This window comes from Burkholderia sp. MSMB1826 (assembly GCF_001526325.1).
Lineage (GTDB): Bacteria > Pseudomonadota > Gammaproteobacteria > Burkholderiales > Burkholderiaceae > Burkholderia.
The window spans coordinates 170,703-228,373 of record NZ_LOYN01000015.1 but is presented as its reverse complement, the minus strand read 5'-3'; the positions used below and the strand labels follow the sequence as shown (position 1 = coordinate 228,373).

The following is a 57,671-nucleotide window of genomic DNA, read 5'->3' as shown; positions in this document are numbered from 1 at the left end:
GGCCGACCGTACGGGGCCTGCTTCGCGAATCCGCGCAAGCAGCCGTTCGATCTCCGGACGATTCTGCTCATGCCATTCGGCCGCATATTTCCAGCCCATCCCCGACGGATCGAGCATCTTGTAACGCATCAGCCCGAACTGCTCGATCGGCAGGAAACACGCTTCGTGCGACCAGTATTCGAACAGGCGCGCCTCGGCAAGATGTTCGTCGAGCCACTGCGGCGAGAAATCGCCGAGACGGCTGAACAGCACGAGATACGGGCTGCGCGCGACGACGTGGATGGTGTCGATCTGCAACTGCGCCATCCGGCGGATCGTGTCGAGCACGTCGGACTTGGTCGCCTTGCGGCGCGGCGGCGTGAGCAGGCCCTGGGCGGCGAGATGCAGTGCGCGGGCGGCGGCGGGCGAGAGCGTGAGCATCGGGAGGACGGTCGAGGGTGGCGATCGGGAACCACTTTAGCGCGAAAGCGGCGCGCGCGTGCGATGCGCGGCCGCAACGCGTCTGACAATGGTTGACAGATACGTTTTGCAAGTTTCCCTATAGTGCAGTTCATGGCGCGGCGACAAGTGCGCGCAACGATTCCGCTTCCGACGCACATATGTCCATGGCACGCAGGAAGCGAATCCGGGATTCCCAACCCCCATCGGGAGACCCGGAGCCCTGAGCGGACATCCATGCGGCTGTGCACCGGCCCCGTGTGGATGTCCGCTGATTTTTTTGTTTTTCCGGTTCGTCGTCCGTTGCCGCGCGACAGGCCATTGGCCACATCGGCCGCCGCTTAATGCCGCCTATTGCCACCTATTGTCGCTTGCCGCGCGCGACTTCGTCGCCGGCGCCGGGCGGCAGCCGCCGCGTGATCGGAATCGACGCGAACGAGCACAGCCCGACCACCAGGAACGCGGGCCAGAAATCCGACCACACCATCGCCTGATGGCCCTGGAGCCAGTGCGACACGTGCAGCACGAGGCCGGCCACCGTCACGCCGAGGCCGAGCGACATCTGCTGCACGACGCTGCCGAGGCTCGTCGCGCGGCCTGCGTCGCGCGGCGAGATGTCCGCGTAGATCATCGAATTCAGGCTCGTGAACTGCAGCGCGGGGAAGATGCCGCCGACGAGCACGATCAGCCAGATCGCCCAGGTCGCCATGCCGGGATGGAACACGCCGTACGCGGCGATCGCCAGGCCCGCGAATGCCGCGTTGTAGATCAGCACCGTGCGAAAACCGAAGCGGCGCAGCGTATGCGTGGCCGTCGAGCGGCTGACCGCGCCGCCGAGCGCGGACGCGCACGTGATCAGCCCCGAGTGGAACGCACTCATGCCGAGCCCTTCCTGCAGCGCGAGCGGCAGCAGGAACGGCACCGCGCCGAGCCCGATGCGGAACAGCGAGCCGCCCACGACGCTCGCGTGATACGTCGGGATCTTCAGGAAACTGAGGTCGAGCACCGGGCGCTCCTTGCGGCGCGCGTACGGCACGTACAACGCGAGCATCGCGGCGCCGGCCGCGCACATGACGAGGGCGTTCGAGCGCGACGTGAGCGAACCGTCGATCAGCGTGAGGCCCATCAGCAGCAGCGCGGCGCCGCTCGCGGACAGCAGGAAGCCGAACCAGTCGAGCGGGCCCGGGTCGGGCTCGTGCGTGTTCGCGATGTGCTTGCTCGCGAGGTAGATCCCGTAGAGACCGATCGGCACGTTGATGAAGAAGATCATCCGCCAGTGCAGGTAGGTCGTGATGAAGCCGCCGACGAGCGGCCCGACCGTGGGCCCGAACAGCGCGGGAATCGCGAGGTAGTTCATCGCGCGCACGAGATCGGAGCGCGGCACCGCGCGGAAGATGATGATGCGGCCGACCGGCACCATCATCGCGCCGCCGACGCCTTGTATGAAGCGTGCGAACGTGAGCACGCCGAGGGAGTTGGACGCCGCGCACATCAGCGAGCCGACGACGAAGATGCCGATCGCGGTGCGGAACACGGCGCGCGCGCTGAAGCGGTCGGCGAGCCAGCCGCAGATCGGAATGAACACGCCGAGACCGACCACGTAGGCCGTGATCGCAATGTTCAGGGTGACGGGGTTGTGCCCGAAGTCCCTCGCCATCGCAGGCAGTGCGGTGACGATGATGTTCGCGTCGACGCTTTCCATGAACAACGCACAGGCAACGATGAGCGGTGCTAGAAAGACGGGCGACATGGGCTGGGCGCGCGGTAAAGGTGTCATTATGCCCACAATGTGACCGCTGCGTCACGTGCGACAACAGTTGTTCCGCATGTTGCAACAGTCGTCTTTTCCGGAGGATGGCGGACAAAGGACGACTGCGCATGGGCGAGCGATGCGTTGCCGGCGCATGCCGCATGCGCGGCGCGGCGTGGACAACGCAGCGTCGCCGCAGCGGGGCGTGGATGTGTTTTCGATGCCGGGCTGGAGATCGATGCAGCGATCTCCGAACGGTGTTTCGCACGGCGCGTCGAACGCGCATTCGAGCTCGAATGCGACGAGCGCATCGACGTTGGCCGGCTGGCGCGATTCCTTTTGACGGCGTGGCAGTGCGTTCCTAAAATGTGAGCGCTTGCTCATATTTACTCGCCTTCCGCCATGTCCGAATCGTCGTCGCGTATTCCGCTTTCGCCGCGCAAGGCGCCGCGCCAGCGCCGCTCGGTGGCCACCGTCGATGCGATCGTCGAGGCCGCCGCTCGCATTCTCGAGCGCGACGGCTTCGACGGTTACACGACGAATGCGGTCGCCGCGCTGGCCGGCGTGAGCATCGGCTCGCTCTACCAGTATTTCCCGAACCGCGACGCGCTGACCGCTGCGCTCGTCGAGCGCGAGAGCGCGCATCTGCTCGACGACGTCGACCGGGCGGCCGCGCTGTCGTCCTGCGACGACGTGCTGCGCACACTGGTGCGCGGGGCCGTCGCGCACCAGATGCGCCGGCCGGCGCTCGCGCGGCTGATCGATTTCGAGGAGGCGCGGTTGCCGCTCGGCGCGCGCACCGCGCGCATCGCGGACCGCATCCACGCGACGTTGCTGCATGCGCTCGGGTTGCGGGATGCGCCGCGCGTCGCCGCACCCGACGTCGTTGCGCACGACCTGCTCGCGATCGTGAAAGGCATCGTCGACGCGGCGGGCGCGCGCGGCGAGACCGATGCGGATGCGCTCGAAGCGCGCGCGTGGCGGGCGGTGCGCGGCTATCTCCGGGAGTCGCGCGAATCGAAACTTGCTTGATATGCATGTTTCGTGCGACAGTCGCACCCATTCGCTCCACAACATGACGCGTATCGATCGAAGGCCATCGAGACGAACGCGCGCGCGAACGAGACCTCGTGCCGATCCACTCAACATCGAAAGGAGGGGACACGCCATGACGTCACGTCGTGCCGCACCGCTTGCATCTCGCTTCCCGTCGCGCCAGTCACCGCCCGCGCCGCGTCTGCGCTGGGCCGCCGCACTGGCCATCGCCTATCTCGCCGTCGCCGGTTGCGCCGCGCAGGCCGACAGTGCGAACCAGGCCGCCGCGCAAGCGGCCAGCCAGTCCGCGACGCCTGCCGCCACCGCAGCCGCAGCCGCTCCCGCGTCGGGCACGCTGCTGCCGCCGCCGAGCCAACTCTACGGCGAGCTGTTCGTCGCGGTGCAGACCGCGCAGCTCTATCCCGACCAGAAGACCTTCGTCGACGCCACGCCCGATACCGATCCCGCGACGATCGTGCAGTTGTATCAGCAACAGAAATCGCAGCCGGGCTTCTCGCTGAAGGCGTTCGTCGACCAGCATTTCACGCCGCCCCCGGAAGGCGGCGTGACGCCGCCGCCGAATCAGACGCTGCGCCAGCATATCGACTGGCTGTGGCCGCAGCTCACGCGCACGAGCGTCACGGCGCCCCCGTACAGTTCGCTGATTCCCATGCCGAAGCCGTACGTCGTGCCGGGTGGCCGCTTCCGCGAAGGCTACTACTGGGATACCTATTTCACGATGCTCGGGCTGCAGGTGTCGGGGCGCGAGGATCTCGTCGACGACATGCTCGACAACTTCGCATACCTGATCGATACGATCGGGCACATCCCGAACGGCAACCGCACGTACTACGCGAGCCGCTCGCAGCCGCCGTTCTTCGCGTACATGGTCACGCTCGCCGCGCAGGCCGAAGGCGACAAGGTCTACCAGAAATACCTGCCGGCGCTGCGCAAGGAATATGCGTACTGGATGCAGGGCGAAACCACGACGCCGCGCGGGCAGGCGGCGCGCAACGTGGTCGCGATGCCCGACGGCGCCGTGCTGAACCGCTACTGGGATGCGAGCGACACGCCGCGCGACGAGTCGTATCTCGAGGACGTGACCACCGCGAAATCGGTGCCGTCCCGCCCGGCGAACGAGGTGTACCGCGACCTGCGCGCGGGCGCCGAAAGCGGCTGGGACTACAGCTCTCGCTGGTTCGGCGACGGCAAGACGCTCGCGACGATCCGCACGACCTCGATCGTGCCGGTCGACCTGAACAGCCTGATGTTCCATCTCGAGACGACGATCGTGAAGGGCTGCGCGATCACGCGCGACATCGCCTGCGTGGCCGATTTTTCGGGGCGCGCGGCGCGGCGTGCGGCCGCGATCAATCACTACCTGTGGAACCGTCGCGGCTATTACGGCGACTATGACTGGCAATTGCGCAAGCCGCGCGACGGTGTGACGGCCGCCGCGCTGTATCCGCTGTTCGCGGGCGTCGCGTGGCCGGAGCGCGCGAAGGCGACCGCGCGCGAAGTGCGCAAGACGCTGCTGCAGCCGGGCGGCCTCGCGACGACGACCGAGAACACGGGCCAGCAGTGGGATGCGCCGAACGGCTGGGCGCCGCTGCAGTGGATCGCGATCGACGGGCTGCGCCGTTACGGCGATCCGGCGCTCGCGAAGGACATCGGCACGCGTTTCCTGTCCGACGTGAAGCACGTATATGCGACCGAAGGCAAGCTCGTCGAGAAATACGTGGTCGAGGGCACCGGCACGGGCGGCGGCGGGGGCGGCGAATATCCGTTGCAGGACGGCTTCGGCTGGACCAACGGCGTCACGCTGAAGCTGCTGGGGCTGTACGGCGAATAATGCACCGCGAGTAAGCCGCGGGGCGGGCCGTGTGCCCGCCCGCACGGCAAGCACCCGCACGGGCCGGACCGTCGCGCAAGCGGCCGTCCGGCCCGTGTGTTCATGCGGCGGGCGTCAGAACGTGATCGTCGTGCGCACGCCGACCACCGTTTCGTCGCCGATGCGCGCGCCGGCCGCGTTCGGGTTCGGGATGCCGCCGCCCGGGCGGAAGAAGTGCTGCAGGTCGGCCTGCACCTGCCACCATGGCGCGACCTGGTACTGATAGGTCGCTTCGACGACCGTCTCCGCGCGGCGCACCGGATAGCCGGGCGTCGTGTACGCGCCGGTGTCGCCGTCGAGGCCGCGCGCATGCGAGCCGATCTTCGCGTAGCCGATCGCGATGCCGGCGACGTCGTTGTCGCGTCCGGCGAACGGCGCCTTCAGCGTCACGCCGGCGTTGGCGGCGAAATCGACGACATTGCGATCGCTCGGCGAGCCCATCACGCGTGCGAACACGCCGACCGAGCGCGGGCTGTCGGCGGACGGCCGCCACACCATCTGATCCGCGACCGCATAAAAGCCGTAGTTGCCGCGATGCGTGGCGGGGGTGCCGTTGCTTGCCGGATCGGCGAGCGACAACCCGTCGGTGCCGTAGCGCGGATCGTTCGCGTGCTGCGAGTGATACCAGAAGCCGAGTTTGTACGTGCCGGGCAGGCCGGCAGGCTGCGGGGCCTTCGGATCGGCGGGCGGCGCGTTCAGCGCGTACTGCACTTCGCCGATCACGAACGCGCCGCTGCGCAGGTTGAAGTTGGTGCCATGCGCGTTCAGCACCTGCGCGTCGCCGTCGGCGCGGCCGGCCGGGTTGCCGTCGAACACGCCGACCATCGCGGTCCACGCGTCGGCCGGTTTCACGCGTAGCCGCACGCCGAGCGACGACAGCGGATACGCGGGGCCGCCGGACGGCAGGTCGGTGGACGGCAGCACGGGCCAGCCGAACGTCGCGTTCATGAACGTCGCCGCGTTCTGGCTCCCCATGAATTCCTGGTCGACGCTCTGCTGGCCGACTTTCACGTCGACCTTGCCGTCGAGCAGCGACTGCTGGTACCAGAGTTCCCACAGGCGGGTGGTCGAATTGGCCTCGATGCCGGTCGCGGTCTGCAACGTCTGCAGGTAGCGCTGCGTGAGGTTGGTTCCGTGGATCTGCAGCCCCGACACGTTGAACGTGCCGCCCGGCAGGCCGATCGCCTTGCCGGTATCGACGTTGAAACCGAATTGCGTGAGCCCTTGGTACGCGCCGCCGCGACCCGTGCCGCCCGACGTGTTGTACAGGTACTCGCTGGTTTCCTGCAGGCTCAGCGTGACGCCGTGCTCGTCGAGCACGTCGCGCAGACCGCCCATGTTGCCGAGCAGGTTCGAGCGTTCCCAGAGGCCCGTGGGCGCGGGCGCGGCGGTATCAGCAGCCTGTTGCGCGGGGGCGGCGGCATCGCTCGCGCCGGCCGCCGGTTCGGCGGCGGACGATGCTTGTGCGAATGCGGAGGTGGCGGCGAGCGACAGCAGCAGCGTGGCGAGCGCATCGGCGCGACGCTTGCGCGGGACGGACGAGAGCAGGTTCTTCATTTGGGTTCCGTTGGCAGTTCGATTCGTTAAGCTGAGGAAACGGGAACGGGACGCGGGGCGCATGACGACACAGCCCGCGCGGAGAAGGGGCTTACGGCAGCCAGCCGCCGACGCGCCACACCTGCGCGAAGCCGACGCGGGGCGCGACCGAGCACAGCAGCGCGGCGAGCGCGACGGCGGCCGCCGTCGCGGCGATCAGCAGGCAGTCGAGCGGGCGCGGCGCCGCCGGCGCAGGGGCGAGCGCCAGGCCGCGCCAGCGGCCGAATGCCCGGGCGAGCGGCGAGCGGCCGGAAAACGAGCGGTTGCACGTGACGTGCACGATGCGCTTGAGTCTGAGCGCGAACGATTGAAAGAACATGACGCTGCCTCCGTTCCGTCCGGCCAACGCCGGACGACGTGATCGAGCGCGGGTGCGTGACGCGGCCTGCGATCGGAGGATGGAACATGGCGGAGCGTGCGACTGACGAACCGGCGATGGCCGGCACGGGTAGAGGCGCGCTAACCCGGCGAGTGCGAGCTAGCGGCAAAAGACATGCGTCTGGCTGCTATCTCGCGATGGCTTGGCCGGTCTGGACCGGCATCGAACTACAACTAGAGCATGTGTCCACGGTGGGACTCCCGTGATGAATTGGGGCGGATTGTAGTCGCGACTTTTGCTGCGGCGCAAGTAAAAAACGCATCAAAGATGCGCTGTGTGGTGTGCGCGTCGCAGCGCAGCGGGGGCGCGACGCGGCCGCCCGCCGATGGCGAAAAGGATGCGCGGCGGGGCGCCGGGCCGTTGCTCGCACGCATCGCCGCGTGGCCGCCTCATGACGGCGCTGAAAGGTTTCGGAACGTTATTTCGAGGCGAAATCTTTCAGTCGCGGCGGGCGGGAAATTTATTTCGAGAAATGGGGTTTCGAGGGGTTGACTTCACTTTCGGGCGGTCCATAGAATCCGCCATCTTCACTCTTGGGGCCGCCGCCTTGGACGCCTGCAGTAGTCGATCTTCGAACGAAATTTCCGCCTGAGCGACCGACGTCCGCGCCTCATCGAAGCCGCCGTTTGTCTCCCGGGCAAACGGTGCGCGCAGCAGTATTCCGCAGTTACTCCCTACGTGCACCCTGATTCGCGCCGGTTAGCGTGATGCGTTTTCGCATGCGTTGCCCGGTTTCACCGCCGCCCGGCAGGCGGCCGCGTTCGCGCATCCGTTCTCCGGGCGCGCGAATGCCGGCCCGCAAGCCGGTCGGCGGTCAACCGTGTTCTCCGGAACATCGCACAGGAGCCGCCATGAACGACAGTGACAGTTGTCCCTTATGCCCGTTGCATACGCAGACCCTTTTGAACCCGGGTCGCGGGGGCAATCCGGCCGACTAGCCTGACACGTCGTTCAGGCCCCGGACTGGCCCCGCGCCCACGACGCGGCCGGCACGCCTGCCGTCGCCGCACGGAGCCAGACCATGAACTTCGGCCTTCTGCTGTCGAACTTTCCGCATGTCACGGAATCGCGCCACCACTACGACGCGATGCTGACGCTCGATGCCCGTCCGCGGGTGTTCGCCCGCCTGCTGAACCGGCTGAAATCGTTGATCCACTGAGAAGAAACGCCGAGCGCGCCTCGGCATGCGCACGTGCGGCCGCCCGCGGACCGGCGCCGCGTGTGCATGCCAAGGTCACACGCTCATCGAACAACCCTTAGCCGTACGGAATAGATCATGTCCACGCCCTCCAACGTCTCTCCACCGATCGCGGTCGATCGCAGCGCCGTGCTCGACGAAGCCCATCTGGGCGACATCCGCGGTGCGCTCGGCACGATCGCGCACCACGACACCGGCGCGCGCGGCACGTGGTGGGCGCGCCTGCGCACGCTGCTCGCGATCATCGGCCCGGGCTTGATCGTGATGGTCGGCGACAACGACGCCGGTGCATTCGGCACCTATACGCAGGCCGGCCAGAACTACGGCACGACGCTGCTGTGGACCCTGCTGCTGCTCGTGCCCGTGCTGTACGTGAACCAGGAAATGGTGCTGCGCCTCGGCGCGGTCACGGGCGTCGGCCATGCGCGCCTGATCTTCGAGCGCTTCGGCAAGTTCTGGGGTGCGTTCAGCGTGATCGACCTGTTCCTGCTCAATGCGCTGACCATCGTCACCGAGTTCATCGGCATCACGTTCGTGCTGGATTTCTTCGGATTGCCGAAGGTGGCCGGCGTGTGTGTCGCCGCCGCGCTGACGATGGCCGCGGTCAGTACCGGCGATTTCCGGCGCTTCGAGCGGTTCGCGATCGGGCTGTGCGTGCTGAGCCTGCTGCTCGTGCCGGTGCTCGTCTCGATCCATCCGCCCGTCGCGCAGATGACGCGCGATTTCTTCGTGCCGAACTGGCCCGCGCACGCGAAGCTGTCCGACGTGATGCTGCTCGTGATCGGCATCGTCGGCACGACGGTCGCGCCATGGCAATTGTTCTTCCAGCAGAGCTACGTGATCGACAAGCGCATCACGCCGCGCTTCATGAAATACGAAAAGGCCGACTTGTGGATCGGCATCGCGTTCGTGCTGGTGGGCGCGGTCGCGATGATCGGCTTCAGCTCGGCGTTGTTCGGCGGCCATCCGGAAGCCGGCAACTTCACCGACGCGGGCGGCGTCATCGCGGGCCTCGAGAAGTATGCGGGCCGCACGAGCGCGACGCTGTTCGCGGTCGCCTTGCTCGACGCGTGCATCATCGGCGCGGCGGCCGTGTCGCTGTCGACCGCGTACGCGATCGGCGACGTGTTCAAGATCCGCCACTCGCTGCACCGCGGTGTGACCGACGCGAAGGGCTTCTATCTCGTCTATTTCGGCATCGTCGCGGCCGCGGCCACGCTCGTGCTGATCCCGGGCAGCCCGCTCGGGCTGCTGACCGAAGCCGTGCAGACGCTGGCCGGCGTGTTGCTGCCGAGCGCGACGGTGTTCCTGCTGGTGTTGTGCAACGACCGCCAGGTGCTGGGGCCCTGGGTCAACTCGACGAAGCTCAACGTGTTCACGGGCGCGGTGATCTGGGTGCTGGTGCTGCTGTCGATCATCCTGACCGCGTCGGTGATGTATCCGGACATCAGCGGGGAAGCGATCGTCGACGTGCTGGTGGGCGGCACCGTGCTCGCCATCGCCGGTTATCTCGCGACGGTGCTGATTCGCCGCCACAAGCGCGTCGTCGAGCCGGCCGTCGATCGTTCGCTGCGCGACACGTGGCGCATGCCGCCGCTCGACACGCTCGAGCCGCAGAACATGACGCTCGCGACGCGGATCTGGATGGCCGTGCTGCGCGGCTATCTGGTGATCGCGGTCGGTCTCGTGATCGTGAAGGTCGTTCAGATGACGTTGCTGAAGTAATGCAGCCCGTCCGACAGGACGCGGCGCCGAGCCCGGCGCCGCGTCGCAACCCATGCATGCCGGCCTGCGAGGCCGGCATGCGCGTTTGCGCGCCCGGTTTCGGCAAGCGGCGCCCGCGCCGCGCCCGTGCTCAGATCAGCTCGAGCTTCGACGTCAGATACGTGAGCTGGATCCGGTTCGCGACGCCGAAGCGCTTGCGCAGCTTGCGCAGGTGATAGTCGACGTTGTGCGCGCTGGTGTCGAGGCGCCGGCCGATTTCCTTGTCGGACGCGCCTTCGGCGATGCCGAGCAGCAACTCCTGCTCGAACGGTGTGAGCCCGTTGACCGCGCGCTCGCGCGACGTCGAGATCAGTTGCGGCGACGCGAACTTGTGTACCGACAGCCCGATCGACAGCGCCTGCTCGATCGTCGCCGGCGTGATCCATTCGCGCGTGCGGCGCGGCGCGGTGAAGCTCATGAACGCGTGCAGCCGCGTGCCCGGCACGGCCATCGAATACATGATGCCGCTGCACATCCCGTCGTCCTGCATCGTCTGCAGGAAGCCGTCGAGCGCGGCCGGGCTCACGCACGGCGCGTCGTCGCGCTCGCGGTGTTCGCGGCGCAATTGCTGCAGGTCCCACACGATCGGCATGTTGCACACGCGCGCGCCGAGTGTGCGCGGATCGACGTCGTGATGGTTGTGCCGGACGTAGTCGCCGCGATAGGTGGCCGGCGTGAACGCTTCGTGCAGGTAAAGACTTTCGACGCGCTCGCGCGCGAATTCGAGCGCGAAGTACGCGAACGTCGAGAAGCCCGTCAGATGCAGCAGGCTCGCGACGATGCGGTTGCGCTCGGCCGTGCTCTGCGCGTGCGCGAGCGTGTCGGCGACGCCGAGCTTCGGCGCGTGCGGCTGCGCGACGTCGCCGCGTTTCACGTCGTCGCACCAGACGACCTGCACGGTGCGCTCGCGCAGCGCGTCCGCGCCTGCGTTCGATCCGCGCGACGAGCGGGACAAGGTGGTTGGGGCGACCGCTTCTTCATGCAATGCAATATCGGACATGAGCCATCCCTCGGAATCGACGCGCATCGCCTGGCGGCGGCCGTATCGTGTACGGCATTCGCGGCGGTGCGACCGAGCATCGTTATGATATGCGCCGATCGTCATCCCTGACGAAACGCGGGGGCATTGTACAAAAATGCCGGTGTGCGCGTAATATGCCGTAATACGAATGGCGGCGAAAGGTTCATATTCGCACGCATATGACGACGACCAGAAAATCATAAAGAAAAGACCAGATCGTGACGGGGCGCAGTTTCACATATTGGGAAAGGGCGGGCTCCTCATGACATATGCTGACGGCGCACCACGCGTCGAGTGGTTCTCACAAGCCGATATAGCGGCCGCTGCCGCTTATTCGAACGAATATCATGCAATCGAGCGCGACGTTTTTACCGGCATTCAAATAGCGTCCGGTAAAAGCGACCTTCCGTCATTCGATTTCGCGCAATGCCATGCGCGATTGCGGCAAATCGGATTCAGTACGCTCGGTTACGGCGCGTACGAAATGATCGGGCGGCGCATTCTGCGCGCGCATCTGCTGCGCGACCTCGCGCCGGCGACGTTCATGCAGCCGTTCATCGAAGGGATGCTGTACGAAAGCGATCCGCGCTTCGCACAGGTGCGGCAGAGCGGCTTCCCGGTCGCGTGGCGGCTCGACGAGATCGAGGCGGCCGCACAGGGCAGCGGCGACCGCAAGGTGCTCGCGCTCGCCGGCCATCTGCGTGCGCATGCGATGAACAGCGGCGTGATCTTCGGCCTGTCGGCGCCGCGCCTCGACCTGCGCGTCGCGGTGAACGTGACGTCGGAAACGCACGGCACCGACTGGATCGACGATCGCGTGATCGGCGGCGCGCTGTCGGTCAGTCTCGCCGTGCATCGCGTCGCGCTGCCGTTCCTCGAGGCGCGTGTCGCGCGCATGCGCGGCTTCGCGCTCGGCGACGAGCAGCAGCAGGTGCTCGACCGGCTCGTGCACGGGCTGTCCGACCAGGAGATCGCGAGCGCGCTGCGTACGTCGCTGCACAAGGTCGGGCACCACATTCGCTCGCTGGAAAAGCTCTTCAACGTGCAGAACCGCGCGCAGCTCGCGTACCTCGCCGCACGGCGGCTGCCGTCCTGATCCGACGTCCGTCGCAGGCGCGCGCCGGCCTCCGGCACGCGATGGAAGCGGTTCCGGCGGCACGTGCCCGAACGGGCCGCCGGGTTTCGTAGTCCGATTCGATCGTCTGAGGAAAACGCGCTTTCGCGCTACGAGGCGCGCTTCTTTTTCCGCCGTTTCCCGTCGCTACACTCGTCCCATTCAACGGTCCGCGCAGCACGGGGAAGGGTTGCCCGTGCCAGCCGGCGACAACGACAGGACAACGGCACGATGGCTGAACCGAAGGCGCTCTCCCGCGACTGGCAGCGGTGGTTTTCCGCCGGCCGCGGCGTGTCCGGACGGCGCCTCGGGGGCGCGTCGCCGCGCGCCGACCTGTTTCTCGCGACCTTCATCGTCGCGGTCGTCGCGCTGTTCATCCTGCCGCTGCCGCAGGCCGCGCTCGACGGGATGATCTCGCTGAATCTCGCCGCGAGCGTCGTGTTGCTGACGGTGTCGACCTACGTGCCGTCCGCGGTCAGCTTCTCGTCGTTTCCCGCGCTGCTGCTGTTTACGACGCTGTTCCGGCTCGCGCTGAACATCGCGTCGTGCAAGCTGATCCTGCTGCATGCGAACGCCGGCCACGTGATCGACGCATTCGGGCGGCTGGTGGTCGGCAACAACGTGGTGGTGGGCGGCGTGGTGTTCCTCGTGATCGCGGTCGTGCAGTTCATCGTGATCGCGAAAGGGTCGGAGCGGGTGGCCGAAGTCGGCGCGCGTTTCTCGCTCGACGCGATGCCGGGCAAGCAGATGAGCATCGACGCCGACCTGCGCGCGGGCATCATCAGCGCCGACGAAGCGCGCGAGCGCCGCGAGAAGCTCGAGCAGGAATCGCAGATGCACGGCGCGATGGACGGCGCGATGAAGTTCGTGAAGGGCGACGCGATCGCGGGCCTCGTGATCGCGTTCATCAACATCGTCGCGGGGATCGCGGTCGGCACGCTGATGCACGGGATGGACATCGGCGAGGCGCTGCAGCGTTACGCAATCCTGACGGTCGGCGACGGGATGGCGTCGCAGATTCCGTCGCTGCTCGTGTCGATCGCGGCCGGCATCGTGACGACGCGCGTCGCGACGCGCGATGCGCGGCAGCGCCAGCTCGGCGAACAGCTCGGCGAGCAATTGGGCGCGCACCCGCGTGCGCTGCTGATCGCCGCGTTCGTGCTGACCGGTTTTCTCGTCGTGCCCGGCTTTCCGAAATGGTCGTTCGCGCTGATCGCGCTCGGCCTCGGCGCCTTCGCGTTCTCGCAGCTCAAGCGCAAGACGTCCGCGCCGAGCTTCAACCTGATTCATGTCGCGGGGCGCGTCGGCGCGGCCGACGACGGCCAGCCCGCGAAGGTGTCGCATGCGGCGGGCGTCACGTCGCTGATCGCGGTGTCGCTGTCCGACGACCTGCGCACGGGCCTGAATCTCGCGCAACTGCAGGCGGCGCTGTCGAGCGCGAAGGCGCGCGTCGACGCGGACATCGGCACGGTGTTTCCGCGCATCACGCTGAACGACGACGAGGGCGCGCCGGCCGGCACGTACCGGATCTACCTGCAGGACGTGCTTGTCGCGCACGGCGCGCTGAAGCCGGGCTGGCTGCTGTGGGACGGCGTCGCGCCGCTGCCCGAGCGCGCGGAGCGCCAGCCGGCCGAGGCGTTCGGCCCGTTCGCGACCGCGCTGTGGATCAAGCCGGACGGTGCGATGCCTGAAGGCAAATGGCTGTCGAGCGAGGGCGCGCTGGCCGCGCACGTCGAGCAGATCGTGCGCCAGCATGCGGACGAATTGCTCGGCATCCAGGAGACGCAGGCGCTCGTGCATCTGGTGCGCCGCGATCATCCGGAACTCGTGGGCGAACTGACGCGGCTCGTGCCGCTGCAGCGCGTGACCGAAGTGCTGCGCCGGCTGCTCGCCGAGCAGGTGCCGATCCGCAATTTGCGCGTGATTTTCGAGAGCCTGATCACGTGGGCGCCGAACGAGCCCGACGACGTGATCGCGCTGGTCGAACTCGTGCGCGTCGACCTGCGCCGGATGATCACCGATCGTCACGCGGGCACGGCGCGCCAGTTGCGGGTCGTGCTGTTCGAGCAGAACCTGCAGGAACGGATCGAGAGCGCGGTGATGCGCACCAAGCAGGGCAATTTCCTCGCGCTGTCGAGCGCGGTCAAGCAGGACATCGGCGAGCAGGTGCGCGCGATCGTGCAGGCCGCGCAGGCGGCCGGCTCCGGCGGCCACGGCAACGCGCCGGGCGCCGCGCGGCTCGCGGTGATGGTCGCGCTGGGTGCGCGCCGCTACGTGAAGACGATCCTGCAGCCGGTGCTGCCCGAACTCGCGGTGCTGTCGTACCAGGAAGTCGAGGAGGACGTGCAGTTGCACACGGTCGGCTGGGTGAAGAACCCGCCGGACGACGGCACGGTCGGCGCGGGCGCCGACGTGCGCGCGCCGGGAGCCGTGCAATGACGAGCTCGACGATCCTCGACCTGACGCGCCAGGCGCTGATGCTGGTGCTGCTGCTGTCGCTGCCGATCGTGCTGATCGCGACCGTCACGGGCCTCGTCGTCGCGATCCTGCAGGCCGTCACGCAGGTGCAGGACGCCAATATCGGCATCGCGGTGCGGCTGATCGCCGTGATGGTCGCGCTCGTGCTGCTGTCGGGCTGGCTCGGCGGCGAAGTGCTGCGCTTCGCGCAGCAGGCGCTGGAACGCATGTTCGTTTCTTCCACAGGAGTCCTTTGATGCGTCGACGCGTCGCCTCGATCCGGTTTCAACCGCGCAGCCTGCAACGGGCTGCGCTCGCCGTGTGCGCGACCGCGCTGCTCACGGCGTCGCTGTGCATGGCGCCCGCGCAGCATGCGCGCGCCGCGGACCTGCGCTGGCGCAACAAGCCGTTCACGATCGTCGCGAACGGCAAGAAGATCGGCGACTTCATCCGCGAGCTCGCGTCGTCGCAGGGGGTGACGGCGGTGGTCGACCCGAAGGTCGACGGTGTGATCAGCGGCCGCTTCTCCGGCACGCCGCAGCAGACGCTCGACACGATCTGCTCGACCTACGGGCTCACGTGGTACTACGACGGCTCGTTCCTGTACGTCGATCCGGCCGACCAGTCGCAGACGCAGATGATCCCGATTCCGCCGAACGCATCCGGCGAAATCGGCCGCGCGCTGCAGGCGATGCAGATTCCGGACAAGCGCTACACGCTGGTGATCAACGACCGCGCGAACAGCGTGTACGTGGCCGGCCCGCGCCGCTATGTCGAGCTGGTGCGACAGGCGGTCGGCTCGGTCGGCGATCCGTCGGCGAACGGCGCGCATGCGGACATCCGCGCGTTCCGGCTGAAATACGGCTGGGCGTCGGACTTCACGATCAACCGCTCGGGCAAGGAAGTGACGGTGCCGGGTGTCGCGACGATCCTGCGCAAGCTGTTCGGCAAGGGCGGCGGCACGACCGCGGCGCCGTCGAGCACGCCGCTCGGGCAGGCCGCGCGGCAGGTGAAGCTCGGCTCGGGGCTGACGATCGCGGTGCCGCGGCTCGATTTCCCCGATATTTCCGGCGGCCCACGGCAGGGCGGTTACGGCGGTGCGGACGGCAGCCTGGGCGGCGGATTCTCGCCGTTCTCGAACAACGGCGGCGACACGCTGCCGCAGATCGTCGCCGATCCGGCGATCAACGCGGTGATCGTGCGCGACCTGCCGGAGAACATGTACCGCTACCAGTCGCTGATCGGCCAGCTCGACGAACGGCCGCGCATCGTCGAGATCAACGTGACGATCATCGACATCAACGAGGATTCGCTCGACAGCCTCGGGATCGACTGGCGCCTGCACACGACGCACGGCGACGTGCAGATCGGCAACGGCGCGAACCCGCTGAACGGCAACACGCAGTACAACGGCGCCGGCAATCCGCCGCTCACGTTCGGCGTCGGCGCATCCGAAACCGGGTCGACCGGCACCTTCATGCCGACCGGCATCGCGCTGACCGCATCGATTGGCGGGTCGCTGCGCAATTACCTGCTCACGCGCGTGAACGCGCTCGCGCAGAAGGGCCAGGCGCAGCTGCGTTCGAAGCCGAAGGTGCTCGCGCTCGACAACACCGAGGCGATCCTCGAGAACCTCACGCAGTTCTACGTGCAGGTGCCGGGCTACCAGGATTCGTCGCTGTACAGCGTGACGACCGGCACGAGCATCAAGGTGACGCCGATGATCGTCGACGAGGCGATCCGCAATGCGGCGGCCGTCTCGGGCAATCCGCAGAGCGTGATGATGTCGATCGACATCCAGGACGGCAATATCGTGCCGGGACAGGCGGTGTCGAACGTGCCGGTGATCCAGCAGCGCAACATCGTCACCAAGACGATGATCGACGAAGGCAAGAGCCTCCTGATCGCCGGTTTCAACGACGACGAGGTGCGGCTGAACAAGAGCGGCGTGCCCTGGCTGTCCGACATCCCGCTGATCGGCAACCTGTTCAAGTACACCGACAAGTCGGGCAACCACATGGAGCGGTTCTATCTGCTGACGCCGCGCGTGGTGACGACCGCGTCGATGTATGCACCCGACGGCGCGCCCGTGAACCCCGGCGTCGACGGTCCGGCGAACCAGGAAGGGATGTCGATGTATCGCCCGCCGGACAACGACATCGCCGTCCCGCTGACGCCGAAGCCGCTGCCCGGCACGAAGTTCGGTCCGCCCGCGTTGCCGCCGCCGCCGGATGCGGCGGCGCAGCCGGCGACGACCGCAGGAGTGGTCACGCATGTCGACGAGCATCATTGATCCGCACGGCGAAGGCGCATTGCCCGGCGGCGCGGGAGGCGCAGGGGCCGGTTCGGCCGCGCTCGCGTCGCCGTGGAACCTGTGCTTCCTGAGCGGGCCGATGTACGGCCGCACGATGTCGCTCGCGCGCGGCGCGAACTGGGTCGGCACGGCGGCCGATTGCGAAGTGATCCTGCCCGATCGCGAGATCGGCGCGAAACAGGTGTGCCTGCAGGTCGGCGCGCTCGCGGTGACGGTGCAGAACCATGGCGGCGACACCGGCGCGCCGGTGCTGTTCAACGACGAGCCGCTCGGCAGCGGGCGCCGCTCGTTGACGCCGAACGACGTCGTGACGGTCGGCTCGATCCGGCTCGGCATCGCGCGGCATGCGCAGGCGAGCGTCGCGGTGCCCGACGAAACCGATGCGCCGGACGCCGCGCGCGAGGCCGCGTGGCTCGGCTGGCTCACGGGCGGGCTGCGCCGCCTCGGCAGCCGGCGGCTCGTGATCGCGCTGGTCGCGCTGTGGCTGGGCGTGCTGCTCGGCGCGCTCGGCTACGGCTTCGTCGCGTGGTCGGGGCGGCTGCCGTGGCAGCACGAATCGGTGCTCGCGCGCACGCACCGGCTGCAGCAGTTGCTGCACGCGTATCCGGAGCTGGCCGTCGCGCCGCGCGACGACGGCGTGATCGTGTCGGGCTACGTGAGCGACCCGGCCGCGCGCGAGCGCGTCGCGCAGATCGTCGCGGGCGTCGACAACGCGGCGCTGGGCAACATCTACGTGGTCAGCGATCTCGTGGCGACCGCGCAGACCTATTTCAGCGACACGGCGCTGACGGTCACGTATCTCGGGCGCGGGCGGATCGAGTTGACGGGCACGGCTGCGCGTGCGCAGATCGAGCCGCGCATCCGCAACTACATGAAGGACGCCCGCCCGGCGCTCGAGGTGGTCGATCACGTGCGCGATGCCGATGCGGCCGCGCCGCGTACGGCGACGACGCTCGGCGGCACGGCCGGCATTCCGGAGATCACGACCGTGTTCGCCGGCGACGGCGACCAGCGCTACATCGAGACGGTCGACGGCAGCCGCTATTTCGAAGGCGCGCGGTTGAAGGAGGGCGCGACCGTCGTGTCGATCGGGCCGGACGCCGTGGTGTTCGAACGCAACGGCCAGCGCATCACGATGCCGCTCGGCGGTGCGTCGGCGAGCGCGCCCGAGCAGGCGCCGGCGCCGCCCGTCGCACCGCTCGCGAGCGGCGCGGCGGCGGGCGTCGCGCAACCGGTGCCGGGGCCGACGCTGTTGCCGGGTGCGCCCGCGGCCGGTGCATCGACTGCATCGACGAAGGAGGCGGCGCATTAGCGCCGCGACGGATCAGGCGCAACGCGTTTCGCGGTGCGCGCATTACGCGACACGTCGCCGGCAGGCGGCGCGTCACGTCATCGGCGGGGCATGGGGCTGCCGCCGGCAACGCAAGTGAACTTGACGTAAAGGAGCGAAACATGACTGCCGCCGCAGGTAGCGCCACCGACACGAAGCAGGTCCAGCAACAGGCCGACGACCTGACCAAGACGCAGCTCGAACTGACCAAGATCAACTTCCAGGTTCAGCAATCGACTGCGACGTTCGAAACCAGCAACGCAGTGACCGCGCAGGAGGGGACGGCGAATGCCCAGGTTGCGCAACACCTGAGTTCCGCCGGCCGCGCGTGACGCCGGTCGCCGGCCGTGCCGCGCGACGCCGGATGCCGGGGCCGCCCGTGACGGGCGCCCGGTGCGGCGTGGGTGCGTGCCGGCCGGCCCGTTCCCGGCTCTGCCGGTCAAGGAGGACACGATCATGTCGGTAACAGGCGTAGGCGCGGCGCCGCCGGGCGCAGCCGCGCTCGCGAGCGCCGCGCAGCAAACGGGCGCGACGTCCGATCCGGCGCAGGTGCGCCAGTTCGATGCGCTGATGCAGCCGGGCGCGTCGTCGGCCGCTCCGCCGTCTTCGTCGGGCGTCGCGATGTCGCGCGCGCCGGCGGATGCGGCGCCGGCCGTGCAGATGACGCCCGCGCAGGCGAACCAGTCGTCGCTCGTCGAGCGGTTGCGCACGTACGGCAACGATCTCGACGCGCGGTACGCGAACATCGACAAGCACCGCAGCGAGATGCTGACGTCGATGGCGGACAGCCGCAGCGACCCGCTGATGACGATGGTGAAGGCGATGGATTTCCAGTGGACGGCAACCACCACGATTTCGGAATACCAGTTGAGCCTGTCGGTTGCGCAGGCGGCGAACGGCTTCACGCATACGGTGCTGAAGACGCAGGAGTGATGGCGCTCGTGCGGGCCGCAAGCGGCCTCACGCGCCCTGAAGCGGACAAACGATGACGACGATCGATTCGACGCCGCGCACGCATGCGTGGCGCAGCCGGGCGGCGCGCGCGCTGCTCGCGGGGCTGCTCGTGCTGTTGGCCGGGTGCCAGAAGGAGCTGTACTCGGGCCTGTCGGAGCGCGACGCCAACCAGATGGTCGCGGTGCTCGGCGACGCGGGCATCAGCGCGTCGAAGGACAACGATGCGCGCGACACGTCGGACCGCAACGCGTGGCTCGTGAGCGTCGCGGACGGCGACATGCAGGCGGCGCTCACGGTGCTGCAGGCGAACGGGTTGCCGAAGCCGAGCTATGCGAGCCTCGGCGAGCTGTTCCAGAAGCAGGGCCTCGTATCGACGCCGGCCGAGGAGCGCGTGCGCTACCTGTACGGCGTGTCGCAGGATCTGTCGCGCACGCTGCAGGACATCGAGGGCGTGGTGGTCGCGCGCGTGCAGGTCGTGATTCCGGAGAACGATCCGCTCGCGGACAAGATCAAGCCGTCGTCGGCCGCGGTGTACATCCGATACCGGCAGGGCGTCGACCTGCGCGCGATGGCGCCGATGGTCAAGGATCTCGTCGCGCACAGCATCGAGGGGCTGCAGTACGACAACGTGTCGCTGTTCCTGCAGCCGGCCGCCGCGCGCGCGACGCGCGTGGACGGAATCGGCAGCGCGGTGTCGGACATCCTGCGATTGCGTTCGCCGCTCGGCTGGCTCGTGTTCGCGCTGATCCTGCTGACCTGCGCGGTGATCGCGCTGTCGGCCGCCCGGCGCGGGATGTTCGGCGCGCGGCTCGCGGGCCTGCTCGGCGCGCCGCGCGGCGCGAACGGGGGCGGCGGCGCGGCCGCGCAGCAGGCAGGCGGCGGGCTGCGTACGCCGGACGGCGCGCGCGACGGCGCATGAGCGATCCGCACGCGCTGGCGGCGGGCGATGCGGCCGAGGCGGCGCTGCTGCCGTGGCTGCAGCCGCTTGCGCCGCCGCCCGCCGCGCGCGCTGCCGCGTTTCATGCGCTGGTCTGCGACTTCAACCTGCGGCCCGACCGCTATCTGCACGTGACGCGCGTGCCGGCCGAGTGGCCCGCGCGCTACCGTTCGCCGGACGCGTTCGGCGCGGCGGGCCGCAAGCTGCTCGCGCGGCATCTGCTCGACGTCCACGGCGTGGCCGACCGGCACGACTTCGCCGTGGCGAATCCGTGCGCGCGGCTCGCGCTGCTGCCGGGCGCGGCGCTCGAGCAACTGGCCGCGTATGCGGGGTTGCTGCTGCACCGCGCATGGCTGCGCGACGCGCTGGCCGGGCGGCGCATCCGCGCGGAAGTCGCGGCGCGGCTCGGCGGCGATGCGCTCGAACTCGCGCTCGAACGCGCGCCGGAATTCGGCGCGCTCGCCGAAACGCTCGAACCGTGGCGCGCCGATCCCGCCGCGCTGCCGGCCGTGATCCGCGCGCGCGGCGGCCGGCTGCTCGCGGATTTCATCGGCGTGGCCGGCGACGCGGTGGCGCGGCGCGTGCGCCTGAAATTCAACCGCGCGATCGACGACGAAGCGCCGTACTGGCTGAACCGCGCGCAGCGCGACCAGTTCGGCGAACTGATGTTCCTGTTTCTGATTCCCGAGAGGCTCGCGTCATGGGACTGGCTTTTCTGATCACGAGCGACAACCTGCAGCTGCTGTCGGAGCGCAAGGTGCTCAAGGAGCGCGAATACGCGGCGTTGCTCGACGCGTCGGCGGTGATCGCGACCGCGCATGAAGAGGCGGCGCGCATCGTCGCCGACGCGCAGCGCGAATTCGACAAGCGCCAGGCGGCCGGCTACGACGAAGGCATGCGCCGCGCGCAGCGCGAGCAGGCCGCGCAGGCGTACACGCAGGCGCTCGCCGCCACGCGCACGATGGAGACGATGAAGGACGCGATGGCCGATATCGTCGTGAAAGCCGTGCGCGCGATCGTCGGCGAGATGAGCACGCAGAAGCTGTACGAGGCCGCGCTCGCGCGGATCGCGCCGCTCGTGCGCGACGAGGCGTTCCTGATCGTGCGCGTCGCGCCCGGCCGCACGGAGGAGATGCGCGACGCGCTCGACGGCGCGTTCGCGGGGCAGTCGAACCGGCAGAAGATCCGCATCGTCGAGGACGCGCAGCTCGAACGCCACGCATGCACGGTCGAGACGCCGTCCGGGCGCATCGACGCGAGCCTCGACCTGCAGATCGACGCGTTGCGCCAGGCGATCCGCCGCGACGCGCTGAAGGGCGCCGCGCGATGAACGCGCCGCTCGACGATACTCAGCCGTTCGGCGGCGGCGACGACGACGGCGTGCCGTTCGATCGCGGCCGCCTCGTCGGCGAGCTCGACGCGGGGCTCGCGTTTTTCTCGCCGGTGTCGGTACAGGGCCGCGTCAACCACGCGGTCGGACAGATATTGAATGCGACGGGCATTCGCGCGCGGCTCGGCGAAATCTGCGAGCTGCGCACGCCGAACCAGCCGACGCTGCTCGCGGAGGTGGTCGGCTTCTCGCGGCAGACGACGCTGCTGACGCCGCTCGGCGACGTCGCGGGGCTGTCGCCGGAGACGACCGTCGTGCCGTCCGGGCGCGAGCACGTATTTCCGGTGGGCGAGGGGCTGTTCGGCCGCGTGCTCGACGGGCTCGGCCGGCCGCTCGACGATCGCGGGCCGGTGACGGGCGCCGCGTGGGTGTCGACGCAGCAGGACCCGCCGAATCCGCTCGCGCGCAAGATGATCGACACGCCGTTTCCGACGGGCGTGCGCGTGATCGACGGCTTGATGACGCTCGGCATCGGGCAGCGCGTCGGCATCTTCGCGCCGTCGGGCGTGGGCAAGAGCACGCTGCTCGGGATGATCGCGCGCGGCGCGCAGGCCGACGTGAACGTGATCGCACTGGTCGGCGAACGCGGCCGCGAGGTGCGCGAATTCATCGAGCACAGCCTGTCGCCCGAGGTGCGCGCGCGGTCGATCGTCGTCGTGTCGACGTCGGATCGCCCGGCGATGGAGCGCGTGAAATCCGCGCTGGTCGCGACCGCGATCGCCGAGCACTTCCGCGATGCGGGCAAGCGCGTGCTGCTGCTGGTCGATTCGCTGACGCGTTTCGCACGCGCGCAGCGCGAGGTCGGTCTCGCGAGCGGCGAGCCGCCGACGCGGCGCAGCTTTCCGCCGTCGACGTTCGCGGTGCTGCCGCGCCTGCTCGAACGCGCGGGGCAGGGCGCGCACGGGTCGATCACCGCGCTCTATACGGTGCTCGTCGAAGGCGACGAGGAATCGGACCCGATCGCCGAGGAAGTGCGCTCGATCCTCGACGGCCATATCGTGCTGTCGCGCAAGATCGCGCTCGCGAACCGCTATCCGGCGATCGACGTGCTCGCGAGCCTGTCGCGCGTGATGCCGCTCGTCGCGAGCCGCGCGCACCAGCATGCGGCCGCGCGCGTGCGCGAGCTGATCGCGAAATACCAGGAAATCGAGCTGCTCGTGCAGATCGGCGAGTATCGCGAAGGCAGCGACCGGCTCGGCGATCTCGCGCTGCGCGCGCGCGACGCGATCGGCGCGTTCTGCGCGCAGGCGTCGGACGAGGACGTGCGCTTCGACGCGCTGCTCGCGAAGCTGACGAAGCTGGCGAACGATCATGTCTGAAGCCGACGACCGCCTCGTGCTCGCGACGCTCGCCCGCCTCAAGCGCGTGCGCGAGATGCGCAGCCAGATCGCGCGCGTCGCCGCCGCGCGCCAGCAGGGCATTGCCGCGCAGAGCCGGCGTGCGCTGGCGGCCGCGCAGGCGCAGCTCGCACAGCAGGTCGCGGCGAAGGCGGCGATCCAGGCGCGGCTCGCCGACGACGTGCGCGAAGCGCGTGCATTGCAGAACGCGGCGGCCGATACGCGCACGTTCGACCGCCATATCGGCACCGCGAACGCGTCGGTGAGCGAGGCCGCGCACGTGCATCGCGGTCACGAGGCGACGCTCGCCGACCTGCAGCGCGCCGCGCGCAAGGCGAAGGCCGCCGAGGACAAGCTGGAGAAAGCCGGCGAGAAGGCGCTGCACGCGCGCGCCGCGCGGGTCGAGCGCGACGCTGACGAAGTCGCGGACGGCTACGCGGTGCGGCGCTTCGCGACGGGCGGCACCTGGTTGGCCGGCGCGGGCGACGCGTCGGGCCATGCGTCCTCGCCGCAGCAGGCAGCCGCCGCGTTCGATGCGGCAATGACCGAAACGGAAACGGGCTCCGATCTCGCCGCCGACGCCGAAGCCAACGCCGGCGCCGCATCCGACGATCCCGCCCCGCCCGCCGTCGCGGAGCGCCGATGCTAGATCAGGCCGCGGGCTTCAACGACGTCGCCGGCATGCTGCGGCCGCTGCTCTACGTGATGCCGCGCCTGCTGCCGATCATGTTCGTCGTGCCGGTGTTCAACGAACAGATCGTCACGGGCCTCGTGCGCAACGGGATCGCGGTCGTGATCGCCGCGTTCGTCGCGCCGACGATCGATGCCGCGCAGGTGGCCGCGCTGCCGTTCCTGATGTGGTGCGTGCTCGTCGCGAAGGAGGCGATGGTCGGCATGCTGCTCGCGGGCGCGTTCAGCGCGGTGCTGTTCGCGATCCAGGGCGTCGGCTACCTGATCGACTTCCAGACCGGCAGCGGCAGCGCCGCCTTCTTCGATCCGATGGGCGGGCACGAGGGCGGCCCGACATCGGGATTCCTGAATTTCGTCGCGATCGCGCTGTTCGTCACGGCGGGCGGGCTGCAGGTGCTCGTGCAACTGTTCGCGCAGTCGTACGCATGGTGGCCGATCGGCTCGCTCGGCCCCGATTTCTCGTCGATGCTGCAGACCTTCATCGTGCGGCAGACCGACACGATCTTCGAATGGATGGTGAAGCTCGCCGCGCCGGTCACGATCGTGCTGGTGCTCGTCGAGCTCGGCATCGGCCTGGTCGGCCGCGCGGTGCCGCAGCTCAACATCTTCGTGTTCTCTCAGCCGCTGAAGAGCGCGCTCGCGGTGCTGATGATGATCCTGTTCCTGCCGGTGGTGTACGCGTCGCTGCATTCGCTGCTGAGCCCCGACAGCGGATTGATGGCGTTGCTGCGCGCGCTGTTCGCCGCGCACGGCGGCGGCTGAGCGCGCCGGAGCCGACATGGCCGAAAAGGACCAGAAGCCGACCGCGAAACGCTTGCGCGAGGCGCGCGAGAAAGGCGACGTGCCGAAGAGCGCGGAAACGGTGTCGTCCGCGTTCTTCGTCGGCGTGTGCGTGGCGCTCGCGGTGGGCATCGGTTCGCTGTTCGCGCGACTGCAGGCGCTGTTCCGGCTCGTGTTCGACGCGGTCGGCGCGGCCGATCCGTCCGCGCGGCTCGCGGTGCTGATCGACGGCGCCGCGCGCGACTGGGCGACGCTGTCCGCGCAGATCGTCGCCGCCGGCCTGCTGGTCGGATTGCTCGCGGGCTTCGTGCAGGTGGGCGGCGTGATGGCGTGGAGCCGCCTCGTGCCGCAGTTGTCGCGGCTCAATCCGGCCGAGGGGATGAAGAACCTGTGGTCGCTGCGCAATCTCGTCAACCTCGCGAAGATGCTGCTGAAGACGGTGCTGCTCGTCGCGACGCTCGGCTGGCTGATCGTCGAATCGCTCGACCCGTCCGTGCAGTCGGGCTTCACGCGGCCGGTCTCGATCCTCGCGCTGATCGTGAAGCTGCTGATGCTGCTGTTCGGCTGGGCGGCGCTGATCTACATCGTGATGGCGCTGATCGACATCGTGCACCAGCGGCACGAGTTCAACCAGAAGATGAAGATGTCGATCGACGAAGTGCGGCGCGAGCACAAGGAGGACGAAGGCGATCCGCACATCCAGGCGAAGCGCCGCCAGCTCGCGCGCGAAGTGCAGTTCGCGTCGCTGCCCGACCGGATCGGCTATGCGTCGGTGGTCGTCTATTCGCCGCGTGTCGCCGTCGCGCTCTACTACGGCGGGATCGGCTCGCTGCCGTGGGTGCTCGCGCGCGGCGAGGGCGACGCGGCCGAGCGGATCGTGCGGCTGGCCCGCGACGCGCTGCGCCCGACACTCGCGAACGTCGGGCTCGCGCAGGCGCTGTACGAGACGACGCCCGAGAACGGCACGATCCAGCCGCAGCATTTCCGCGAGGTCGCGCAGTTGCTGAAATGGGCGACCGGCGCGGGTTGACGCGGGGGCGGTATCGCCGTCGGAATGTGGCCCTTTTTTCGATTTGCCGGTGTCACCGGGCGACTGGCTGCGGGCGACCGGCTGCGGGCGACTGGCCGATTCGATATGGCCCCGTCGCGCCGCCATGCGCACACGGCGCTTGACGTCTATTTTTTTCCGCACCCCGCCAACATTCACTGGTGAATTATTGCTGATTTATTTCTTCGTAATATGGCTCGACCGTCATGCCCGACGGCGGGCCGCGAGGTTGGGCCGCGCGTGACGGAACAGGTCAACAGGGGCAGACAAATCAATGTGCGGAATCGACGGCTTTCTGAATAGCGTCGCCTTCGATGAGGAGACAGCGCGCGGCACGCTCGCGCGAATGACGGCGAGCCTCGCGCATCGCGGGCCGGACGGGCAGGGGATCTGGGTCGACCCGGAAGCCGGCATCGCGCTCGGCCACCGGCGGCTCGCGATCGTCGACCTGTCGGTGCACGGCCGGCAGCCGATGGCTTCCGCGTGCGGCCGCTACGTCCTCGTCTTCAACGGCGAAATCTACAACCATCGCGAACTGCGCGCGGAGCTCGAACGCGCGGGGCGCGCACCGGCGTGGCGCGGCCACTCCGACAGCGAGGTGCTGATCGCGGCGATCGTCGCGTGGGGCGTCGAGGCCACGTTGCGCCGCGCGACCGGCATGTTCGCGTTCGCGCTGTGGAATCGCGCGTCGCGGGTGCTGACGCTCGCGCGCGACCGGATCGGCGAGAAGCCGCTCTACTACGGCCGGGTCGGCGACGCGCTCGTGTTCGCGTCCGAGCTGAAGGCGTTGCGCGGCTATCCGGGCTTCGACGGCGCGGTCGACCGCGACGCGCTGTGCCTGTACCTGCGTCAGTCGAGCGTGCCCGCGCCTTACACGATCTATCGCGGCATCCGCAAGCTGCCGCCCGGCACGTACATCCAGTTCGAGCATGCGCGCGACACGCCGCGCGTGCGGGCGTACTGGACGCTCGAACAGACGATCGAGGCGGGCCGCGCGCAGCCGTTCGAGGGCAGCCCCGACGAAGTCGTCGGCGAGCTCGACACGGTCCTGCGCCAGGCCGTCGCGCGGCAGATGGAAGCGGACGTGCCGCTCGGCGCGTTCCTGTCGGGCGGCATCGATTCGTCGACGATCGTCGCGCTGATGCAGGCGCAATCGGCGACGCCGGTCGACACGTTCACGATCGGCTTTCACGAGGCCGGCTACGACGAAGCCGGATACGCGAAGGCCGTCGCGCGCCATCTCGGCACGCGCCATACCGAGCTTTACGTGACGGCCGACCATGCGCTCGCCGTCGTGCCGAAGCTGCCGTCGATCTACGACGAGCCGTTCTCCGATGCGTCGCAGATCCCGACCTTTCTCGTCTCCGAGCTGACGCGCCGGCACGTGACGGTGAGCCTGTCCGGCGACGGCGGCGACGAGCTGTTCGGCGGCTATACGCGCTACTTCCTCACGCCGCGCCTGTGGCGCAAGCTGCATCGCGTGCCGGCCGTCGTGCGCGCGCGGATCGCCGCCGCGTTGCATGCGCTGCGGCCCGATCACGCGGACCAGCTCGCGGCCGTCGCGCAGGGCGCGTGGGGCGGCGGCGTGGAGACGCGCGAATCGTCGTCGCGCATCGGCGATCGCCTGCACAAGCTCGGCCATGTGATGACGGCGGAGAGCCGCATCGGGCTGTACCGGCTGCTGATGTCGTCGGTGCATCATCCCGAGCGTATCGCGTTGGCGGGGCAGGAGCCGCCGACGCCGCTCGACACGGTGTCCGCGTGGCCGGCGCATCTGAGCTTCGCCGAGCAGGCGATGGCGATCGACACGCTCACGTACTTGCCGACCGACATTCTCGCGAAGGTCGATCGGGCCGCGATGGCCGTGAGCCTCGAGACGCGCATGCCGTTCCTCGATCATCACGTCGTCGAATTCGCATGGCGCGTGCCGGCATCGGTGCGCTTGCCGGAGGGGCAGCCGAAGGCGCTGCTGCGCCGGCTGCTCGACCGGTACGTGCCGTCCGCGCTGATCGACCGGCCGAAGCAGGGCTTCTGCGCGCCCGTCGACCACTGGCTGCGCGGCGCGCTGCGCGACTGGGCCGAGGCGCTGCTGCATCCGTCGCGCTTGCGCGACGAAGGCTTCTTCGATGCGGCGGCGGTCGAGCGGCTGTGGCGCCAGCACCAGACGGGCCGGATGAACTGGCAGCACCCGTTGTGGACGGTGCTGATGTTCCAGGCGTGGCTGGAGGCGCAGCGCGCGGGGTGACGGCAGGCTCGCGCCCGCCGCACGCGGTGTGCGGCGGGCCGACCCTCATCCGACCACCAGCGGCGTGCCGATCGGCAGGTGCGCGGGATCGCGCGCGGCCGACGGATTGAGCTGCAGGATCTCGTTGAGCGCACGCGCATCCTGTTCGCCGCGCGTCATCGCCTGCTGGTCGGCACGCGACACGTGCGCGGCGTCGAGCAGCGACTGGCGATGCCGGTCCGCGATCACCCACAGCGAATCGCCGTCGACGACGATATAGGGCTGCGCGGCGCTCGACGGCGACGGCGGGGGCGACGGCGTACCCGGCGGCGACGGTTGCGGCTGGGACGGCGTGGCGCTCGGCGACGGCGACGGCGATGGCGACGCGCTCGGGGACGCACTCGGCGAAGCACTCGACGATGCGCCCGGTGCGACGTTCGACTGCGATGATCCGCCGCCGAAAAGCCAGTCGAAGAACCCGCCGATCACGGGCGCGATGCCGACCGCGAACTTGTAGCCGAATGCGGCGACCGGGATCATGACCACCGCAGTCGGGATCCGCTTGACGAAAGGCGTCGCGTTCGGGAAGTGCGTATTGAGCCGGCCGGCGAGCAGCAACGAGGTCATGGTGCCGGTCGCGATGGCGACACTGTGCTCGCCCTGCTGCCATTGGGACACGGTGGAGAGTCCGCCGAGCGCGACCGACGCGAAGTCGCCCGCCGAATCGAGCAGGCGCACGACGCGGCTGCGTTTGTCCGCGTTCACGCGTCGCGACACCATCAGGAGCGACGTACCGGCGTAGGCGGTGCCGATCACGCCGCTGGCAATGGCCGTCCAGCCCAGCGTGACGTCGAAACCCGTGAGCGGGTGCGTGGGATAGAAGGTCTTGAGGATGCCGGTCGCGACCGTCGCAACCGACGCGACCGTCATGCCCGCGCGCGCCGTGATGCCCAGCCCGCTGCGTGGATTGCCCGCGTGCAGTTGCTGCAGCGACGTGCCGCCGACGAACCCCTGCATTTGCGTGAGCACGTCCTCGGCGAGCGCGGTGATGTTCGTCTTCGCGTCGTCGAAGCTCATCGTCCCCTGCTGGTATTGCTCGACGTATTGCGCCGCCTTCGCCTGCGCATGGCGTACCGCGGACTTCAGTTGAGCGAGTCGATGCGGACCGTAGTCGTGCGTCGTGGAGTTGAACTGGCGCTCGAGCGTCGCGCCGAGGCTCGTGATGGCTGCCACCGCCGCCCTCGGGTCGCCCGACTGCAGGCTGCGGATGGCGCCTTGGTGCATGACCTGGAACACGCGTCCGACGCGCGACACCAGCAGAAGCGACGACGACGCATTGCCCAGCCCGGTCGTATCGAGCTGATGGAACCCGAGGCCGATTCCGGTCGACAGGCCGACGACGGCCCCGCCCGCGAGCCATGCGTTCCGCAGGTCCGAGCGGGCTTTCGACAATCGGTGCACGCGCAGCGCGTTGATCCGTGCGCTGGCCTCGTCCATCGTGGCGCTCGGCATATCGGGCTGCGCGATGGCCTTGCGCGCGTCGCCGATCGGCAGCGACGCGTCGTACTGCAGCGCTTTCTGGCCGGTGACGTCGTTCCAGTACACGCGGCTGTCGGCCGCCGATACCGATGCGAGCGACGGTCGCCCGGCCACGCCGCCGCCATGGCTGTCGAGCCATTTCCTGCCGGCCTCGTGGGCGAGCCTGGCGAGCCGGTTGTGGGGCGCCTTGCTGTTCCATTGCGCTTGTGACGTCTCGTTCGTCGCCCGGCGAGCCTGATTCAGCAGTGTCGACGTGTTGCCTTCGTACAGCGCGTCGCGTAATGCCACGATCTCGGCGTCGGACATCTTGTGCGTCTTTTTCGCGATGCGCTCGATTTCCGAGAACAGGAATCGCTGCTGGTTCGCGAAATCCTGCATGCCGACCGGTTCGAACACACGCGTCAGCGCATCGCCGCCATGCAGTCTCGCGAATTTTTCAGGGGCGTTTTTTCCGTAGTCGGCGATCTTCGCCGCCAGCGCGCGTGTCAGGTCCGCATTCGCGATGAAGTCGTCGCCGTGCGTGCCCCATGACAGGCCGACATGCACCCAGTCGAGCTGCTTGCGGCTCAGGATCGCGTCGAGCAACGCGACGTGGCCTTCGCCCGGCACCGGTTCGAGCACGGCGTCCGAACCGTGGAAGGTCAGCAGCACGAGCGGCGACGGCTTGCCGCCGTTCTGCGCCGCCCATGTTTCGAGCGCCTCGCCGATGCGCCGCATTTCCGCGTAGCCGTCGTTCGTGCCGGCCATCGCATGGCCGTCTTCCAGCGACACGCGGGGCCGCGACGGTGCGGCTTCGATGCGCAGCAGGAAGCCGTATTCCGAGGCCGCCGTGAGCCACTTGTGCAAGTGGGCGAGATCGTCGAGTTCGAGCGTGTGCTGCGTGCCGTTGGCGTCCGTGCGCGTGAGCGTCGCCGTATCGTCGTCGTAGCGCGCGCCGGACGGATCGCCGAAGCGTTTGGCGCGCTGGATGAACCCCGGATCCTGCAGCGCGCCCATCGCGGCGGCGAGCGAATACGGGTCGACCTGCAGCGCGACGGCCGGCAGCGCGCCGCCATACCGCTTGATGTAGCGCTTCATCTGCTCGGGATCGTCGCGCAGCGAGAACGAGCGCGACATCGGGACGAAGCGGTCGGCGAGATCGGTCAGCCTGGCCTGCGTGGCCAGCTTCACGTATTGCCTGATCAGCTTTCTGTCCGTGCTGCGCGCCGCGCCGATCCAGTGCGCGCCCCGCATGAACAGGTTGTGCCGGGCGGGGACGCGGGTGAAAGCGCCGTGCGGGTGCAGGCTCGATGCCTCGCGCCACATGTGCAGCGTCCCGAAGATCTTCTTCGCCAGTACGGCATCGGCGAGGATGGCCTTCGGCGCGTCGGTGAACGTGAGGCCGTTGCCTTCCTTGCGCCCCACGTCGCGCTTGCCCCATTCGGTGAGGCGCTCGAGCGTCGACGCGAAATCGGCGATCTTCGCGTTGCCGTAGCGCGTGACCGATTCGACGATCGCGCCCGATACGTACGCAGGCTGGAACGGCTTGAGCGCGATCGGTTTCGGGGGCGGCGCGGCGGGCGGCGTGGCCGGCGCGACGGCGGCCGGCTGCGTTCGCTGGGTGCCGCGCGCGGCCTGCTTGCCTTTGCGACCTTTTCGGCCGGCCTTGCCGCGTTTGCCCGCTTGCGTGCCGGTGCCGCCTTGGCTCGCGGCGGGCGGGGACGCCGCCGCTGCGGCCGGCTGCGCGGCTTGCAGCGCGGCCGCCTTGAGCGCGGCCGCGCGCGGCTCGAATACGTCGGGGGCGAGCCTGGAAAGCAGGAAATGCTGATTGCCGCCATACGGCCCGCGGCCGATCGTCGCCCGCTCCAGCGGCAGGCCGGGATTGTCCGGGTCGCGGAACTGGCCGACGTCGTCGTACCAGCGCACCGTGCCGTTCTCGACCGCGATGAGGCCGGTCAGCGACCCGGTCAGCACATCGGTGACCGTGCCTTCGTGGTCGTACACGTACACGTAGTGCCCGTCGGGAATCTTGCCCATCTCGAGCGCGCGTTTCAGCTCGTCGGCGTGGTGCGCGTTGAAGTCGAGCGCGCCGTCCGCCGTCGTCGGGAGGATGTCGGGCAGGTCCGCCTCGGCTGCCGCGCGGTTCTGGCGCCGCAGCGACGGATGCATGTTCCCGAGCGCGCGCTGCACGGACACGTCCGGCTTCGACAGCGGCGCCTTCGGCTTGCCGATCGGGCGGCGCATCTTGGCCGGCGCGAAGCCGCCATAGCTTTCGACGACGTCGTGCGCGACCTTCGCGACGACGAACTGCACGCCGCGGCGACCGTCGGGCAACGCCCAGCAGCGGCGCCGGAACGCGGCGGCGAGCTCGCGCGATTCGATCGTGGCATCGCCGAGCGACGTCTTTTCGACGTACGTCCATTTCCCGGCGCCATCGCGCGTCGCGTAGCCGAGCACCTTGCCGGTCTTGCGTTCGACCGCATAGACCGTCGTTCCCGGGCCGGGATCGTGTCGCGCCGCCGGTTTCGGTCGCAGGAAGCGCGGCGCGCTGTCGAGCTCGTGCACGTTTGCGACGACCTCCGCGTCGACGCCCGTGTCCGACGGCTCGACATCCCATGCGCGGCGTTCGCCGAAATACGCGTCGACGCGCGCGGCGCCGCCAAACTTGTGCAACTCGGCGAGCGTGACGGGCGACACGTAGTAATCGTAATTCCCGCGGCTCGCGGCGCCTTTGTCCTTCAGTGAGAGAAACGCGTCCTGCAACAGGTGCGGATCGATATCGGCCGATGCCGCGTTCTTGTCGACGAACTTGCCCTGTGCGTTGGTCCGGAAGTTCGCGATGAATTCGGGCAGCGGATGGATCGCGTCGCGCCGGTCGGCGGGGCGGTCGGTGCGCAGCGCGATCAGCACGTGCGCGTCGGTGCCGAATGCTGCCTTCATCGCGTCGATGCTGTCGAGCTGGTCGCCGTCGACGCGCAACAGGTCGCGCTTGCCGTGCGACGCGAGCAGATCGAGCGCGCGCTGTTCGCGCTTGGCGGCCTTGCGGGCGGCGAGCCCGCGTGCCGGCCGAGGCGCCGGCGAGGCTGGCGCGGCCATTTCGCGCGGCACGCCGCCGGCCTGCATGTGCGCGATCTGGCTCGCGTAGTAGTCGCGGTAGGTCGCGTAGCCGGGCACCGACGGCTCGGCGTCGCCGAACGCGTCCGCGAGCCGGCGCAGGCCGGCTTCGTCGCCGGGCATCACGCGGTCGGCTTCGCGCGCGATCGCGTCGGGCAGGATGACGTCCTTCGAGATGTCGATGCCCATGTCGTCGATGAGCGCGCGGCGTACCGCGAACGCGTTCGCCTGCGCACGCGCTTCGGCCATCAGCGCACGATCGACCAGCGTGTCGCCGGGTGCGCCGTCGAGCAGCAGGCGTCCGGCGATCGCATCGACCGCATGCTGCGCCTCGTGCGCGAGCGCGTACACGAGCGTACCGGTGTGGCGCATCCGGCCGTCGAGCACGATGCGCTGCCGGTCCGTATCGATCCGGCTGCCGCGCCCGGGCCGGCCGACCACGACTTTCCAGCCGGCGGCCTGCGCCTGAGCGAGCTGTCCGCTCAGCAGCGTCGAGCGGTCGACGAGCGCGAGCGCTTCCTTCGACAGCGGCGCGCCGCCGAACCGCATCCGGATCCGCGTGATGATGGACGGCTTCTGAACGAACGCGTCGGGCGGCAGCGTGTCGGCGATGATCGGGCGCGCGATCGCGATGTCGCCTTGTTCGAGGCCGTGCGTGAGCAGCCGTTCGAGTTCGGTGAGTTTCTCGAGCGTGCGCAGGTGTTCGATCGGGTCGCGCGAGACCGGGCCGGGATCGCTCAGCAGGAAGTCGCCCTGGCGCGTGAAGATGCCCTGAAGGTCGAACGCGATGCCCTCGCGTTCGACGACCGCACGAATAGTCCGGACGTGTTCCAGGGCGGCCCGCGTGACGACGCGCGGCAGCGCGCCGGTCGCGGCCATCGTGTGCGTATGCAGGACGCCGAGCGGGCGATACAGCACGCCGACGCGGCCGAGCACCGAGAACGGGCCGCTCATCGTGACCGTCTGCAATCCGTACGAACGCAGATCGTCGAGCGCGAGCCGTTCGTCGACCGCCGCACGCACGTGACCGGATTCCGGGTGGGTGTGGCGATCGTAGATGCCGAGCGCGGCGTCGTCGCCGAGCGCGAATACGGTTTTTTCGCCGCCGGCGCCGAGCAGTTCGCCGGCTTCGTGCGCGACGTCGACACGCGCGTTGCGGTCGCCGTGCGCATAGACGCCGAGCGGGTCGGCGTTCAGCGGGCCGAGATCGTGCGGCGCGGCAGGCGCCGGATCGAGGCGATGGAACGTGCCGGTATCGAGCAGCGCGCCGTGCGCGCCAACCGCTTCCGCGGGCGCGGCATACACGGGCCGTTGCCACAGGTTCGCGAGCCGCGCCGCATGCGCGGCGCCGTCGTGCATCGCGGCGAGCACGATCGCATAACCTTCCTGCACCACGAACGGCGGCGCCATCTCGAGCAGGTATTCGTGCGCGCTGACCGGCCGGCCGTCGACGAGCAGAGTGCCGTCCGCGCGCGTGTCGGCGTGCAGCACGACCACGCGGCGCCCGGGGTCGATCGTGAAATGACGCGTGCGCGCGGCGGCCAGCTCGGCGGCATCGGGGCGCTCGCCCGCGCGGTACGGCGACGCGATTTCGGCATGCGCGCGACTCCAGGCGACGCGCGCATCGAAGCGGGCGACGCCGCGCGATGCGGTGCCGGTTTCGTCCATCCGCGGCGCGGGCATCCGGCGCGGCATGCCGCCGCGCCCCTTCTGGCGCGACCACGCGTCGTTGTAGAACGCGCGATAGGTCGCGCCGTCCGCCCCCGACGTGTGCACGTCGCCCAGCGTGCTCGCCAGTCGGTCGACCGTGCCTGCGTAGTCGTGCGACCGCCCGCGCCAGTTCGCGCCTTCGCGCGCGATTGCGTCCGGGTGAGCGAGGTGCGCGGCAATGTCGGTGCCGCTGGCCAGCCTGATTTCGTAGCGGGCCTCGAACGCGCTGATCTGCGCGCGCGCCTCGGCCTCGAGCGCCTTGCGCGTGAAGCCGCCGCGCTGCCCGGAGTCGTGGTCCAGCACGCCGGCCATCGCTTCGACGGCCTTGCGCGATTCGCGCGCGAGCACGTACGTGATGCTGCCGGCATCGCGGAGGCCGCCGTCGATCGTCACGCGGCGCTTGCGCGTATCGACGTGGCTGCCGCGGCCGCGTTTGCCGATCGTCACGCGCCAGCCGGCGTCCTGCAGCATGCGCAACTGCGTCGCGAGCGTGCCCGACTGCATCGCAAGCGCCTGTACGGCTTCCGGCAGCGGCGCGCCGCCCAGCCGCATCTGCATCCGCGTGATCCAGCCGGGATGCGGGGTGGCGTAATCGGGTGTCGCGGTGCCGGGCGTTTCCGCGGGCGCGGCGCGGGCCGGATCGTCGGTCGGCACGGGCGGGCGTTCGTCACCGGCATGCGTGCGGGCGGTCTTGCCGCCGGTGGCTTCGGCGCTCGTCTCGTCGCCGCGGGATGCGGCGGACGTCCCGCGCTCCGCTGCGGGTCGGGCCGCTGCTTCGGCAACGGCGGGGTGGTCCGGTTTGACCACCACGAGCACGCGGTTCGGCGCGCTGAATATGCCGTCGTGCGCGGTGACGGGTTCGGGCGTGGCGACCGCGCGCGGCATCGCCGGCTCGTTCGGGCCGCGCTTGCCCGCGAGCACGATCAGCGTTTCGTCGGGCGCCGCGGGGCGCGACGGCGCCGGCGATGCTTCTTCAGTCACGGCGGCTCCGGAAGGGCCGTTTTCCATCGCCACCGCTTCCGGTTCCGGGTCGAAACGCAGCACCCGCGCATCGGCGCGCAACTGGCCATCGGCGCCGAATGCGTCGGGCGCGGCCGCATAGACGGGTTTCTGCCAGCGGTTCGCCAGCTCGGGCGCAAGTGCCGCGTCGTGCTCGCCGGCGACGACGATCACGGGCTCGTCGAGTGCCTGCGGACTCGGGGCGGGCGTGCCCGGATCGCGGCTCGCGCCATTTCGCACGAGATAGACCGTGCGCTCGCCGACCTGCATCGGCTCGACGCTCGGCCCGCGCGGCACCGCGATGCCGGCCGGGTCGGACGTCGCCGGCCGCGTGGCGGGCGCTGCGTCCGTCAGGTCGACGACCCGTACATCGACGCGCGGCGGCGTGCCGTCCGGCTTCGTGCGCGTGCCGGCGCCGGCCGGTTCGTCGCTCTCGGCGGCGCGTGCAGCGGCGCCACGGGTGGCCGTCGTGCGGTCCGCGTCGATGTCGTCGTGCTGCCGGTCGGCCTGCGCGCGCGCCTCGCTCGTGCGCTGCGTACTGTGGGCATCGTGGGCCGCATTCGCGCTTTCACCTTCGGCGGCGGCCTGCTGGACGCGGCGTGCCTCCCTTGCCGCGGCGTCGCGCAACTGGCGGTGCAGGTCCTTGCCCTGATCGATGACCTCGTCCAGCCTGTCGAGCCGCGATTTCGCGACGATGTTCGACGTCGTGCCGATGGCGCCGTCCGGGCCGAACGTCAGGCGTTCGCCGGTGTCCGTGACGCTGTCGACCCGCGTGCCGTGAGTCCACGCCTTCGGTGAAGCCGACACGACGGACAGCGTGCCGTCCTGGCCGAGCACCACCGACTTGCCGGGCGGCAACCGCTTCGCCGACGTCTTGTCGAGCACGCGGATCGGCTGGTCTTCGTAGGTCAGCACCTTGTCGCCGACCATCAGTACGCCGTCGGGCGCGACCTTCACGGCCTCGCTGTCGAGCGTCGCACGTGTGCGGTCGGCCGACAGCGACGCGGCGCCGTCCTTGTTCAGGATTTGCCCGATCGTCCGGTCGTCGATCTTGACGACGTTGCCATCCGTCGTGTGCGCGGCGATCGGTCGTCCGGTGCGGGTGCGGATGCCCGTGACCGCGCGTTGCTTGGCCGCCCCCGCACCCATCAGCGCGGTGTTGATGACGCCGGATTCGAACGCTTCGCCGGCCGCCTTCGTATTGCCTTGCCACAGGTCGACGCCGGATTCGACGAACGCCTCGCCGGCGCCGGCGACACCGGTCGCGAACGCCGTCCGTTCCGCACCCTTGGCGATGACCGACGCGACCTTCGTCGTGACCGCGCGCTCGAACAGCTTCGTGCCCGCGAGTTTCGCGGCGCCACCGGCGGCCATCGGCACGAGATTGATGTAGTCGGCGCGGGCGCCGGCGTCGAATGGGCTGATGCTCTGGTCGTGCTGGACACGGTTGGCGAGATCGAGGCCCGCCTTCGTCATCGCGGAACCGATCGCCGTGTAGGTCATCCCCGCGCCGATGATGTTCAGCGGCACGCCGATCGCCGCGCCGATCACCGTGCCGTCGAGCGCCGTGCCGATCACCTCGAGCGCCATTCCGCCGAGCAGCATCCCCATGTTGACGCCGGTGCCCGTGAAGAAATTCAGCACGGAGTCGAACGTACTGTCGTTGTGCGCGGCCTTCGACACGAGCTGCGGCGCGCCGTTCTCGTCGTGGCCGGTCAGGATGTCGACGGTGCCGTCCGACGACAGCTGATTGCTGTCGAGATAATCGTCGATGCTGTCGTAGTTGCCGGCCGATTCGTCGATGTAGTGCGTTTTGCCGTCCTTGCCCGTTACCTTGAACAGCGCGCTCGTCGTCGTCCCGGTTTCCTTCGCGGCATACACCATCGGCAGCACGCTGATCTGCGTGTCCTTGCCGCCGCCGACCGACAGCAGCTTGTCGCGCACGGCGTCGATGACCGACAGCTTGTCCTTGTCGACGAAGCGCGCAGTCGAATCCTCGGCAGCCGAGACGGATGGCGACGAAGCATCGGCCGGCACGTCCGGCTGTTGCCCGAGCGCGATGCCGATCAGGTTGCGCTGCCGATTCTCGCCGAGCGAGCCGAACGCGATCGTGCCGCCGTTCCCGGTGCTCAGGCTGGCCGCGTCGAGCATCGAATTCGACATTTCGGTGCGATGCGCTTCGTAGAAGTCATGCATCGCCTTCTTGTAGTCGTCGGCCGCGTCGGATTTCTCGTCGACATAGCGCAGCCGCTCCTCGAGGCCCGCGTCGAACCGGTCGAGCAGAACCTGCTGGCGCGACGTGTCGCGCAGCAACTGCAGTTGCGGAAGGGCGTTCTCCGCCTTCGTGACGGCGTCCCGCGCGTCGTTCAGCTCGGATTGGTACGGGTTCGGGCGATACGACGGCGCCGGCATCACGTCGCCGTCCGGCAACGTGCGCAGCCGCAACGGCGGCGGGTTGGCGGCGGCCCATTCGTCGTACTGCTTCTGCTTGGCGGCGAGTGCACGCTTTGCCTGATCGACGTCGTCCTGCGCGTTGCTCAGTGCGACGTCGGCTGCACGCGAATTGACGTCGTCCGACAGCCGGTTGCTGGCCATCCTCAGCGCGCCGGCGACCACCTGCAGGCGTGTGGCGTCGATCTGCGTCGGGCCGTTCGCCGCAGCCGGCAGCGGCATCGTCGATCGCGACGGGTCGGTCAGCGACAGGATCGGCGCTGACGATGCGGCATGCCTGCCGGTCGGTACGGGCGCCGCGAAGGCCGTGGGCAGCGACGGGCTCGCGCCCGGCGCGGCACCCGCGGCCGTCGACAGCGACGAAAAGGGCGCCGGCGGTGCGGCGGTCGACGTCAGTTGCGGCGGTTGCTGGAAAAACGGCTTCAGCAGCGGCTGCTGCGCCTTCACCTGCGCGCTGATCTTCGACGCCTGATCGTCGTACTGCTGCGCGAGCGTCGCACCGTACGCGGCGACGAAGCCGTCGTGCGCGATGCTCGCCTGCTGTTTCGCCTTGTAGAGCTTCGTGTACGCGGCGGTGAGATCGAGATCGACCTTCGCGTCGACGGGCGGCAGATGCGGCGGCCGCGGGTTGTCCTTGTGCCACTTGTCGGACGCCTGCTGGGCGAGCGCACAGTCGTCCTGTGCGCCGTCGACCCGTTGCTGCGCGGCCAGCATCTGCAGATAGCCGCCGCTCGTGTTCGCGGCCGTCTGCGCGCGCTTGAGCGCGGCGTTCGCGTCCGAAGCCGAGTTCGGCGCGACGATCACCGTCCCCTGCTTGCCGGCGACCACGTCGAATTTCTGCTGTGCCTGCGCGAGTGCGATGGCGTCGTTGGCCGCGGCGAGCGCCGCGTTCGTGAGGTTCGCCGATTTTGCCGCGGCCGTGACGTCCTTTTGCGCGGCTTCCGGCGATTCGGGCGCCTCCGGCAGGTTCACCTGCAGATCCTGATCCGCCAACGCCCTGTTCAGCCGGCCGATCCCGGCGTCGAGTGCCGCCTTGTAGTCGGGATCGACGAGATACGATCGGAGCTGCGTACGGGCGAGGTACGCGTTCGACAGATCGGAAAAGTATTTCGCGGTACCGGCAGCCGCTTGCGCGTCGGCGTTTTTCCAGTCGTCGTAGCGCTTCGACTGCTCCGCGTTCTTGCAGTCGCCCGGCTTCGGTATCCAGTTCGGGTCGTTCGCGTGGTCGGGAAACGCGGCCTGCAGCGCCTTGAGCTTGTCGTTGGCCGCGTTCTGCGCGTCGCCCGGGTTCGTCACCTTGCCGTCGTCGTCGATCTGGATGCCGGACGGCTTGTCGGCGTCGGCCTGTTCGCGATACAGGATCGTGTAGCCGGCGTCGGTCGTCACGTTCAGCTCGCGCTGGGCGGTGTCGGCCGCCGTGCGCGCTTTCGCATAATCGGCCTGCGCGGCCTTGCGGGCCTCCGGCGTCGATTCGGGATCGCGGTTGACCACGTGCAGCACGTTCTGCGCGCCCTGCAGCGATTTAGACGCGTCGTCGTATTTCGTCTGCGCGTCCTGGATGGCCTGCCGTACCGCTTGCGTCGTCTTGTTCTCGACGGTGATGTCGGGCGGCGGCGCCGTGTATTGCGCGGCCATGCGCTGCATCAGCGACGTCGCGTCGGCGATCTCCGCGTTGGTCGGCTTCGACGGGTCGGTGGCCAACGACGCATTGACGGGAATCGGCGGAGCGGTGACCGGGTTCGCCGGGCCGGCTGCCGGATCGTCCTGTTTCGGTGGCGGCGGAGGAGGAGCAACGACAGGATTCAGCGTTTCCGACAGGAAGCGCTGCCAGTTGACGCCCAGTCCCAGTCCGTCGATCAACAGCATGCTCGTCTCCGTTGAGCCGCGCGATGCGCGGAGCACTCGGCGCACGGTACGTCGCGCCGTCAGCTTTCAAGTGTAAGGAGACGCCTCGCGGCTGGCATGCCTCTGTTTCGTAGCGTGGCGGCGCGGTCGGGAGGCGTGCGCAACGCGTGCTACGAGGCGCGCACGGCGCGGCGTTCGATCAGCGCACGGCGGCCAGCGCCGCAGGTCGTCACTGATCGAGACACCGCACGCAGAGCCGCTTCGCCTGGTTTGCCGGCAGCCCGCGGCACATCATCAGCACCGGGCGCGCATGGCACGACGGCGCATCCGCGGACGCGGCGGCCGACGGCAGGCGGCGCGCGCGTTCGGGCGGCGTCGCGGCGGCCGCGGCCATGCGCCGCTGGCGCGCGGGCGGCGGCGTGTCGGTCACGACGGGAATCGGCTCGATGCCGCCTTCGCGCGCATTGCGCTGCGCGCTCGCGACGACGCGGCTCACGTAGCCGCTCGAAAAACCGGTCGTGAAGTTGCCGCTGTAGTAGCACGACAGCGCCGCGCGCAACGCGGCCTGCGTGGCGCGGCCGGTGCCCGACGAGCGCGCGAAGCATTCGGTCAGGATCGCGCCGCCGGCCTGCAGGTTGCGGCACGGCTCGAACATCGTCGCTTCGTCGAGCCCGTATTTCGCGAAATTGCGTTCGTTCACCTGCGCGAGGCCCACGCTGTAGCTGAAGCCGCGCGACGACAGCTCGCGCGCGGTCGCGCGCGCCTCGTCGAGCGAGGCGGGCTGGCGCGTCAGGTGCCCGCCGACCACGCCGATCGCGTACGGATTGAAACCCGACTCGGTGCGCACGAGCGCGGCGAGCGTCGCGGGATCGACGTTCGGCGCGCAGGCGCGCGCCAGTTGCGCGAAACCGGCGCCGCCGCCGGCCGCCTGCGCGACGCGCGCCGGCAGGCACGCGAGCGCGAGCATGGCCAGCGCGCACAGGCAGGCGGCGGCGGTTCGCAGGCGGCGCGCGTTCATCCCGCCCCCGCGACGCGGTACGACAGCACGAGCCCGTGCACGAGCAGCGCCCAGCCGTCGAGCGCGACGAACAGCAGCAGCTTGAACGGCACCGAGATCGTCGTCGGCGAGATCATCTGCATCCCGAGCGCCAGCAGGATGTTCGCGACCAGCAGATCGACGACGATGAACACGATGTAGATCACGAAGCCGATCTGGAACGCCTTCGTCAGCTCGGCGAGCGTGAAGCTCGGCACCAGCACGAGCAGGTCGTCGTCCTTGATGCCGTCCGCGCGGTTCTTCGGCCAGACCGACGTCGCGGTGCGCACGAAGAATTCGCGGTCGCGCTGGCGCGTATGCGATACCAGGAAATCCTTGATCGGCGGCAGCGCCGCATCGGCGAGCGCGCCGATGTCCGAGGTCGACAATTGCCCCGACGCATCGAAGTGGCGCGCCTGCAGCGCGTCGCGGATCGACATCCCGACGGGCGCCATGATGAACAGCGACAGGATCAGCGCGATGCCGTTCAGCACGAGGTTCGGCGGCACCTGCTGGATCCCGAGCGCGGAGCGCAGCAGGCCGAGCACGACCACCAGCTTCGTGTAGCTCGTCACCATCAGCGCCGCGAACGGCGCGATGCCGAGCGCGGCGATCACCGCGATCAGCGCGACCGGATTCGGCAGATTGCCCATCGTTCAGCGCTCGCGCGGCGCGGGTTGCGTCAGCGTGACGACGCGTACGCCGAGCTTCTGGCCGACCGCGATCAGATGGCCGGTGCCGATCAGCATCCCGTTCGCGACGAGATGGATCACGCTCTGGTTGATCCCTTGCTGCAGCTCGATCACGGCGCCCGGCTGCAGCGCGCTCAGCTCGCCGAGCGGCATCGACGTGGGCGGCAGCTCGAAGCGCAGATCGACGGCGAGGCCGTCGAGCGAGCGCGGCGCGTCGGCGGCCGGCGCGTCGTGCGTCGTCGGCGGCGAGTCGGTGCGGGTCGGTTCCAAAGGCATCTCCCTGATTCGTTCGACGGTCAGCCGGTTGCCCGACGGCCGTCCGGTGATTTCCCACGCCGGCGCGGCCGGCAGACGCGCGACGCACAGCAGGTTCTGCTCGTGCGCCTGCCAGCGCTCGATCGCGATGATGTCGCCGCCGACGACATCGGCCAGCTCGGCCGTCGTCAGCTCGGTACGGCCGATCTCGAACACGAGCGGCACGGGCAGGCTCGCGTAGGCCGCGCGCGCGTCGGCGGGCGCGGCCGGCGCGGTCACGAAGAACACGGCCAGCGCATCCGGCGCGTCGAACAGCAGCGCGCCGTGGCAGCGCCACGCGGCGTCGGCGCGCCGCAGCTCGAACCGCAGCGCGGCCGGCGATGCGTGCGAGGCCGGGGCGCCGTCCGGCGGCGGCAGCAGTTCCACGCGCTGCCGCGTCGCGGCCTGCAGCACCGCCGCGAGCGGCGCGCACAGGTCGGCGAGCAGCGCCGCGCGGATCACGGCCGGGACCGCCGGGTCGGCGGCATCGCCGAGCCATTCGGTTTCCGCGACCGGGTCGATCCACAGCGTGCCGGCCGCCGGGCCGACGACGAACCGGTACGCGTGCGCATCGGCGGCCGGCTCGGCGTCGACGCGCCAGCGCACCTCGTACGCATGCTCGCCGAGCGTGACCGGGACGGCGCCGGTCGCACAGTACGCATGCGACAGCCCGCGCGCGGCGGCGGCGGACAGGCGCGGCAGATAGGGCGACGCGTCGAGCGCGACCGCGGCCGGCGCGGCGGCGGGCGGCGGGGAAGCGGCGGGCATGGCCCGGTTCGCGGCGTCGCCGGCGTCGGCATTCGTCAGGAACAGCGCAGGCACGGCGGGATCGGGGCGGATTCGGCGTTGGTTCGACGGATTGTTCTGGGGCCGGCGGCGCCGAGGGGCGCGCGGCTGCTGCGTCGATTGTAGGGACGGCGATGGCCGCGTGCCGCGCCGGAATCCGTAGTCGCGACCATCGCGCGAAGACGGCGCGAGCGGGGCGCTACGAAGCGCGACGAACGACGGCGGACGGCGGTGGAGCGCGATGAAGCGGGCGGCGCCGCGGCGGGCGCTCAAAAGCAACCGCCGCCCGGAGGCGGCGGTTGGGGTGCGACCGGCTGGCGGGCCGGGCGGCGTGCAGGCCGCGTCCGGCCGGCCGGTCGCGAGGGGCTGCGAATCCGCGCGGCGCGGTGGGATGAAGCGTTGCTGGCGTGCCGCGATCGAGCGGCGCGCGGATGACGCGTCAAGCGTAGTCGGCGGCCATCGACGGTTGCGGCGCCGTGCGCTGCATCGGCGCCGCGTCGTGACGTTCGACGTGCGTCATCGCCGCACCGAACAGCACCAGGCGATAGCCGACCGCGTAGATCGGGATGATCCGCAGATTCTTGTCGTGTTCGAGCTGCAGCTTCGAACGGATCCGCGAGATATGGGTGTCGAGCGTGCGCGACGACACGCCGAGCTCGCGGCCCCACACGGCCTCCTGGATTGCCTGCCGCGGCACGATCTTGTTCATGTTGTCGAGCAGGAATTCGACGACGTCGAATTCGCGCGGCGTCACGTCCACGACCTTGTTGTCGATTTCGATCGTGCGGCGCACGAAGTTGATTTTTATATTGTCGATGTACAGGTATTTGCAATCCATGGTGGCCCTCGCATGTCCGTAAAGGAGTGTTTGCGGGCCTTGTGCTGCAACTTCCGGGCCAGGGGCGGATCGTCAGACGGTAATAACGGGCGGTCGCGGCGCGGAAGGCGCGGCAGCCTTGAATTTAAAAGAATTTTTAACGGGAAGCCGCTGGGCGATCGATGAAGGGGACGGAATGGCGCTGAAGGATTGTTACGTAGCATCGCGTCGCGACGTTACGGGCGTTACGTCCGACGTAACGTGGCGGAGACGCCGGTGACACGCGCTCGACCGAGGTGGGCGGCGGGCTTCGGAAACCCGACATGGAACCCTACATGGAAGCCTACATGTGACAATGAAAATTCAATATAAATCAGTGACATAAGTGACTATAATTGCCGACATCGAACCCTACATGGAACCGTACGAGAAAGCATGACGACCGTCGCTACCTTCGAACCGTTGTTTCCCGAAGATCGCGTACTCGATCCGCTGCTCGAGCAGGCCGCCGAGCGGGTCGATTCTTCGCGGCGGTTACTTGCCATCAGCGATACCCCGCTGGCCACTGCGCTCGTGCCGCAATTGCGTGCCACGAATTCTGTTTCCGAGGCTTTGGCCTGAAGTCGACCAAGCGTGAGCGACGCCGGGCCGCTCCATGTCATGCGGACTTTGGCCCGGATAAGCGGGGGGTCTCGCGATGCATCGAAAAACGCCGGCCCCCGGGCATGCGTCGCCCGGCAGCCGGCGTTCCCGCGTATCAAGCCTTCGCGCTATCCGCCGAATCGAACGGCAGCACGTAATGCCGCTTGCCGGTCGCCGCGAAGATCGCGTTCGCCACGGCCGGCCCGACCGGCGCGACGCCCGGCTCGCCGACGCCGGTCGGCGCTTCCGCCGACGGCACGATATGCACTTCGACCTTCGGCATCTCCGCCATCCGCAGCACGTGGTAGCCGTCGAAGTTGCGCTGCTCGACCTGGCCGTCCTTCAGCGTGATCGCGCTGTGCATCGCCGCGCCGAGCCCGAAACCGATGCCGCCCTCCATCTGCGCGGCGACGATGTCGGGATTGATCGCGATCCCGCAGTCGACCGCGCACACCACGCGCTCGACCTTCACCTTGCCGTCCGCGTCGACCGATACCTCGGCCACCTGCGCGACATAGCTCTTGAACGCCTCGGCCACCGCGATCCCGCGCCCGCGACCCTTCGGCAGCGGCTTGGCCGGATCCCAGCCGGCCTTCTGCGCGGCCAGGTCCAGCACCGCGCGCATGCGCGGCTCCTTCGCGAGCAGGTCGCGGCGGAACGCATACGGATCCTTGCCGGCCGCATGCGCGGCTTCGTCGATGAACGCCTCGACCGCATAGGCCGTGTGCGAGCTGCCGACCACGCGCCACCACAGCACCGGCAGGCCGACCTGGGTCGTGGTGAGTTCGACCGACACGTTCGGCACCGCGTAGGGCAGGTTCGCCGCGCCCTCGACCGACGTCGCGTCGACGCCGTTCTTGACCATGAACGCCTCGAACGGCGTGCCGGCGAGGATCGACTGGCCGACGATCCGGTGGCGCCAGCCCACCAGCCGGCCGTCCGCGGTCAGGCCCGCGTCGAGCTTGTGGAAGTACATCGGCCGGTAGAAGCCGCCCTGGATGTCGTCCTCGCGCGTCCATTGCAGCTTGACGGGCTTGCCGTCCGCGCCGAGCGCCTTCGCGATCGACACGGCCTCGACCACGTAGTCCGACCACGCATTCGCACGCCGGCCGAAGCTGCCGCCCGCATACAGCGTGTGAATCCGCACCTGTTCGGGTTTCAGCCCGGCCGTCCTGGCCGCGTTGCCCTGGTCGACCGTCTGGAACTGATCGCCGGCCCAGATCTCGCAGCTGTCCGCCGTCAGCTTGACGACCGCGTCGAGCGGCTCCATCGGCGCATGCGCGAGATACGGGAATTCGTACGTCGCGCCGATCTTGCGCGCCGCGCCGGCGATCGCCGCATCGGCATCGCCGTCCTTGCGCGCCGACGTGCCCGGCTTCTCGGCGAGTTGCCGGTATTCGCGCATCAGCTCGTCCGAGCCGCGCTTCTCCGCCTTCGTTTCGTCCCATTCGACCTTCAGCGCATCGCGGCCCTGTTTCGCGGCCCAGAAGCCGGTCGCGACGACCGCGACGCCGCCCGGCACCTGCACGACCGATACGACGCCCGGCACGGCCTTCGCGGCCGTCGCGTCGAACGATTTCACCGTCGCGCCGAAGCGCGGCGGCCGCTGCAGCAGCGCGACGCGCATGCCGGGAAACGTCGTGTCGAGCGTGAAGTGCGCGGTGCCGTTCGATTTCGACGACGCGTCGACGCGCGGAATCCGGTGCCCGATCAGCTTGAAATCGGCCGGCTGCTTCAGCGCGACCTTGTCGGGCACGGGCAGCTTCGACGCATCGGCGACGAGCGTGCCGTACGCGGCCGTCCTGCCGCTTTTCGCGTGCGTGACGACGCCGTCGGCGGTGGTCAGCTCGGCGGCCGGCACCTTCCAGCGGGCCGCCGCGGCCGACACGAGCATCGCGCGCGCCTTGCCGCCCGCTTCGCGCAGTTGCTGCCACGAGTTCGACATGGCCGAACTGCCGCCCGTGCCCTGCATCGTGCCGAACGCGAGGTTCGCATAGCGCTTCGCATCGGCCGGCGCGCTTTCGACGCGCACGCTCGACCAGTCGGCGTCGAGCTCCTCGGCGACGATCGTCGCGATGCCCGTATACGCGCCCTGGCCCATTTCGACGTGCTTCGCGATCACCGTGACGGCGCCGTCGGGCGTGATGCGCAGGAATGCGTTCGGCGCGAAATCGCCGGCCGGCGCGGTCGCGGCGAGCGCGCGGCGGCCGAGGCCGGCCCAGTCGAAGCCGATGGTCAGGCTGACGGCGGCGGCTGCCCCGGCGGCCTTCAGGAACGTGCGGCGCGACGGGCGCACCGAATCGGTGTGGTCGAGTTCGATCGTCATGGTCAGGCTCCCAGCGTCGCGGCGGCGTCGTGGATCGCGGCCCGGATGCGGGCGTAGGTCGCACAGCGGCAGAGGTTGCCGTTCATCGCGGCGTCGATGTCCGCGTCGGTCGGCTTCGGATTCTGTTCGAGCAAGGCGGTGGCCGACATGATCTGGCCGGACTGGCAATAGCCGCATTGCGGCACCTGCAGCTTGACCCACGCGGCCTGCACGGCCTGCGCGGGCTTGCTCTGCAGGCCTTCGATCGTCGTGACGTGCTTGCCCGCGATGCCGGCGAGCGGCAGCACGCACGAGCGGACGGCCTGGCCTTCGAGATGCACCGTGCACGCGCCGCACTGCGCCATGCCGCAGCCGAATTTCGTGCCGGTCAGTCCCGCGTGTTCGCGAATCGCCCAGAGGACGGGCATCGACGGATCGGCGTCGAGCGTGACGTTCTTGCCGTTCAGGACAAACGAGGTAGGCATTTTGGGTTGTCTCCGTGGGGAAAACCCGGCGTAGGCCGGATTAGCGCGAGTGTGCGCGAGCCGCCGGTTTTTGCGTCTACCCAATCCTGCAAATTTATTGAACAATCCTGCAAATCCCCTGCGCGCCGCGAGCCGTTTCGCTATGCTCGCGCGACACGGGAAATCATTCGAGGATGCGTCATGGACATGACCGATATCGTGGCGTCGCGCGAATCCGGGCGGCGCGAGCTGGCGTCGCTGATCGGCCGTTTCGCGCCGGCGGACGGCTCGCACTCGACGGCCGTGCCGGGCCTGATGCTGCATCGGCACACGCGGCCGGTCGATCTCGGCTGCGGCGTGTCGCGCGCCGCGCTGGTGATCGCCGCGCAGGGCGCGAAGCGCGTGATCGTGGCCGGCCACGCGTACGAATACGACGCTCACAATTGCCTGATTACGTCGATCGACTTGCCGATCCTCTCGCGCGTGACGCGTGCGTCGGCGGAAGAACCGTACCTGTGCCTGTCGCTGACGCTCGATCCGCAGCGCATCGTCGAGTTGGCGGCCGAAATGCGGCTGCCCGAGCCCGACGCGGGCCCGGAAGGCGAAGGGATCGCGCTCGCGGAGCTGACGCCGCCGCTGCTCGATGCTGCGTTGCGGCTGCTGCGGCTGCTCGATACGCCGGCCGACATCGCGGTCGTCGCGCCGCTGATCGAGAAGGAAGTGCTGTACCGGCTGATGACGAGCGGGCAGGGCACGCGGCTGCGGCACATGGCGATCGCCGGCAGCCAGACGCACCGGATCGCGCGTGCGATCGAATGGATCCGCGATCACTTCGCGGAGCCGATGCGCGTCGAGTCGCTCGCGCAGGCGGTCAACATGAGCGTGTCGTCGCTGCACCATCATTTCAAGCACGTGACGACGCTGAGCCCGCTGCAGTACCAGAAGCAGTTGCGGCTGCACGAGGCGCGACGGCTGTTGCTGCGGCAGGGCGGCGACGTCGGGTCGGTGGCGGCCGTGGTCGGCTACGAAAGCGCGTCGCAGTTCAGCCGAGAATACAGCCGGCTGTTCGGCGCGCCGCCGATGCGCGACGTCGTGCATCTGCGCAAGAAAGAACTGCTCGGCTGACGGGCAGCCGGCCGGTCGTCGATCGTCATGTCGCGATGACGGCGCGTTGCGCTCGAGGATATCGGCCGCGACGCGCGGCCCGCCGCGGCCCGCGTCGCAATGGCCGGGCGAGCGATCGTCGTATGCGACACGGCTCGTGTTCGGTTTTCGCGAGCGCCTTGAACGGATGGCTGCCGATATGGCCGGCTGCTCGTGTGACGCGTGCTTTCATGCGAACGCTCCGGCGATGTCGACGAAGCGTCGCGACGGGCGCTCCGGTTTCGCCGACACTCCCGTTGATGCTTGAACGACGCAAGTATCGACCGGTGGCGACCTTCATCGCCTTTTCCACGACATGCCGGTTCAAGAGGGCCGCTGCCTGTATTTCGTGCGCCGTGACGGGCTGCTCGTCGAAAGCCGGACATCGGGCAACCGGCATGCCATGAACGGCGAAGTCCCGCTGCATGCGGGCGCGGCCGGGTCATGACCGTTCGGTGCACGCATCGGTGTTTCGTGCGTGAATCGTGGGGACAGGGAAGCACCCGCGGCGATCGTGGGATCGATACGGTTCGATGCGACGAAACGCGCGCCCAATCAGGTTTTTACGAGATTGACGATGTGCATGCTGTTTTGGGTCGTCATGTTTCAGTGATGAGAAAAGCCGGATAAATTCTCGAAAACGTTTCTTCGATGAATCGATCGTCGTGGATTCATGAAATGGCTGGTCGAATCGAAATGAAAAAGCGACGGGCGCGTTTTTTTGTCCGGATCTCGTGTTTACATTTGTTTTAATTGTTACGCCCGCAGCGTGCCGGATGGCAAGGTTTTTCCCCGCACGATCGTGTGGCTATTTTCACGGATGAATCAAATTCGTTTCGTATTTCGGGGGAAACCCGTGTTCCGGCCGTATCGGCGGCCGGGCGGCGCGGGGCATCGAGCGGCCGGAACCCCTTTCGCTCCGAGGTAACGGACGGTTGCCGGCCTGCCGCAACACGCGGTTTGTCAGCGGAAACGCGCGAACCACGGGCCCTGCGTCGAGAGACGGCTCTCAAGTTTGAAACAACCGTCGGCCGGGACGTCCGGCGCGCCCCGGTTTGCCCGATTCGTCCGTCAAATCAAGGCATTGCGTCGTCGTGTTCAATGATCGCCGCCGTGCGGGGATCGTTATCGCGATACATTCGTGAAACGAAAAATGCCGTTCCTGGCGAAATGGGCGGGGCTGGCGGCCGCGAGCCCCGCGCAATGCGCAGTGGAATATCGCATGGCATGCCGTTTGCGAGAGTGGACGCACCGGCGAGCGGTCGACACGATGCAACAACGATGTGGGGGCGGCCAGTTCGTCACGAGCCAGTCGGGGAAGCGGCGATGAACACTATAAGCAGTGGCTTGATCCGCGCGTTTCTCGCGCACCATAGGGGTAGTCGGATCGATGGGGGTAGCGCTTGCGACGCAGTGCCAGCGTCGTCGGTGGCGCCTTGCCGATTGCCCGCCCTCCGCGCGCATCGCGTGCTGGAGCGCTTGTCGTTTCGCGCGACAACCTGGCGACAGCGATGCTCGACTTCATTCGGCGTTTCCGGGTGGGGCGCGCTGTTCGTGCCGGACAGCGTCGCGCCGATTCCTCTTCAACCGTGCAGAGCCGTTTCGATCGCGCCGGGCCAGTGCCGGTGGCGGCTGGGCTAGATCGAACGCGCGTCGGCCGGGTTATCCGGAAGGCCTTTCTTCGTCAGCTCAGGGAGCAGACATGTCGTCTGGCTGCAATGCAAGTCCGTCGTCGCCCGGCTGAAGGGCGCGTGTCGAGCGGGCGCTGCGTTTTGCGGTAGTCGATACATTCGCCAGTTTTCAATTCCGGAAACGGGTGCCGGTGCCGGTATCCGTTTGGGACGGGGTATTGAAAACCGCGAGCCGGAAAGATGTGTGCGTCATTCCGGTAAATTTAATGAATGGTGTTTGGAGTGAATTCCAATGTTCATAAAAATGATAGAAAACACCTACTCATAAATTTTGGGCAACTTATAAACATAAAACTAGACTTCGGCTGGCCAAAAAAATAAAAAGCCAATTTGCGAGCCTGAAATAATTTCTTTATTCGATAGCAATCCTTATTGTTTGAGGGTTGTTCGAGGCGGGAAGGTCGATGGCGTGCGATCTTCCATGCTCATTCTCTCCACGCCGTTATGGAGTCGACCATGAAGAAGCTTCTGATTGCAGCAGCAGTTCTGGCGGTTTCGGGTGCAGCGTTTGCAGCGAGCGGCACGATCTCGAGCAGCAACTCGTCGAGCGGTGGCCAGACGATGGCCGGGGTCGCCGGGTTCGGCCACTTCACCGCAACCGATTCCGGCTCGGCACTCGGCGCAGCCGGCGCAACGGCCGGTGGCGGCAGCAGCGGTTCGATCTCGTACACGAACCATACGCAAACGTCGACGGTCGGCGGCTTCGGCTTCGGCGGCGCACAAGCAGGCGGCAGCAGCGGCGCGAACGCGGGCTCGACCGGCTGGACGTATCACCACTAAGCCGCGACGCGTAGCGTTCGTCATTGGCTGGCGGTACGGATGCCGGGCTTTGTCCCGCCAGGGCAGGCCCGGCTCCGCCACCGTCGAACTTCCTCACAGCAAGGAATTGCTATGAAAGCCAAAGTCATGTTAGCGACAGCGCTCACCGTCATTTCGTCCGCTGCGTTGGCGGCCGGATCGTCCACGACCAACCAGACGCAGTCCGTTGCGGCGGGTGTTTCCGGTTCGGTGCTGGTCGGCTCCGGCAGCTATACCAGCAATTCGACCTCGACGGCCGGCGCGAATGCAGGAAGTACCGTGACACCCGCCGGCTCCGCCGGCACGGCGTCCGCGTTTCACAACTCGACTTCGACGGCCAGCGGTTCGGGCACGAACGGGGGCGCGTTCGCGGCAGGCGGCGGGATCGGCGCCGCGGGCTCGTTCGCCGGAAACGGCAGCACGAACGAGAACGCGAATGCGCTGTCGGGAGGGGTGACCGCCACGATCGTACTCGGCGCGAACCACTACACGGCCACGGGCGCGAACGATCACGGCACTGCCAACGCGGGTGCCGCGGGGTGGACGGGCAGTGGCGGGTCGGGCGCGATCGCGGGCTCGAATCACTTCAACTCGTCGAGCGTGTGGAGTACCGGTCCGGCCGGTTCGCCGTCCGCGTCGGGCGGAAGCCAGGGTGACTCGAGCGCGACCGGGAGCAGTCATTAGTCAGGTGTGGGGGGACCAGTTTCCCAGCGACACTGGTCTCTTTTCCGCATCGTTGTCACGTAAGGAGTTGGCATGAAGCAGAACCTGATTGCCGCCGCTCTGATGCTCGCGTCTCTGACGGCGTATGGCGCTGACCGTGCTGCCGATGGTGGGCAATCGAATATGCAGACGTCAAACAACCTTTCTCAGACAACCAAACCGTCAGAACAACAAACGCTTTCGTCGGGCAGCGCGATCGGCGGACCGGACGCCCAGCAATGGCAGGGCATGTCGGCCGGATCGTGGTCCCAGCTGGGCAGCGGCTGGAAGCAGTTCGGGGGAGCAGCGAAAACTGAAGGCATTCAGGGGAATTAGTACGGTTGCCTGGGTGGGAGGTCAAACCTCGTCCGGAGAGTGAAATGAACAGCAACAGGATCAAGGTGGCATGTGCGGCGATGTTCGCGATGACCACGATCGGCGCCCACGCGCAAACCGCCGATTCGACGTCGAGCGCGCAATCGTCGACCTCGTCGACGGCGATCAGCCAGGGCGGCGGCTCGAGCATGAACACGAATACGACGAGTTCGCGCGGGGGGAATGCCACCAGCTCCAGCGGGGTGCGCGGCAGCGGCAATTCGAGCGTGAACGTCAACGTGACGATGCCGGCCAGCACGGCCGGCGGCAACGTGACGCCGCAGAGCGTGAACTCGTTGCAGTCGTCCGGCGCGCCCGGCACCAACCCGTACAACACCCAGACCTCGGAAAACGTCAATTACTCGGGCACGCAGACGATCAAGACGAACCCGTCGATCCAGGCGCCCGGCCTCACGACCACGCTGTCCGATACCTGCATGGGATCGGTGAGCGTCGGCGTGTCGTTCCCGGGGTTCGGCGCGACGGGCGGCACGACGCTGGTCGACCAGGCCTGCGTGCGGCGTCTCGATGCGCGCGAATTCCGTGCGATGGGCCTGACCGACGTGGCGCTCGCGCTGTTGTGCCAGAGCGATGCGAACCGGCGCGCGGTGGAGGCGACCGGGCATCTGTGCCCGGGCACGACCGCGCCGCTCGCGCGTTCGAACGTGGCGCCCAGCGTCGAAGCGACCGTCGCGGACGACATCAAGTATCGCGATCCGATCGTGCGCGACCGGATGGGCCTGCCGCCGCTCGGCTCGGCCGCGCCGGCGTCCGCGCCGACGCGCCCGATCGAGACGACGTCGATGCGCGCTGCGCCGGTTTCGGTGCCGGTTCCTGTGCCGACGATGGCGCCTGTCGCCGCCGCTCCGGCAATTGCGACGCCGGCTGTCGCCGCCGCTCCGGCAGTTGCAGCGCCGGCTGTTGCCGCCGCAGTTCCGGCTGCCGCGGCGACTGCCGCGCCTGCCGTCGCCGCCACCGCACCCGCAGCGTCGATCGTACCGGCTGCCGTCATGGCCACCGTGCCGGCAGCGGCCGTCATCGCCGCACCGGCCGTGGCGGACAAGGCTTCGCCGGCGCCTGTCGCGCCGGTCGCCGAGACGAAGACGCCGGAGCCCGCGCAGCCGGTCGCCGACAAAGCGCCCGAGCCTGCCCCGGCAGTGGCCGACAAGGCACCCGAGCCTGTGCCGGCCGTCGCGGACAAGATGCCCGAGCCTGCCCAGCCTGTCGCCGCCAACGCACCGGAGCCGATGCCGGCCGCGACCGACCCGGTGCAGGCCGCAGGCGAGCCGGTTGCCGAACCGATGCCGGCGGCAACCGTCGCCGTGGCGCCGGCTGCCGATGCGAAGGCTGCCGATGCGAAGGCTGCCGAGCCGGCGCCGCAGGCAGCCGCCGAAGCGCCTGCACCGGAGGCCGCGCTGCCTGCCGTCGCGGCAGCGCCCGCCGACATGCCCGCAGCGGACGCGAAGGTGCCGGACGCAGCCGCGGCCGCAACGACTGCGCCGCCTGCCGACGTGCCGACGCTGACCGATCCGGCGCAAGCGTTGTCGCCGGCCACGGTCGACCAGCAGGCCGCACCGGCTGCACCGGTCGCGCCGGCGCCGGCCGTCATCTCGACGAGTACCTCGTCGTGAGCATGCGGGCCGGTTTGCCGTGCGACCGGAGCGCGGGTCGCACGGCAGGCGTTCGGCCCGATGTCCGACGGTTTTTTCCGGTTTGACGGGTGTTGTTCCCCTCCCCGAGGCCAACACCTCTTTTTGCGTGACGAGGATGCGAGGAGGCCTCAATCATGAGGATCTTTTTGGTCGCTTTGTTGCTGGCCAGCGTGCAAGCCGCTGCGCAGTCGCTTTTCCAGAATCCCGCGGTCTTCGTCATCCTGAACGAGCAGACCCTCGCGAACGCCGCGAGCGTCCAGCAGGCGCTGTCGACGCTCGGCCGTCCCGACAACACCGCATGCGCGCCGATGGTGATGATCGGCGACCCGCAGATGATCTACATGATGCCGGAAGCGGGCCATGCGCCGTCGTGGCAAGCGCCGGTATACGGTCGCGGTGCGCCGTTCGATGCGCAGAGCGGGCCGAAGTCGACCGGCAAGACGGTCGGCGCGACGCAGCACACCGAGGCGATGCAGACGCAACCGTGGAGCGACGGCAGCGCGATCACGCAGAAGATCGCGGGCGAGTCGAGCGTCGCGGCGGCCGACCGGGTGAACGAATGGCGGTACACCGGGCTCGCCAGGATCGAAACGGCCCGCGCGGCGGACGTGACGGTGAACGGCAAGACCTACCGCGCCTATCGCGACGATCTCAACGGCGCGGCGAAGCCCGCCGTCGAGCCGCAGATCTACACGCAGCGCGTCGTGTTCTGCCGATAGCGCGGCGTCGATTCGAGGACGGAGCGGCGCCGCGCCGCGGGACCACGGGCCCCGCCACGCGCGATCGGCAACGGCCGCTTCGATACACAACCTTATGCGGCGAGGCAATCGTGAACCATTGCTGTCAGCTCGGCATGCCGGGCCCGCACGACGACGAACGGCAGGCGAGCACGCCGCCGTTCGTCGCGGTCCGGCGCAGTCCCGTCGCGCCGTCGCGGCCGCTCGTCTACCTGTCGCGGCAACACGATGCCGCGCTCGTCGATTCGCTCGCGTCGCGCGGCTGGGAGGTGTGGTGCGCCAAAACCGTGGCGGACGCGCAGAATCTCGCCAAGGCGAACCGTCCGCATGCGGGCATCGTCGATTTCGGCAGTTTCGCGTCGCCGGACGTCGCGTCGTTCGAGGCGCTGCTGCGCGACCCGCGCGTCGGCTGGGTCGCGCTCGCCGACGGCGAGCGACTGCGCAACATCACGATCGCGCGCCTGATCCGCCGTTGCTGCTTCGACTACGTGCGCCATGCGACGGCCTACACGACGATCGGCTATCTCGTCGGCCACGCATACGGGATGCTCGAGCTCGCGGACGGCGGCCCGGCCGCGGAGGCGCCGCCGCCCGGCGGCGCGATGATCGGCGCGTGCGACGCGATGCGCCGGCTGTTCGCGACGATCCGCAAGGTCGCGCACACCGACGCGACCGTGTTCATCGCCGGCGAGTCCGGCACCGGCAAGGAGCTGACGGCGGCGGCGATCCATCGGCAGTCGTCGCGTGCCGACGCACCGTTCGTCGCCGTGAACTGCGCGGCCATCCCGACGATGCTGGTGCAGGCCGAACTGTTCGGGCACGAGCGCGGCGCATTCACCGGCGCGCACCAGCGCAAGATCGGCCGCATCGAGGCCGCGCACGGCGGCACGCTGTTTCTCGACGAAATCGGCGACATGCCGTTCGAGAGCCAGGCGAGCCTGCTGCGGTTCCTGCAGGAGGGCACGATCGAGCGGCTCGGCGGGCATGCGTCGATTCCGGTCGACGTGCGGATCGTGTCGGCGACCCACGTCGATCTCGAAGCCGCGATGCGGGCCGGGCGATTCCGCGCCGACCTCTACTACCGCCTGTGCGTGCTGCGTATCGACGAGCCGCCGCTGCGCATGCGCGGCCGCGACATCATGCTGCTCGCCGATGACGTGCTGCGGCGCTATCGCGACGACGGCGCGTACCGGATTCGCGGCTTCACGCCGTGCGCGATCGAGGCGATCCACAACTATTCGTGGCCCGGCAACGTGCGCGAGCTGATCAACCGGATCCGCTTCGCGGTCGTGATGACGAACGGCCCGCTGATCTCGGCCGCCGATCTCGAGCTGCGTCCGTACACGTCGCTGCGGCCGCCGACGCTCGCGCAGGCGCGCCGGCAGGCCGAGCGGCACGCGATCGAGGCAACGCTGCTGCGTCACCGCCACCAGCATGCGGACGTCGCGGCGGAGCTGGGCATCTCCCGTGCGACGCTGTACCGCCTGATGACCGCGCACGGGCTGCATGGCTGACGCGCCGCTGCGCGCGTGCGCTCAAGACCTCGCGGCGGCGGCCGTTAAAACATGAAACGGCCCGGCCGGAACGCGTGCATCGACTGCGCGCGTTCCGGCACGCGGCGCATCACGTTCATCCGAGGTCATCGTGGCAGAGTGCAGTCAGTGCGGCAGGACGTTCCTGGTCGGCGGGCGGTCGATCGATGGCCGCCGCTATTGCGGTTCGGTGTGCGCACAGGCGCATCCGGTCGTCGTCGAGGCCGAACGCGTGCCCGACGCGAAGGTCCGGCAGTACGTCGACGACTGGCGCTACGGGCCCTGTCCGGTCTGCCTGCGCGAAGGGCAGCCGGTCGACGTCCATGCGTCGCATCGCGTCGTCTCGCTCGTGTTCGTCACGCGCTGGGCCACGCGGCGCCACGTGTGCTGCCGCCGCTGCGGCCGCCGCAAGCAGGCGATCGCATTGCTCGCGTCGGCCACGCTCGGCTGGTGGGGGCTGCCGTGGGGCATCGTGCTGACGCCGATCCAGCTCGCGCGCAACCTGCAGGGCCTGGCCGCGCGCGATCCCGAGGAAGCGACGCCGCAGTTCGAGGCGCTCGTGCGGCGCAAGCTGGCCGCCCGCCGGCTCGCGCGCGCGGATCGGGGCGCCGGCGCCTGATCGCGCCGTCAGGCCGGCCGCTCGAAGCCCGATGCGGCCCAGCGCTCGGCGCTGGCCTTGTTGAGCTTGAACCCGGCCGACACCTTCGCTTCGGCCAGCAGCTCGCCATACGGATCGAACGCCTTGAGCTGCGCATACGGCTCGAACTCGTCCGGCACGATGTCGAGCGTCACCGACACATCCTGTCCGCCTTCGTCCTGCACCGTCACTTCCTTGTGCAGCATCGCGCGCCGCTGCTGTTCGTGCCGCATCAGCACTTCGGTCGCGGTCTTCACGAGCGTGCGGAACGCGTTCGCATCCATCGGCTTCGGGTTCTTCTTGTCGCGGCCCATGGTCCACGGCCCGACGAGCGCGGGTTCGGACTCGCCGTCCTTGACCATCTCGACGGCCCAGCCGTCGTCGTCTTCGTTCTTGATGATGCGGGCCGTCCAGCCGTTGTCGCGCCAGAGGCCGTCTTCGTGGATGGAGGTGTCGTCGGATTGCAGGTCGGAATCGGTCATGAGGAAAGCGGGGAGGTCGGGCAAGCCGGTGTCGGGGCGGGGGCGTGCGGCCGGCATCGGCGCGTCGCTCGCCGCCGGCGCGCCGGGGTGGCATGCAAACGCGCAATTTTACCTGCTGGCCGGCCGTGCGGCGCGCCAGGCTGGCCATCGGGCCGATGTCGCGACGGTCGTCCGCTGGCCGCCGGCCGTTGAACCGACGCAAATATCAAACCCGTATTACGCCTTCGGCGGCCAATTCGTACGCCGTCCGATATCGCGCGCGGGCATACGTTCATAGAATCGACCCTCAGGCTAAAAATCGCCTGAATGTCCTTCAACGCTCAACCGGGTGCGCGCGTTCCGCGTGGCGCGGCCGGTGAACCACCAGGAACTCCGCATGAGGAAATTCAATGTTCGCATCGTCTTCGCGTACGACTGGCCATTGACGCTGGCCGGTATCGAGCAGATCGCAGGCGGCGCCTGCGCGATCGAGCTCGCCGCGGTCTACCGGAGCGCGGCCGAACTGGTCGCATCGCTCGGCGGCATCGATTGCGACGTCGTGCTGGTCGACTATGCGATTCGCGGCGACGAGCAGATGGATGGCCTCGCGCTGTTCGACTGGCTGCGCCGCACGCGGCCGAACGTCGGGATCGTCGTGCTGGTCGCGAACGAGAACCCGCTGATCTTTCGGTCGATCTTCGCGATCGGCGGCGTGAGCGTCGTCAGCAAGCTCGACGAGGTCGGCCATATCGTCACGGCGATTCATTCGAGCTACAGCGGCGCGACCTACCTGTCGCCGTCCGTGCGTCGCGCGCTCGATGCGCTCGGCACGCGCGGCGACACGCCCGTGAAGCTGTCGGCGCGCGAAATCGAGGTGATTCGCCTGTATCTGTCGGGCGTGCCGATCAAGACGATCGCGCAGCGCCTGAGCAAGGGCAAGCAGACGGTCAGCGCGCAGAAGATCAGCGCGATGAAGAAGCTCGGCGCGAGCAACGACGTCGAGCTGATCCAGCGCGCGGCGGGGCTGGGGCTCGGTAGCGGCGAGGCCGCGCTGCGGGCGGGCAGCGCGGCGTGAGGGCGGAGCGGTGCGCCGTCAAGCCGGCAGCGCGAATCGCGTCACCGCGTCGCGCAGCGCCTCGGCCTGATCGCGCAGCGAATGCGCGGCTGCCGCGGCCTGTTCGACGAGTGCCGCGTTCTGCTGCGTGACCTGATCCATCTCGCCCACCGCGCGGTTGACCTGCTCGATCCCGGCGCTCTGCTCGCGCGAGGCGTGGCTGATTTCGTCGAGGATCTCGTTCACGCGCCGCACCGACTGCACGATCTCGGCCATCGTCTCGCCCGCATGCGTGACGAGCGTCGCGCCGTGCTGGACCGTCTCGTTCGACGACACGATCAGCGACTTGATCTCCTTGGCCGCCGTTGCCGAGCGTTGCGCGAGCGAGCGCACTTCGGCCGCGACCACCGCGAAGCCGCGGCCCTGTTCGCCCGCGCGGGCCGCTTCGACGGCCGCGTTCAGCGCGAGGATGTTGGTCTGGAACGCGATCCCGTCGATCACGCCGATGATGTCGCCGATCTTGTGCGAGCGGTCGGTGATCTCGTTCATCGTGCGCACGACGTCGTCGA

General features: G+C 68.9%; 43 protein-coding genes (2 of these 43 cut by a window edge). 29 read left to right on the top strand and 14 right to left on the bottom strand.

The window, feature by feature from the left end; genetic code table 11:
- Both WS95_RS07975 and WS95_RS07970 read right to left on the bottom strand, forming a co-directional pair.
- On the bottom strand, positions 1 to 420 hold the 5' portion of the coding sequence (locus tag WS95_RS07975) for a winged helix-turn-helix domain-containing protein (RefSeq protein WP_059823199.1). 792 nt of this gene lie to the left of the window's left edge; 420 of the gene's 1,212 nt are visible here — the first part of the coding sequence; its start codon is at positions 418 to 420; the stop codon falls past the left edge of the window.
- A gap of 379 nt (positions 421 to 799) precedes the next feature.
- A complete protein-coding gene (locus WS95_RS07970; protein WP_052100084.1) occupies positions 800 to 2,188 on the bottom strand; it encodes an MFS transporter in 1,389 nt (462 codons plus the stop codon).
- 402 nt (positions 2,189 to 2,590) lie between these two features.
- Between WS95_RS07970 and WS95_RS07960 the strand changes: the two genes are divergently transcribed.
- Both WS95_RS07960 and treA read left to right on the top strand, forming a co-directional pair.
- Positions 2,591 to 3,220: a TetR/AcrR family transcriptional regulator gene (locus tag WS95_RS07960; protein WP_034204417.1), complete on the top strand. Its 630-nt coding sequence runs from the start codon at positions 2,591 to 2,593 to the stop codon at positions 3,218 to 3,220.
- A 136-nt stretch (positions 3,221 to 3,356) separates the two neighbouring features.
- On the top strand, positions 3,357 to 5,075 hold the full coding sequence (gene treA, locus WS95_RS07955; RefSeq protein ID WP_059823196.1) for an alpha,alpha-trehalase TreA: 1,719 nt from the start codon (positions 3,357 to 3,359) through the stop codon (positions 5,073 to 5,075).
- A gap of 114 nt (positions 5,076 to 5,189) precedes the next feature.
- Here treA and WS95_RS07950 read toward each other — a convergent pair whose 3' ends face one another.
- Positions 5,190 to 6,671 (bottom strand): carbohydrate porin, encoded by a 1,482-nt coding sequence (locus tag WS95_RS07950; protein ID WP_059823194.1) that lies wholly within the window; start codon positions 6,669 to 6,671, stop codon positions 5,190 to 5,192.
- Between the two features lie 91 nt (positions 6,672 to 6,762).
- The gene (locus tag WS95_RS07945) at positions 6,763 to 7,029 is read right to left on the bottom strand and encodes a hypothetical protein (protein ID WP_034204420.1); all 267 of its coding nucleotides are present in this window, start codon (positions 7,027 to 7,029) and stop codon (positions 6,763 to 6,765) included.
- Between the two features lie 1,081 nt (positions 7,030 to 8,110).
- Between WS95_RS07945 and WS95_RS35315 the strand changes: the two genes are divergently transcribed.
- Together WS95_RS35315 and WS95_RS07940 are read left to right on the top strand one after the other, a co-directional pair.
- Positions 8,111 to 8,248 (top strand): hypothetical protein, encoded by a 138-nt coding sequence (locus WS95_RS35315; RefSeq protein ID WP_179949024.1) that lies wholly within the window; start codon positions 8,111 to 8,113, stop codon positions 8,246 to 8,248.
- Between the two features lie 117 nt (positions 8,249 to 8,365).
- Positions 8,366 to 10,012 (top strand): Nramp family divalent metal transporter, encoded by a 1,647-nt coding sequence (locus WS95_RS07940; RefSeq protein WP_059823192.1) that lies wholly within the window; start codon positions 8,366 to 8,368, stop codon positions 10,010 to 10,012.
- Between the two features lie 130 nt (positions 10,013 to 10,142).
- Here the strand turns inward: WS95_RS07940 and WS95_RS07935 are convergent, their stop codons facing one another.
- The gene (locus tag WS95_RS07935; RefSeq protein WP_059823537.1) at positions 10,143 to 11,051 is read right to left on the bottom strand and encodes a helix-turn-helix transcriptional regulator; all 909 of its coding nucleotides are present in this window, start codon (positions 11,049 to 11,051) and stop codon (positions 10,143 to 10,145) included.
- Positions 11,052 to 11,334: 283 nt separating this feature from the next.
- Here WS95_RS07935 and WS95_RS07930 point away from each other — a divergent pair, with 283 nt between their 5' ends.
- From WS95_RS07930 to asnB, 15 genes are all read left to right on the top strand, one after another.
- The gene (locus WS95_RS07930) at positions 11,335 to 12,168 is read left to right on the top strand and encodes a helix-turn-helix transcriptional regulator (protein ID WP_059823191.1); all 834 of its coding nucleotides are present in this window, start codon (positions 11,335 to 11,337) and stop codon (positions 12,166 to 12,168) included.
- 249 nt (positions 12,169 to 12,417) lie between these two features.
- Complete coding sequence (gene sctV / locus WS95_RS07925) at positions 12,418 to 14,625, top strand: type III secretion system export apparatus subunit SctV (protein ID WP_059823189.1); 2,208 nt, start codon at positions 12,418 to 12,420, stop codon at positions 14,623 to 14,625.
- On the top strand, positions 14,622 to 14,900 hold the full coding sequence (gene sctS / locus WS95_RS07920; RefSeq protein ID WP_006480854.1) for a type III secretion system export apparatus subunit SctS: 279 nt from the start codon (positions 14,622 to 14,624) through the stop codon (positions 14,898 to 14,900). Before sctV ends, sctS begins: the two co-directional genes overlap by 4 nt.
- Positions 14,900 to 16,936, top strand: a complete 2,037-nt coding sequence (gene sctC / locus WS95_RS07915) for a type III secretion system outer membrane ring subunit SctC (RefSeq protein WP_059823187.1) — start codon at positions 14,900 to 14,902, stop codon at positions 16,934 to 16,936. The genes sctS and sctC overlap by 1 nt, the downstream gene beginning before the upstream one ends.
- Positions 16,917 to 18,269 (top strand): type III secretion system inner membrane ring subunit SctD, encoded by a 1,353-nt coding sequence (sctD, locus tag WS95_RS07910; protein ID WP_059823185.1) that lies wholly within the window; start codon positions 16,917 to 16,919, stop codon positions 18,267 to 18,269. The genes sctC and sctD overlap by 20 nt, the downstream gene beginning before the upstream one ends.
- Before the next feature lie 140 nt (positions 18,270 to 18,409).
- Positions 18,410 to 18,619: a hypothetical protein gene (locus tag WS95_RS07905; protein WP_034204426.1), complete on the top strand. Its 210-nt coding sequence runs from the start codon at positions 18,410 to 18,412 to the stop codon at positions 18,617 to 18,619.
- Between the two features lie 124 nt (positions 18,620 to 18,743).
- Complete coding sequence (locus tag WS95_RS07900; RefSeq protein WP_059823183.1) at positions 18,744 to 19,220, top strand: hypothetical protein; 477 nt, start codon at positions 18,744 to 18,746, stop codon at positions 19,218 to 19,220.
- Positions 19,221 to 19,272: 52 nt separating this feature from the next.
- On the top strand, positions 19,273 to 20,160 hold the full coding sequence (gene sctJ / locus WS95_RS07895) for a type III secretion system inner membrane ring lipoprotein SctJ (protein WP_034204428.1): 888 nt from the start codon (positions 19,273 to 19,275) through the stop codon (positions 20,158 to 20,160).
- Positions 20,157 to 20,897: a SctK family type III secretion system sorting platform protein gene (locus WS95_RS07890; protein ID WP_059823182.1), complete on the top strand. Its 741-nt coding sequence runs from the start codon at positions 20,157 to 20,159 to the stop codon at positions 20,895 to 20,897. The genes sctJ and WS95_RS07890 overlap by 4 nt, the downstream gene beginning before the upstream one ends.
- On the top strand, positions 20,879 to 21,508 hold the full coding sequence (gene sctL / locus WS95_RS07885; RefSeq protein ID WP_059823179.1) for a type III secretion system stator protein SctL: 630 nt from the start codon (positions 20,879 to 20,881) through the stop codon (positions 21,506 to 21,508). The genes WS95_RS07890 and sctL overlap by 19 nt, the downstream gene beginning before the upstream one ends.
- Positions 21,505 to 22,887, top strand: coding sequence for a type III secretion system ATPase SctN (sctN, locus tag WS95_RS07880; protein ID WP_059823178.1), 1,383 nt, complete (start codon positions 21,505 to 21,507; stop codon positions 22,885 to 22,887). Before sctL ends, sctN begins: the two co-directional genes overlap by 4 nt.
- The gene (locus WS95_RS07875) at positions 22,880 to 23,554 is read left to right on the top strand and encodes a hypothetical protein (RefSeq protein WP_059823176.1); all 675 of its coding nucleotides are present in this window, start codon (positions 22,880 to 22,882) and stop codon (positions 23,552 to 23,554) included. The genes sctN and WS95_RS07875 overlap by 8 nt, the downstream gene beginning before the upstream one ends.
- Positions 23,548 to 24,357 (top strand): type III secretion system export apparatus subunit SctT, encoded by an 810-nt coding sequence (gene sctT, locus WS95_RS07870; RefSeq protein ID WP_059502609.1) that lies wholly within the window; start codon positions 23,548 to 23,550, stop codon positions 24,355 to 24,357. The genes WS95_RS07875 and sctT overlap by 7 nt, the downstream gene beginning before the upstream one ends.
- Before the next feature lie 16 nt (positions 24,358 to 24,373).
- Positions 24,374 to 25,405: an EscU/YscU/HrcU family type III secretion system export apparatus switch protein gene (locus tag WS95_RS07865; RefSeq protein ID WP_059823173.1), complete on the top strand. Its 1,032-nt coding sequence runs from the start codon at positions 24,374 to 24,376 to the stop codon at positions 25,403 to 25,405.
- A gap of 292 nt (positions 25,406 to 25,697) precedes the next feature.
- Positions 25,698 to 27,668, top strand: a complete 1,971-nt coding sequence (asnB, locus tag WS95_RS07860) for an asparagine synthase (glutamine-hydrolyzing) (RefSeq protein ID WP_059823171.1) — start codon at positions 25,698 to 25,700, stop codon at positions 27,666 to 27,668.
- Positions 27,669 to 27,713: 45 nt separating this feature from the next.
- Here the strand turns inward: asnB and WS95_RS07855 are convergent, their stop codons facing one another.
- The 5 genes from WS95_RS07855 to WS95_RS07835 form a co-directional block, all read right to left on the bottom strand.
- Positions 27,714 to 39,305, bottom strand: a complete 11,592-nt coding sequence (locus WS95_RS07855; RefSeq protein WP_059823170.1) for an LWXIA domain-containing protein — start codon at positions 39,303 to 39,305, stop codon at positions 27,714 to 27,716.
- A gap of 208 nt (positions 39,306 to 39,513) precedes the next feature.
- Positions 39,514 to 40,302: a lytic transglycosylase domain-containing protein gene (locus WS95_RS07850; RefSeq protein ID WP_034204437.1), complete on the bottom strand. Its 789-nt coding sequence runs from the start codon at positions 40,300 to 40,302 to the stop codon at positions 39,514 to 39,516.
- Complete coding sequence (gene sctR / locus WS95_RS07845) at positions 40,299 to 40,973, bottom strand: type III secretion system export apparatus subunit SctR (RefSeq protein WP_059823168.1); 675 nt, start codon at positions 40,971 to 40,973, stop codon at positions 40,299 to 40,301. Before sctR ends, WS95_RS07850 begins: the two co-directional genes overlap by 4 nt.
- Positions 40,974 to 40,976: 3 nt before the next feature.
- Entirely contained in the window at positions 40,977 to 42,128 is a 1,152-nt protein-coding gene (gene sctQ, locus WS95_RS07840; protein WP_059823166.1) for a type III secretion system cytoplasmic ring protein SctQ, read from the bottom strand.
- Positions 42,129 to 42,531: 403 nt separating this feature from the next.
- A complete protein-coding gene (locus WS95_RS07835) occupies positions 42,532 to 42,930 on the bottom strand; it encodes a winged helix-turn-helix domain-containing protein (RefSeq protein WP_059502623.1) in 399 nt (132 codons plus the stop codon).
- Between the two features lie 414 nt (positions 42,931 to 43,344).
- Between WS95_RS07835 and WS95_RS07830 the strand changes: the two genes are divergently transcribed.
- Positions 43,345 to 43,530: a hypothetical protein gene (locus WS95_RS07830; RefSeq protein ID WP_059823165.1), complete on the top strand. Its 186-nt coding sequence runs from the start codon at positions 43,345 to 43,347 to the stop codon at positions 43,528 to 43,530.
- Positions 43,531 to 43,666: 136 nt separating this feature from the next.
- On the opposite strand, the gene WS95_RS07825 is transcribed toward WS95_RS07830, so the two are convergent.
- Together WS95_RS07825 and WS95_RS07820 are read right to left on the bottom strand one after the other, a co-directional pair.
- Positions 43,667 to 45,877 carry a xanthine dehydrogenase family protein molybdopterin-binding subunit gene (locus tag WS95_RS07825; protein ID WP_059823163.1) on the bottom strand — a complete coding sequence of 737 codons (2,211 nt, stop codon included), beginning with the start codon at positions 45,875 to 45,877 and terminating at the stop codon, positions 43,667 to 43,669.
- A gap of 2 nt (positions 45,878 to 45,879) precedes the next feature.
- Positions 45,880 to 46,341 (bottom strand): (2Fe-2S)-binding protein, encoded by a 462-nt coding sequence (locus WS95_RS07820; protein WP_006480868.1) that lies wholly within the window; start codon positions 46,339 to 46,341, stop codon positions 45,880 to 45,882.
- Positions 46,342 to 46,521: 180 nt separating this feature from the next.
- Between WS95_RS07820 and WS95_RS07815 the strand changes: the two genes are divergently transcribed.
- The 8 genes from WS95_RS07815 to WS95_RS07780 all read left to right on the top strand — a co-directional run bounded on the left by WS95_RS07815 (position 46,522) and on the right by WS95_RS07780 (position 55,569).
- Entirely contained in the window at positions 46,522 to 47,445 is a 924-nt protein-coding gene (locus tag WS95_RS07815; protein ID WP_034204444.1) for an AraC family transcriptional regulator, read from the top strand.
- A gap of 2,165 nt (positions 47,446 to 49,610) precedes the next feature.
- Positions 49,611 to 49,934, top strand: coding sequence for a hypothetical protein (locus tag WS95_RS07810; RefSeq protein ID WP_034204445.1), 324 nt, complete (start codon positions 49,611 to 49,613; stop codon positions 49,932 to 49,934).
- A 111-nt stretch (positions 49,935 to 50,045) separates the two neighbouring features.
- Positions 50,046 to 50,636, top strand: a complete 591-nt coding sequence (locus WS95_RS07805; RefSeq protein WP_034204446.1) for a hypothetical protein — start codon at positions 50,046 to 50,048, stop codon at positions 50,634 to 50,636.
- 72 nt (positions 50,637 to 50,708) lie between these two features.
- Positions 50,709 to 50,990 (top strand): hypothetical protein, encoded by a 282-nt coding sequence (locus WS95_RS07800; protein WP_034204447.1) that lies wholly within the window; start codon positions 50,709 to 50,711, stop codon positions 50,988 to 50,990.
- A 44-nt stretch (positions 50,991 to 51,034) separates the two neighbouring features.
- Entirely contained in the window at positions 51,035 to 52,660 is a 1,626-nt protein-coding gene (locus WS95_RS07795) for a hypothetical protein (RefSeq protein ID WP_059823161.1), read from the top strand.
- Between the two features lie 155 nt (positions 52,661 to 52,815).
- Complete coding sequence (locus WS95_RS07790) at positions 52,816 to 53,400, top strand: hypothetical protein (protein ID WP_059823160.1); 585 nt, start codon at positions 52,816 to 52,818, stop codon at positions 53,398 to 53,400.
- 134 nt (positions 53,401 to 53,534) lie between these two features.
- Complete coding sequence (locus WS95_RS07785) at positions 53,535 to 54,932, top strand: sigma-54 dependent transcriptional regulator (RefSeq protein WP_059823158.1); 1,398 nt, start codon at positions 53,535 to 53,537, stop codon at positions 54,930 to 54,932.
- Between the two features lie 130 nt (positions 54,933 to 55,062).
- Positions 55,063 to 55,569 (top strand): hypothetical protein, encoded by a 507-nt coding sequence (locus WS95_RS07780; protein ID WP_059823156.1) that lies wholly within the window; start codon positions 55,063 to 55,065, stop codon positions 55,567 to 55,569.
- An 8-nt stretch (positions 55,570 to 55,577) separates the two neighbouring features.
- Here the strand turns inward: WS95_RS07780 and WS95_RS07775 are convergent, their stop codons facing one another.
- On the bottom strand, positions 55,578 to 56,069 hold the full coding sequence (locus WS95_RS07775) for a hypothetical protein (protein ID WP_059823155.1): 492 nt from the start codon (positions 56,067 to 56,069) through the stop codon (positions 55,578 to 55,580).
- A 376-nt stretch (positions 56,070 to 56,445) separates the two neighbouring features.
- Here WS95_RS07775 and WS95_RS07770 point away from each other — a divergent pair, with 376 nt between their 5' ends.
- The gene (locus WS95_RS07770; protein WP_059823536.1) at positions 56,446 to 57,123 is read left to right on the top strand and encodes a response regulator transcription factor; all 678 of its coding nucleotides are present in this window, start codon (positions 56,446 to 56,448) and stop codon (positions 57,121 to 57,123) included.
- Between the two features lie 18 nt (positions 57,124 to 57,141).
- Here the strand turns inward: WS95_RS07770 and WS95_RS07765 are convergent, their stop codons facing one another.
- A protein-coding gene (locus tag WS95_RS07765) for a methyl-accepting chemotaxis protein (protein ID WP_059780617.1) crosses the window boundary here: on the bottom strand, positions 57,142 to 57,671 show its 3' end. The gene runs 1,024 nt beyond the window's last position; the window shows 530 of its 1,554 coding nt (coding positions 1,025-1,554); its start codon lies beyond the right edge, outside the window; it ends in the stop codon at positions 57,142 to 57,144.

Excerpts from the sequence above, each read along its gene's own strand:
- WS95_RS07970 (WP_052100084.1), bottom strand. The coding sequence starts at position 2,188 with ATGTCGCCCGTCTTTCTAGCACCGCTCATCGTTGCCTGTGCGTTGTTC.
- WS95_RS07960 (WP_034204417.1), top strand. The coding sequence starts at position 2,591 with ATGTCCGAATCGTCGTCGCGTATTCCGCTTTCGCCGCGCAAGGCGCCG.
- treA (WP_059823196.1), top strand. The coding sequence starts at position 3,357 with ATGACGTCACGTCGTGCCGCACCGCTTGCATCTCGCTTCCCGTCGCGC.
- WS95_RS07950 (WP_059823194.1), bottom strand. The coding sequence starts at position 6,671 with ATGAAGAACCTGCTCTCGTCCGTCCCGCGCAAGCGTCGCGCCGATGCG.
- WS95_RS07945 (WP_034204420.1), bottom strand. The coding sequence starts at position 7,029 with ATGTTCTTTCAATCGTTCGCGCTCAGACTCAAGCGCATCGTGCACGTC.
- WS95_RS35315 (WP_179949024.1), top strand. The coding sequence starts at position 8,111 with ATGAACTTCGGCCTTCTGCTGTCGAACTTTCCGCATGTCACGGAATCG.
- WS95_RS07940 (WP_059823192.1), top strand. The coding sequence starts at position 8,366 with ATGTCCACGCCCTCCAACGTCTCTCCACCGATCGCGGTCGATCGCAGC.
- WS95_RS07935 (WP_059823537.1), bottom strand. The coding sequence starts at position 11,051 with ATGTCCGATATTGCATTGCATGAAGAAGCGGTCGCCCCAACCACCTTG.
- WS95_RS07930 (WP_059823191.1), top strand. The coding sequence starts at position 11,335 with ATGACATATGCTGACGGCGCACCACGCGTCGAGTGGTTCTCACAAGCC.
- sctV (WP_059823189.1), top strand. The coding sequence starts at position 12,418 with ATGGCTGAACCGAAGGCGCTCTCCCGCGACTGGCAGCGGTGGTTTTCC.
- sctS (WP_006480854.1), top strand. The coding sequence starts at position 14,622 with ATGACGAGCTCGACGATCCTCGACCTGACGCGCCAGGCGCTGATGCTG.
- sctC (WP_059823187.1), top strand. The coding sequence starts at position 14,900 with ATGCGTCGACGCGTCGCCTCGATCCGGTTTCAACCGCGCAGCCTGCAA.
- sctD (WP_059823185.1), top strand. The coding sequence starts at position 16,917 with ATGTCGACGAGCATCATTGATCCGCACGGCGAAGGCGCATTGCCCGGC.
- WS95_RS07905 (WP_034204426.1), top strand. The coding sequence starts at position 18,410 with ATGACTGCCGCCGCAGGTAGCGCCACCGACACGAAGCAGGTCCAGCAA.
- WS95_RS07900 (WP_059823183.1), top strand. The coding sequence starts at position 18,744 with ATGTCGGTAACAGGCGTAGGCGCGGCGCCGCCGGGCGCAGCCGCGCTC.
- sctJ (WP_034204428.1), top strand. The coding sequence starts at position 19,273 with ATGACGACGATCGATTCGACGCCGCGCACGCATGCGTGGCGCAGCCGG.
- WS95_RS07890 (WP_059823182.1), top strand. The coding sequence starts at position 20,157 with ATGAGCGATCCGCACGCGCTGGCGGCGGGCGATGCGGCCGAGGCGGCG.
- sctL (WP_059823179.1), top strand. The coding sequence starts at position 20,879 with ATGGGACTGGCTTTTCTGATCACGAGCGACAACCTGCAGCTGCTGTCG.
- sctN (WP_059823178.1), top strand. The coding sequence starts at position 21,505 with ATGAACGCGCCGCTCGACGATACTCAGCCGTTCGGCGGCGGCGACGAC.
- WS95_RS07875 (WP_059823176.1), top strand. The coding sequence starts at position 22,880 with ATGTCTGAAGCCGACGACCGCCTCGTGCTCGCGACGCTCGCCCGCCTC.
- sctT (WP_059502609.1), top strand. The coding sequence starts at position 23,548 with ATGCTAGATCAGGCCGCGGGCTTCAACGACGTCGCCGGCATGCTGCGG.
- WS95_RS07865 (WP_059823173.1), top strand. The coding sequence starts at position 24,374 with ATGGCCGAAAAGGACCAGAAGCCGACCGCGAAACGCTTGCGCGAGGCG.
- asnB (WP_059823171.1), top strand. The coding sequence starts at position 25,698 with ATGTGCGGAATCGACGGCTTTCTGAATAGCGTCGCCTTCGATGAGGAG.
- WS95_RS07855 (WP_059823170.1), bottom strand. The coding sequence starts at position 39,305 with ATGCTGTTGATCGACGGACTGGGACTGGGCGTCAACTGGCAGCGCTTC.
- WS95_RS07850 (WP_034204437.1), bottom strand. The coding sequence starts at position 40,302 with ATGAACGCGCGCCGCCTGCGAACCGCCGCCGCCTGCCTGTGCGCGCTG.
- sctR (WP_059823168.1), bottom strand. The coding sequence starts at position 40,973 with ATGGGCAATCTGCCGAATCCGGTCGCGCTGATCGCGGTGATCGCCGCG.
- WS95_RS07835 (WP_059502623.1), bottom strand. The coding sequence starts at position 42,930 with ATGGATTGCAAATACCTGTACATCGACAATATAAAAATCAACTTCGTG.
- WS95_RS07830 (WP_059823165.1), top strand. The coding sequence starts at position 43,345 with ATGACGACCGTCGCTACCTTCGAACCGTTGTTTCCCGAAGATCGCGTA.
- WS95_RS07825 (WP_059823163.1), bottom strand. The coding sequence starts at position 45,877 with ATGACGATCGAACTCGACCACACCGATTCGGTGCGCCCGTCGCGCCGC.
- WS95_RS07820 (WP_006480868.1), bottom strand. The coding sequence starts at position 46,341 with ATGCCTACCTCGTTTGTCCTGAACGGCAAGAACGTCACGCTCGACGCC.
- WS95_RS07815 (WP_034204444.1), top strand. The coding sequence starts at position 46,522 with ATGGACATGACCGATATCGTGGCGTCGCGCGAATCCGGGCGGCGCGAG.
- WS95_RS07810 (WP_034204445.1), top strand. The coding sequence starts at position 49,611 with ATGAAGAAGCTTCTGATTGCAGCAGCAGTTCTGGCGGTTTCGGGTGCA.
- WS95_RS07805 (WP_034204446.1), top strand. The coding sequence starts at position 50,046 with ATGAAAGCCAAAGTCATGTTAGCGACAGCGCTCACCGTCATTTCGTCC.
- WS95_RS07800 (WP_034204447.1), top strand. The coding sequence starts at position 50,709 with ATGAAGCAGAACCTGATTGCCGCCGCTCTGATGCTCGCGTCTCTGACG.
- WS95_RS07795 (WP_059823161.1), top strand. The coding sequence starts at position 51,035 with ATGAACAGCAACAGGATCAAGGTGGCATGTGCGGCGATGTTCGCGATG.
- WS95_RS07790 (WP_059823160.1), top strand. The coding sequence starts at position 52,816 with ATGAGGATCTTTTTGGTCGCTTTGTTGCTGGCCAGCGTGCAAGCCGCT.
- WS95_RS07785 (WP_059823158.1), top strand. The coding sequence starts at position 53,535 with ATGCCGGGCCCGCACGACGACGAACGGCAGGCGAGCACGCCGCCGTTC.
- WS95_RS07775 (WP_059823155.1), bottom strand. The coding sequence starts at position 56,069 with ATGACCGATTCCGACCTGCAATCCGACGACACCTCCATCCACGAAGAC.
- WS95_RS07770 (WP_059823536.1), top strand. The coding sequence starts at position 56,446 with ATGAGGAAATTCAATGTTCGCATCGTCTTCGCGTACGACTGGCCATTG.